Source organism: Microbulbifer sediminum, from assembly GCF_021729035.1.
GTDB lineage: Bacteria > Pseudomonadota > Gammaproteobacteria > Pseudomonadales > Cellvibrionaceae > Microbulbifer > Microbulbifer sediminum.
The window spans coordinates 39,877-97,547 of record NZ_JAJSAP010000009.1; the positions used below are offsets into that span (position 1 = coordinate 39,877).

Genomic DNA, 57,671 nt, shown 5'->3' on the forward strand with positions numbered 1-57,671 from the left:
GCGCGCAGCGCCGGAGACCAGCGAGCCCGAAGGGCGAAGCTAATCCTCTGGGGCAAGCCCGCAACGCGGGCTTGTTGAACTCCCCGCACCTCCAATCCGAAAGACCAGCTCTACCCAGCCAGGGTGGCCTTTTTGGTATTTAACCGCCGCCGAGGTTTCCGTTAGGCCTCGTTCGAGCCGGAGGCGCGCAGCGCCGGAGACCAGCGAGCCCGAAGGGCGAAGCTAATCCTCTGGGGCAAGCCCGCAACGCGGGCTTGTTGGACTCCCCGCATCTCCATCCGAAAGACCAACGCCCGGCTCACACCAGGCTGTGCACCACGCTGTGGCTCCCCGCCTCGCTGAATTCGGTGCTGTCGATATTGTCGATGAAGTGCCAGTCCGCCTGCACCTGCTCCCGGTTGAATGTCAGCGCCATAAAGCCGCGCTGGTGCAGGTTGCAGTACTGCAGGTCATCGATCAGGACCGACATACCCCGGGCCAATTCCGCCGCGGATTTTTCGTCCAGCTTCAGGTAGCTCTCCATCCCCGGCGAAGTAACGCTGGGTGTGGCGAACTCCAGGCCCACCAGCTTGCCACTATCGTCGGTCAGGTGATTGCACCACGCATTGTGGGTATCCCCCGCCACCACCACCAGGTTCTTGCTCTGCGCCGCCACATGGCGGTAAAGCGCCTCGCGCTCCACCGCGTAGCCATCCCAGGCATCCAGGTTGTAGGGCACCACCTGCGCCAGGCGCGCGCGCTGAGCCTCGGTCAACGGCTGGCCCTGCAGGCTGGCGGCCTTCAGCTGCACCAGCTCCGGGGTAGGGTCTTCCTTTTTACCCTGGCTATAGAAGCTCATCATGACTTCAGCCGGCAGGTGCATCTTGCCCATCAACACCTGCTGGCCCAGCAGCTGCCAGTGGCCTTTGGCCTGTGCCAGTGTCTCGGCCAGCCAGTTGCGCTGGGTGGGGCCGAGCAGGGTGCGGTCCGGGTTCGCCAGTGCGGCACCGAAGGCACGCCCGTCAAAGCTGCCGTCCTCGCCCAGGTAGCCGGCGAAATCCAGCTGCTGGTCGCGGCCGATCACGCGGGTATCCAGCATGTGCAGGTCCAGCAGGTCGCCGAACTGGAAGCTGCGGTAAATCTGCGGTTTGCTCTCGCCCATGGGCGGGCGGATCGGCAGCCACTCGTAATAGGCCTGGATGGCCGCGGCGCGGCGCTCGAAGAAGTCGCCCTCTTCCGCGCTGTGGTTCTCCGCCCCTTCTTTCCAGGTATCGTTGGCCACCTCGTGGTCGTCCCACACGGCGATAAACGGCGCAGCCGCGTGCAGCGCCTGCAACCCGGCATCGGTGCGGTAGAGGGCATAGCGCTTGCGGTAATCCGCCAGGTTAAGGATCTCGCCGCTGTTGTCAGCCGGCAGCGCGCGGCCAATCTCCGCAGAGCGCTCGGTGGCATAGCCGTCGGCCGCATACTCGTAGATGTAATCCCCCAGGTGCAGGACCGCATCCCAGTCTTCCCGCTGCGCCGCCAGGGCGTACGCATTGAAATAACCGGCGGGGTAATTGGAGCAGGAGAACACTGCCAGTTTCACCTGCTCCACGCTGCCGGTGGGCAGGGTTTTGGTGCGGCCCACCGGGCTCTGCTCACTGGCGCCGACAAACCGGTAATAGTAGCGGGTATCCGGCTCCAGTCCCTGCACATCGATCTTGACGGTGTAATCGCGTCGCGGACCGGTCTCCACGCTACCCCGGCGCAGCACATCGGTGAAATCGTTGTCCCTGGCCAGTTCCCAGGTGACCTTGACCGGATCCTGCGCGCCGTGGCCTGTTGCTGGTACGGCGCGGGTCCACAGGATCACCGCGTCCTGCAGCGGGTCACCACTGGCCACTCCGTGCGGGAAGCTGGCCTCTGAGGGCAGCTCTGGCCGGGTCATGGCCTGCAGGGGAGTGGATACCAGCACGCCGCCACTGGCGGCGAGCGCGGCTTTGATAAAATTGCGTCTAGTCAGTCTGCTCACGGCTGCCCTCTTCTGGTTATTGGTTGTGGCTAGCTACCCTATTCGCCAAGTATGACAGCCCCGCTAAAGTCCCGTGAAGCGAGGTGCCGGCCTTTTTGTTAGTCTGGCTCCAGAAGTCCGCAATCTGGATCCAGCCATGAAACCCCTCGCATTCCTCTCCCCACTGTCCCTGCCCACCCTGGTGCTGGTCCTTACCGGCTGCGGGCCGGAACAGTTCGGCGGCGGGACCGCCCTGCCGGACGGCGCCGTCTATTCCGGAAATATGGAAAACGGCCTGTTCCACGGCCAGGGGGAACTCAACTGGCCGGACGGCCGCCACTACCAGGGCACGTTCAGCCTGGGCCAGATGAGCGGCCAGGGGCGAATGGTGTTCGCGGATGGCTGCATCTATGAGGGAGAGTTCCGGGAGGGCGATTTCCATGGCAGTGGCCACTACGCTTGCGGCGATGCGGTGTGGGAAGGCGAGTTCCGGCAGGGAGAGCTGGTAAAGGGCTCGGTGTCATCGGCCAGCGGCGACACCTACGAGGGCGAGTTCCAGGATTTCACCCCTCACGGCCAGGGGCACCGCACCACGGCCGATGGTGCTGACTACGAGGGCACCTTTGAATACGGCTATATGGTGCAGGGCAACTACCGGGATGAAGCGGGTTACCGCTACGAGGGCGAGTTTCAATACACCTACTATAACGGCGAGGGCGAGCTGACCCGGCCGGACGGCACCATCATCCGCGCCAACTTCGAATACGGCGAGGCCAATGGCGAGGGCGTGCGCATCCGCGAGGGTGACGAGGGCCAGCGACTTGAAGAACAGGGTTATTTTGTCTCCGGCCGTTACTACCCCAGTAAACAGGCCTGGCAACAGAGCTCCCGCCAGCAGGCCGCGGCGATGGAATCCCGCCTGTATTCCGAAGCGGAGCGCCTGCAGGCCGCCCACGCCGCGCTGGCCCCACAGCGGCCCGGCGTGCGTGACATCTACACGCTGGTGGTGGGCGGCGACGGTACCGAGGGTGTGTTCGCCCGCGAGGTGGACTGGGTCGCAGGGCGGCTGGCCACCGTGTTCGATATTGAAGGCCGCCACCTGCGCCTCACCAACGGAGGCGGCGGTGAGCTGCCCATGGCCACCCGTACCAGTATCCGCAGTAGCCTGGAAAAACTGGATTCAATCCTCGATCCCCAGGAGGACCTGCTGCTGGTGCATTTTGTCAGCCACGGGGACGAAAACGGGGACCTGGTGCTGGCTGAGCACAACCTGTCATTGAACGACCTCTCCGTCGCGGACGGCAGCAAATGGCTGGACGGGCTCGAGGCGGAGTACCAGTGGGTAATCGTTTCCGCGTGCTACTCCGGCCAGTGGCAAGAGGCCCTGGCCGGGCCCAACCGCGTGGTATTCACGTCCGCCGCCGCCGACCGCACCTCGTTCGGGTGCAGCGACGATTCCGAGCGCACCTGGTTCAGCGCGGCATTGTACGGCGACGCACTGGCAGTGGGGCCCCACGATCCCGCCGCCTGGTTCGCGGCGGCGAACCGGCGGGTTACTGAAATGGAAAAGGAACAGGGAATCACCGGGGATGAGCACTCGATGCCGCAGCATTCCATCGGCGAGCGGTTCCTGCAGTGGTGGCAAGCGCAGGCCAGGTGAGCTTGCACCGGCCTTCATCCACTCAGGGCACTGTGTGCTCAGCGGCCAAAAGGCCGCTGTAGGAAACCAGGGAGCCGAGCACAGGCAGGGAAAACTCCACATGAAAGCGATACTTCCCTGCTTCAACGAGCTTGTAAGCCCGGGATTCGGGAACAAGCCAGCGCGGGATCGGCAGCCCCATGAATTTCACTTTGAGACAGCGCCAGAACCAACCGCCATCGATAATATCCACCGTCAACTGCATGGAGAGCGGCCCGGTTTCCTCAATCCAGTAGCCGTTCCCGATTTTTCCCACCGGCCTGAAAAGGGAGTGGACCCGGTTCGTTTCATTAAAACTGCGGTGCCAGTACAGGCCATCAGCACCGTGTGAAATATCGACGGCCAGCCTGTGGGAACCCGGTTCCGGCAAGCGCATTTTCTTCGCAAGGCGCCGGCCAATCACGCCGGCAAGCCCGCTACCGCGGGACAGCGTCACGTCACCAACAAGCCTCCCACCATTGGTATGCAACTGCTGGAGAGTTGGATGCAGGTCAGCGAAGTGGTATCCAAACCAGTCTTTCACTATGGTGCTGGTCATTGGGGCTCCGGGAGGCGCAATACAGTTATCTGCCTGCGCGTAGTTGATACCGTGATTCTCTCGGATGCTGCCAGCGGAGTAAACTGGAAAGACGGAACCCTGGGTGTTCCGGGAGGTCCCAGTAAGTTGACCGCGAGAACCTGTACCCAACCACTATGACCCGACACCTGCAACGCACCGCCAAATATACCTTCTGGATCGGCAGCGGATTTGTAGCCGTGACCGTGTTGATGGTCCTGGCCCTGCGCTGGATTAATCCCGCTTCCTCGGCGGTTATCTCGGCCTGGGAGCGGGAGAGCGGACGGGTGGCAGCGCACCAGTGGCGATCGCTGGAACAGATTTCCCCCAACCTGCAGATGGCCGTGATCGCGGCGGAGGACCAGAAATTCCCGCACCACTTCGGCTTTGATTTTGCCTCCATGATGAAGGCCCTCAAGGAGGATCGCGGCCGTATCCGCGGTGCCAGCACCATTACCCAGCAGACCGCCAAGAACCTGTTCCTGTGGAACGGGCGCAGCTATGTGCGCAAGGCGCTGGAAGCCTGGTTCACCCTGCTGATGGAAATCCTCTGGCCCAAGGAGCGGATCCTGGAGGTCTACCTGAATATCGCCGAGTTCGGCGAGGGGGTTTACGGCGCCCAGGCGGCGGCAATGAATTTCTTCGGCGCCTCCGCCAGGAATATCAATCGCTGGCAGGCCGGGCGGCTTGCAGCAGTGCTGCCAAGCCCCAAACGGATGTCCGCACGCAACCCCTCAAGCTACGTGCGCAACCGCGCCTACACCATCGACCGGCAGGTGCGGCAGCTGGGCGGGACGGGTTACCTGGGACAGCTCTGAGCAATAACCTTACTCACTCATCCCCACCTTCAGCACCACCTTGCCAACCGACTTACCGCTGCGCAGGCACTCGATCGCTTCATGTGCTTCCTCGAAACAAAACTCGTGACCCACGTGAGGCGCCGGTAATCCCAGGCCTGCGCTGCCCTCCAGTAGCCGGTCGAACAGTGCCTGTTCCTGCCACAGCCAGATCAGGTTGAAGGCCATTACCGAGCGGTTGCTACTGATCATATCCATCACGTCGTAGCGCGGCCGCTTCAGGTACAGCCAGGCGGCCTTCAGCCAGTTGGGCCTGTCGCCCGGGGTAAACTCGGCGGCCCCGAACACCACCAGCCGTCCGGTGGGCGCCAGCGCCCTGAAGGACTGTTTCTGTATCTCACCGCCGATGCCGTCCAGCACCGCATGCAGCGGCCGGCCGGCCAGTTGCGCCTGCAGCTGCGCGCCGAAGTCGTCACCGCGCACGATAATCTCGTGAAAACCCAGCCCCGCCAGGAATGCGCGCTTGCTGTCCGAGCTGACGGTGCCGATAGGTACGGCGCCCACCTGCTGCAGCATGCGCATGGCCTGCAGGCCCACGCCGCCGGCGGCGCTGTGCACCAGCACCAGCTGGCCCGGTTGCACGGCGCCCAGGTCGGTCAACGCATAGAAGGCGGTAAGGCTCTGTACCGGGAAGGCGGCCCCCTCGGCGAACGACCAGCCCTCGGGCATCCGCCGGCAGTGCTGCGGCGGTACATCCACACTGGTGGCGTAGCCGCCGAAGCGGATGCAGCCGTAGACCCGGTCTCCCACGGCAAGGTCGGTCTCAGCCGCGGCACCCAATTCGCTCACTATCCCACTGAATTCCAGCCCCGGGACAAAACTCCCCTCGGGTGTCGCCGAGTAGAGGCCGGTAAGCGCGAAGATGTCGGCGAAGTTCAGGCCCACGGCCTTCACCTCCACCCGGATTTTATCGGCGCCCAGAGGTTGCAGCGGTTCCTCCACCAGCTGCAGGTTACTGATGGCTCCGGCCTTGCGCGTGCGCCAGGCACGCCGGGATTGACTCATGAATACCAACCTTCCAATTCCGCGGTGAGAGAAATCAGGGTAACCGTATGGAGGTCTTGCGGCCAGAATCCAGGGTCGCTGCCAGCAGGAGTGACGCCACGATTGGTCGGTCATTGTGGCAGCCGGCCGCTTGCCGATCGTGACCGGTATGCGAGCCAGCTGCAGGGCAGGAGGAAATAACAGGAGGGCTGATAAACGGGACCGCTATTCTTCGGTGCTTTCCATGTCCGCTTCAGTTGCGGGCTCCGGGGCTTCGGCAGCCTCATCCACCGCTTCGATGCCGTCCGTGCTTCCCTGTTGTTCCATGGCCGCCTGCAGGAACACCCGCATCAGGTTATCCTTGAGTTGCTGTCGATGGGCGGCACGGAGTTTTTTCAGGTGCGCGGATTCACCTGGCACCCGCAGCCTCGGCAGCACCTCGCCGACAAACTCATCACCATCCCACGGCACCGTCGCCTCGCTGTCAAAACTGCTCCGGACCTTGATGAACTTATCCCGGTCGATAAACAGGTACACATTGGAAAAATAGCGCCCCCCGTTATTGGTCTCGAATTCGAATGAGGCCTTGAGTCCCTGCAACTGCCCATCACCGGAAGGAACCGTATGCGGCTCCACTTCGTGGGCACTGCGCGAGCGGTAATAGCCAAGTTCCGTCGCCCGGTCTATCTCGGCAAATACCCGCTCCATCTCCTGCTCCAGCAGGGGACCGGTATCTTTCCAGTCGAAGTGGTTGACCGGATAGATGAACAAGTCCAGGTTGTCGGAAGGATACTGCTTGTTAACGTAGTCGTAGAGCACGCCGAGCATCGGCTCGTCAAAGACTTCGGTATCAGTCTGGACAAAGTGCTCGGTCTCGGCAGGTGCCACCTCCGTCGCCGTGTAATCGGTGGCATCCGCAGGCCTCGCAGGCTGGCGAGAATCGACAGAGGCACAGGCGGCAATGGCCGCTGTGCAGAGCAGGAGGAAGGGTTTCCTGAGCATCACAGGGTTCTCCAGGGTTGCGGTCATTATTGATCTTTTCGTGCACGACCACATACCGGCGACGGCAGCTGGAAAAGTCACGGCCAGCAGGAACCGGCCCGAACTTGCGATTCCGTCATACCACAATACCGGCTTTACTCGCATCCGCACAAGCAGCAGCCCGTGGGAAAATTTCGAACTCGGTCGCAATGGCTGCCCTGGCCAGCCGGTCGTGCCCGGGGTTTGTCGTCGCTGGCGCCATGCTGTATAACCATACAGCTCCCGTGCGGTTGCCGGTCAGCTGCCCCAGCCGACCTCACCCGCTTCTGCAACACCACCGCTGGCAACGATCCCTGAGCAATCTGCAGGCCCCATGAGCGAACCCGTCGAACTGGCACCGGACTACTACCTCAGCAACTTCCGCGCCCTGGTGGATTTTGTGATGGCGCGGTATGAGAGGCTGCTGTCGGAAGGGGAGCGAAGCTTTTACCGGGATTTCTGCGCGCTGGCAGTCGACAGCCAGCGGCTCTACGTGCGGCTGCTGTCACGCAAGGGGGTGCCATCCTCCCGCGGCGCCCTGTTCCGGCTGGGCAAGCTGGCCTATGCCGAGATCACCGACCTGCCCGGCGCCGCCGACCAGCTGGTGGAAGCCGGCCTGTTGTTGCGCGACCCGTCGCTGCCGCCTGAAGAGATACTGCCCCTGTTCACCAAGGCGGAGCTGCTGCAGGGCACCCCCAACGCCCTGCCAAAAGCCCTCAAACGCCCGGACCTGGAACAGGCCCTGCTGGAGCAGGAAGCCGAAACTCCGGTTTTGCGGGATGCGCTGCTCGCAAGGGAAACCCTGCTGGCGGTGCAGGCGGCGGAACATTTCGAGACCTTCAAGCTGTGCTTCTTCGGCAACCTGAACCAGGACCTCACCGACTATGTGCTACGGGACCTGGGGCTGTCCCGCTACGAGGCCTACCCGCTGGACCGGGAGCACCTGCCGTTCCGGGACCGGGCGCAGGTCGACCGGCACCTGCGCTATTACGAATGCCTGGCGCAGCTGGAGGAAACCCTGGAGGGGAGTGCCGATGACATTCTGGCACTGGCGGAACAGTTGCCTGATGGTATCGACGGCGATGCCACCCTGCACCGGCGGCTCGACCGCCTGCGCCTGACCCTGGCCCGGCAGCTGGAGCGGCTCGACGCCCTGGAGGCCGCCGACCAACTGTACCGACGTTGCAGCCGGCCACCGGCACGGGAGCGGCGCGCACGCATCGCGGTCAAGCGCGACGATATCGAATCCGGCCTGGCACTGTGCCGGGAAATCCTCGACACGCCCCACAACGAGGCCGAGCAGGTGTTCGCCGAGAGTTTCGGCTACCGCACCGCCAAAAAGGCCCGGCGCCTGGACGGCTGGGAAGCACCGGCCCGGCACCAGCCGCCCACGGACACCGTCACCCTGCCCCGGCTACCCGAACGGGTGGAGCTGCTGGCGGCGGCGCACCTGGAACAGGGCGCGACGGATCACCAGTGCTTCTGGGTGGAAAACACCCTGTTCAACGGGATACTGGGGCTCTACGTATGGGACATCCTCTTCAGCCCCGTGCCCGGAGCCTTCTTCAATCCCTTCCAGGTGGCGCCCAGCGACTTCCGCACCCCGGATTTTTACCCGCAGCGCCGGGCGGCGTTCGAACAGCGGCTGGCAGAGCTGGACACTGACACGCTGGCGGAGCGGGTGTGGCAGCAGTACCGGGCCAAATGGGGTATCGCCAATCCCCTGGTGGGCTGGGAGGGCCTGCCGGAAGAATTGCTGGCACTGGCCCTGGAACGCATCCCCGCCGACCACTGGCGGGTGCTGTTCCGGCGCCTGCTGGGGGATATCTCCCACCACCGCAACGGCCTGCCGGACCTGGTACTGTTCCCGGCGGAAGGTGGTTACGAACTGGTGGAAGTGAAGGGCCCCGGCGACCGCCTGCAACAGAACCAGCAGCGCTGGCTCTCGTTCTTCGCCCGCCACCGGATCCCGCACCGGGTATTGCATGTGGAGTGGGCGCCGGCATGAGCGAAGCAACGGCAGACAACGCACTCCGCAGCGACAGTGAGCAGTCACCAACCTCGGACGGAACTCCGACGCTGCAAGTCCCGGTGGGCGAACTGGTGGCATTCAGCTGCCGCACGGGCGACCTGGTGGGCGATAGCAGCGGCGGCCCCACCGCCCAGGAGGGCATCCGCGCGCACCAGAAACTGCAGAAGAAGCGTCCGAAAGGCAGCGAGGCTGAATACCGTTTACAGGTGGGACTGGAGATCGACGGGCACTCAGTGGTGCTGGGCGGCCGCGTGGATATCCTGCACCCGCCGGCAGACCTGCATACACTGGTGCAACTGGATGAGATCAAGACCACGTACCTGCCCCCGGAACAACTGCCGGAGTCGGTACGCCAGCTGCACTGGGCCCAACTGAAAATCTACGGCTACTGTTACCTGTTGCAGCAACAGGCCGAAACCGGAGTGCCGGTTACCGGCCAGTCCCGCGTGGCGCTGCAGATGTTGTGGCACAACCTGAAGGACCGGAATACTTACCCGGAACTGCAGGAATTTACCTGGCCCGAGCTGGAAGGTTTCTCCCTTACGGCCCTCAGGCACTACCTGCAGTGGCACCGTGACTGGCAGGCACACCGGGCGCGGGTGCAGGAATCGGCCCGCGCCCTTCCGTTCCCCTTCCCCGGCTATCGCCCGGGCCAGCGCGAGCTGGCGGTCGCCGCCTACCGCTGCCTGCGTGACGGCGGCGAGCTGGTGGTGGAGGCACCCACCGGCATCGGCAAAACGATCAGCACCCTGTTCCCGGCCATCAAGGCGGTGGGTGAACAGCAGGTGGACCAGCTGGTATACCTCACCGCAAAAAATTCCGGCCGGCAGGTAGTACGGGAAACTGCAGCGCGGCTGCATGAAAAAGGCCTGCAACTCTCCGTGCTGGAAATCCAGGCGCGGGACAAAACCTGTGCCTGCAGCCTGGGCCTGTGCAGCCGGGATGCCGATGGTATCTGCCCGCGCACCCGTGGCTTTTACGACCGCCTGCCAGAGGCCCGAAATGCCCTGCTGGGCCAGCCGCTACTGACACCGGATACCGTCGCCAGAGTGGCAGACCGGCTGCAACTGTGCCCATTTGAACTGTCGCTGCAAATGCTGCCCTGGGCGGACCTGGTGGTGTGCGACTTCAATTATGTGTTCGACCCGCTGGTGCACATGCACAGCCTGCAGGACCAGTCCCGGCGCCGCGCTTTATTAGTGGACGAGTCGCACAACCTGATCGACCGGGCGCGATCCATGTACAGCGCGCGCATCACCCGCAGCGACAGCCGCCGCGCGGCCGCCGCCTGCAAGGGCAGCCACCCGACCCTGCGGCGCGCCATCCAGGGCCTGGTGCGGTCGCTGGACAAGTGGATCGCCGAACGACGGGAAGCCGGCACCCATACCGCACAGTCCCGGGACCGGAATCGCAATAGCGAGTTGTGGATAACCCCGCTTGTGGATAACGAGGCTGACAGCGTCGAGCCCTACCCGGCTGCGGTCAGCCGCGCGGCGCACAAGGTGATGGCGGTGGTTAACCAGCTGTGGGAGCGCGCCCAGGCTCCGCCGGAGGAGATCGGCGAGTGGCTGCGCGCCCTCCATCGCTTTGTGACCATTGAACAGCTGCTGGGGCAACAGCACCGCTGCCTCACCCGTGCGGAAAACCCGGACGCCCCGTGGCGCGAGCAGGAAGTGAAGCTGCTGTGCCTGAATGCTGCCGGATACCTGCAGCAGACATACCGGCAGTTCCACGCGGTCCTCACCTTTTCCGCCACGTTGCGGCCCGCCGGCTATATCTACGGGCAGCTGGGACTGCAGGCGGAGTCCCCCTACCTCGCACTGCCCTCGCCATTCCGGTCGGAACAACTGGGTGTGTACCTGTGCCCGTATGTGGATACCCGCTACCAGGCCCGCGAGCGGGCCACCGATGCCCTGGTGGATATGATCGCCCGGGTGTATGCCGGCCGGCCCGGCAACTACCTGGTGTTTTTCCCGTCGTACCGTTTTATGCAGCAGGTGGCGGCGCGTTTTGGCGAACAGTTCCCGGAGATAGAGGTCGTCCAGCAGTCACCGGGCGCCGGCGAGCAGGAACGCGCCGCGTTCCTGGAACATTTCACCGGCGGCCGCCGCAGCCTGGGCTTTGCCATTATGGGCGGAGTGTTCGGTGAGGGGGTGGATTACGTCGGCGAACAGCTGGTGGGCACCATCGTGGTGGGTGTGGGCCTGCCGCAGGTGAATGCGGAGCAGGAGCTGTTGCGGCGGGCCGCTGAAACCGGTGACGTCGCCGGCAACGGCTTCGATATCGCCTACCGCTACCCGGGGCTGACCCGGGTGCTGCAGACCGCCGGGCGGGTGATCCGCACCGAGTCAGACCGGGGTGTGGTGATCCTGGCGGACTACCGTTTTGCGGATCCATTTTACCGCAGCCTGTACCCAGGACACTGGCAGCTGCAGACCTGCGACAGTGGCGAATCGCTGTCGCGGAGCCTGCGGGATTTCTGGCACGCGGCACCCGGCGAGCAGGGCCCGGCCAATCAATTTTCCGGAGTATAAGCGCAACCGATGGTACTCAACCGACAGTTCTACCGCCGCAGCCCCATTCGCCGGGAACAGGCCACCATCAGTTTTACCGACGTGCGGAAACGCTTCGGTTTCCGCTCCATCAGTATCGGTCGCTGGGTGACGCAGGCGGAGCGGGATCGCGCTGCCGGTCTTTTCTATGACGCCCTGGTGGACCTGATGGCGATACTGCAGGGACCGGAACTGCTGGTGTCCCTGCGCGGCACCCTCTCCTTCCAGTACGGCACCGGTGGCCGCCCGGGGATATCCGCCCACTATGAACCCGCGGCGCGCACGTTCGCGCTGGCCAAGAACGCCGGCCCCGGCGCCATCGCCCACGAATGGTTCCACGCCCTTGACCACTACCTTACCGACAAGGCATTCAGCGATGCCCCCGGGCGCATGTTCGCCTCGGAAGCCTGGCTCCGCGACGCCACGCCGGTGGTCCATCCGCTCAACGAGCGCCTGTTTGCCTGCTTCCGCACCATCATGCTCGACGAGGCCGGCGAGCAGCCGAGCGAGATGTTCCGAGCATCGAAAACCGTGGACAAGGCCAATGGCTGTGTCTATTACGCCGACCCGGCAGAAATGTGCGCGCGCGCTTTCGAGGCATTTGTGCAGGACGCCCGCATCAGCAACAACTTCCTGGTGGCGGGCACCAAGGCTACCGACGAGGCAAAACTCGGGCTGTATCCCACCGGCGAGCACCGGCAGCGAATCAACAGGGCGTTCAGTGAATATTTTCGCTATCTGGGCGGGGCGCTGCGGGCGAGTATGAAGCGGGAACAGTCACAATCCAACGCCTCCGATGCCTGAGACGATCATGACTGCACGGGAGAAATTCAACCGGAATGAGAAGCCAGCCAAAGACTGACTGCTACTTTCCCAGCACTCCAGTAATGGAGCCATCATAATGGTGATACTGGTTTGAGTCCGACAGGAATCGCTCTAAAGAAGGGAAGACAACCAGTGCGGCCAGGCTAATCGGGCAACTGCCAGCCGCACTGGAAATTTTAGGGACCTGACTCCGGTGCCTTACAGGCCGATACCACTCTTGATTTCCGCATCGGCATTATAAAATTTCACGACGGCAATCGCCTGGTCCATGTATTCTTTTTTAATGTCGATGTTTACAAACACTCCATCGTTGGCATGCAGCCCGAGCTGTACGCCCTCATCAGAATTAAGCATGCTCTGGTCGAGAACCCCGGGGCTTACAATGCTGATCTTTTTTATCTTCCTGAAGTCGAGGCTGAATTTTTCCACCGTGTGGTCATAGTCAATATCGACATCAACAGTGCCCGCTAACGAGCGGGTATTAATACCGGCGACATGCTCCTCAAAATCGGAATAGACCACCTTTCCGTCTTTGATCTCCAGTACCTGGGGGTTTGACATAAAGGGGCTGCCGTTGGAAGAAAACAGTCCGGACTGCTCATCAGTTCGGGTAAACAGCCGCACGATCGACTTGTCTGCTTCCGCGGGCGTCAGGCCCGACAATATTGCTTCCTGTTGTTCAGTCATGGCCAGCCGCGCCGCGCATCCCTGAATAACAAGTGCCGCCAACAGGACTACTATTTTTTTCATTAATGCCCCCTAAAGGTAATTATTTTATTCCAGCCAATAAATTAGAACTTAATTCTAATATATTGTTGCGCTTAGTTCATCCTGGACTCCCCAATGCGCTGTTCGGCAGCCAGGCATCGCCAAAGGCTGTGCCCGGCTCAGCCCTTGATACAAACCACCGGCTCGACCCGGGCCACCTTGTGTACCAGCCCCGCCCGCTCGGCGGCGTCGACCACTTCGCGCACATCCTTGTAGGCACCCGGGGCCTCCTCGGCCACGCCGCGCATGGAAGGGCTGCGGATCACGATGCCGCGCGCCGCCAGTTCATCCACCAGCGAGCGGCCCTTCCACTGCCGGGTAGCCTGGCGACGGCTCATGGCGCGACCGGCCCCGTGGCAGGCGGAACTGAATGACAGTGCCTCGCCACTGCTGGCGCCGGCCAGGATATGGGATTCGGTGCCCATGGAGCCGCCGATCAGCACCGGCTGGCCCACCGCCCTCAGGCTTTCGGGTATGTCCGGGTGGCCGGGGCCGAAGGCGCGGGTGGCGCCCTTGCGATGCACATACAGCTTGCGCTTGCGCCCCTGCACCGTATGGGTTTCCAGCTTGCAGGTGTTGTGGGAGACATCAAACAACAGCGTCAGGTCCGCCCGCGGCAGCACATCGGCAAATACCTCGCGGGTAAGGTGGGTAATGATCTGCCGGTTGGCCAGGGCGCAGTTGATGCCGGCGCGCATGGCACCCAGGTAGGACTGCCCCAGCTCCGACTGGATGGGGGCACAGGCCAACTCCCGGTCCGGCAGTTCGATGTGGTGGCTGCTGGCAGCCAGCACCATGTATTTCAGGAACTCGGTGCCAATCTGGTGTCCCAGGCCGCGGGAGCCGCAATGGATAAACACCACGGCGTCATTCTCTTTAAGCCCGAAGGTGTTGGCGATCTTCGCATCGTAAATATCCGCCACCCGCTGCACTTCCAGGTAATGGTTGCCGGAGCCAAGTGTGCCCATCTCGTCCTGCTGGCGCTTGCGGGCCCGCGCGGAGATCTCATCCGGCTCGGCGCCGCGCATGCAGCCCTGCTCCTCGATACGCTCCAGGTCGGATGTCGTGCCGTAGCCCTGCTCCACCGCCCAGCGTGCCCCGCCACGCAACATCGCGACCATGCCCCGGTCATTCAGGTGGATGCGCCCCGTACTGCCGACGCCCGCGGGTATATGCCGGAACAGGGCGTTGGCCAGTTCGGTCTTGCGGCTCTCCACCTCGTCGATGGTCAGGCCGGTGCGCAGGGCCCGCACGCCGCAGGAAATATCAAAGCCCACGCCACCGGCCGAAACCACCCCGCCCTCATCCGCATCAAAAGCTGCCACGCCACCGATAGGAAAACCGTAACCCCAGTGGGCGTCGGGCATGGCATAGGCAGCCTCCACAATGCCCGGCAGGGTCGCCACATTGCACAGCTGCTCGAACACCTTGTCGTCCATCGCCCGCACCAGCTGCTCATCCGCATAAATGATGCCGGGCACGCGCATCTTGCCGAAGGGCTCGATACGCCAGCTGAATTCTGATTGCTGCTTGAGGGGGTAGTGTGTGGTCATGGGTCTGTACCTGACTGCCAGGCTGGATTGGGTGCCGGATGCTCACACATCGACGACACACTGGGCCTGCCAGCTGCCGTCCGGTTGCTGGCGCACCTGCAGGGCAGTATAGGTGGCACCCTTGACCTCGACAGCGGGCTGGTGGCGTCCGCGGTCCACGCGCTCACCCCAGGCAGCCCCCGTTAGTCGGTTGTTATCGATGGCGACCTCAAAGCGGGAAAACAGCATATTGCGACAGGCCATCTCATACACCAGTGCGTTGAGCCAGTCCGCCAGCAACAATTCCGTATCGGGGCACTCGCAACGGATCGGCACCCGCTCCGACGGTTTTACGGCGGCGGGATCCACGATAATTGCAGTCATCGCCAGCGCGGCCTGCTCGAATGCCTGTGCGAGCGTGTCGCCGGAACCGCGGACACCCATATCTGCATCGTGGCTGAAATGCTCCCAGTGTGCTGGCACTTTGCAAGATTCCTGGCTGTGACTAACGGCAGCATAGCAACGGCAACAGGTGGAAGGCGGGCCAGGCCGGGGAGAGGCGAGGCGGCAGGTTTCTCCCTGCCGGAAAGTCCGGTGCGCCGTTACCGCTGGGAGAGAGCACTATCGCGCTGCAATTAATCGGCGAGTGCCGTGGCGGTCGATCCCGCGGCGGGAAATGGCTTGCGGAAAGTAAAGGCGCCCTCGCCCGGGCCCTCCTCCTGCAACAAGGCCAGTTTTTGCGCCGCCTCCTCTATCGACGGCAGATGCCCTTCCGGCACCCACCACAGCACCATATACGGCCCCGGCATTTTTTCGAACCACTCTTTCTTGCGCCGCAACACTTCGATATGGGCACTGCGGTAAACATAGTCGTGCAGTGATTCCAGCGACTCCCAGACTGACAGGTTGGCGATGTAGTCGGCACCGAAGAAATCGATCCCGGTCGCGTCACCCTCTTCCGTCTGCAGGCGCCAGACAAACCCCGGCGAGTCGTCAGCCAACCCGTTGATTCGATCCAGGTTCGCAACAAAATCGGCCAGCTGCGGGGAATCAATCGGCGCTGAAAGCCGGGCGAGGTTTAACTGGGCAAGGTGATAACGGCTCAAAGCTTCCTCCCTGGAAGTGACGTTTGCGTTCCTCGTGGGAAGCATAATTTCCATCGATATTGATACTGCACCGGCGGTGGCCGGCACGGAGCGGAAACACCGGGTGCTGACCCGATGCCCCCAAAAGCTGACCCGAAATTATATTTCCAGAATGTCACACAGGCAGCAACAAGTTCCCCGCAAATCCAGGAACAGGAATTCGCGGCGCCTCAACCCTGGTCGAAAGATATCGATTAGCCGGTGGCGCCGGTTTGATCTTCCTGAATCCGCGCTGTGATAGCATCGGGAAACTTCTCTCGGCGAGAACTTCTAATAACTGCGTAAAGTAAGACGGAGCTTGAAACCACCATGCATCGCACCAGAATTGCACTGATCCTGACGGCCGCGCTGCTCGCAGCCTGCGGCAAGGGGCCGGAGGAACCGGCCTCGCAGGCGTCACCGGATGCGGCCGCCGAGGCCGCCAGCGCGCTGCCCGCAGGCGTCACCCTTGTAGAGACCTTCGATGGCGAGGGCTCGGAAATCGCCATCCCCTACAGCAAGTACAAGCTGGCCAATGGCCTGACCGTGGTCCTGCATGAGGACGATTCCGACCCGCTGGTGCACGTGGACGTGACCTACCATGTGGGTTCCAACCGGGAAGACCCGGGCCGCTCCGGCTTCGCCCACTTCTTCGAGCACATGATGTTCCAGGGCTCGGTCAACGTCGGCGATGAGGAGCATTTCCGCATCATCCAGGAGGCCGGCGGCACCCTGAACGGCAGCACCAACACCGACCGCACGAACTACTACGAGACGGTACCGGCCAACCAGCTGGAAACCGTGCTGTGGCTGGAATCCGACCGCATGGGCGTGTTCCTGGACGCGGTGACCGAGGAGAAATTTGAAGTCCAGCGCGAGACAGTCAAGAACGAACGCGGCCAGCGGGTGGACAATCGCCCCTACGGCCGGGCGCTGGAGACCATGTACGCCGCCACCTACCCGGATGGCCACCCCTACTCCTGGCCGGTCATCGGCTGGATGGAAGACCTGGAGCGGGCCGACCTCAACGACCTGAAGCGCTTCTTCCTGCGCTGGTATGGCCCCAACAACGCGGTACTGACCATCGGCGGAGACATCGACAAGGCGCAGACGCTGAAGTGGGTGAACAAGTACTTCGGCCCCATTCCCGCCGGCCCGGAGGTCGAGGACCTGCCCGAGCAGCCCGCCACGCTGGAATCCGATCGCTATGTCACCCTCGAGGACAATATCCACCTGCCCGCACTGGCGATGATGATTCCCACCGTGCACCGCGGCCACGCCGACGAGCCGGCGCTGGATGCGGCGGCGGCGATCCTCGGCCAGGGCCAGGACTCCATGCTCTACCAGCGCCTGGTGCAGACCGGCCGCGCGGTGCAGGCGAGCGTGTCCCACTCCTGCAAGGAGCTGGCCTGCGAGATGTGGTTTATCGTGATCCAGAATCCCGCCTCCGGCGAGTCCCTGGCGGAGATGGAACAGGCGGTGCGCGAGACCCTCACCGAGTTCGCCGAGCGCGGCGTGACCGAGGACGACCTGGTCAAGTTCAAGGCCGGCTATGAGTCCGGCCGCGTGTTCGGCCTGCAGTCCGTGGCCGGCAAGGTATCCACCCTGGCCGAGTTCGAGACCTTCACCGGCAGCCCCAAGGGGATCGATGAGGAGATCCAGGCCTACCGCGCGGTGGAGACCGGCGATGTCACCCGCGTCTTCGACCAGTACATTGCCGACAAGCCCGCGGTACTGCTGAGCGTGGTCCCCAACGGCAAGACTGATCTGGCAGCGGCACCACAAAACCACGAGTGGAAGCGCAGCATTCCAGAGAGCTATGGCGACGACGACGAAGCGCTGGCCCTGCGCCCGGTGAAAGACAGCTTCGACCGCAGCGTGCAGCCCTCCCCGGGCGTGAACCCACAGGTGGAACTGCCAAGCATCTGGGATACCAGGCTGGAAAACGGCGTGCGCCTGCTGGCGGTGGAGAACACAGAGACCCCCACCGTGACCGTGCAGGCGGTGTTCGACGTGGGCCAGCGGGATGAGCCCCGCGGCAAGGCGGGCCTCACCTCGATGATGGCTTCCCTGATGGGCGAGGCCACTACCGAGCGCAGCGCGGCCGAGTTTGCCGAGGCCATGAAGCGCCTGGGCGCCAACATCAGCGTCAATGCCGGCAAGTACGAAACCACCGTTACCCTCAGCGTACTGGCCAAGCACCTGGACAAGGCTATGCCGCTGATGATGGAGCGCATCCTCAAGCCGGCCTTCACCGGGGAGGACTTCGCCCGGGTCAAGCAGCAGACCATCGAGGGGCTGCAGCAGGCCCGCAAGACCCCACAGGGGCTGGCCACCCGTGCCCTGGGGGCGGTGATGCGCGGACCGGAACACCCGCTGAGCTACCCCACCGGCGGCCTGCCCAGCACCGTTGCCGCAATCACCCAGGAAGATATCAAGGGCTACTACCAGGCCCACTTCCCGACCCACCTGGGCGGGGTGATGGTAAGCAGCAGCCTGCCGCAAGAGGCCACCCTCAAGGCCATGGACGGGCTGGCGCAGCTCGAGGTGGCACAGGCCACCCGCCCCGCCATCGCATTCCAGATGCCAGAGGCCGAGGGCCGCACCGTCTATATGGTCAACAAGGAAGGCGCAGCCCAGTCGAGCCTGCGGGCCAGCCAGCACGCCCTGCCCTACGATGCACTGGGGGATTACTACCTGGCCTACCTGGGCAACTTCCCGCTGGGTGGCAACTTCAACAGCCGCATCAACCTGAACCTGCGGGAAGACAAGGGCTACACCTACGGCGCCCGCACCTACCTGGTGGGAGAGCCGCAGGACGGCCTGTACCTGTTCAGCTCTGAAGTGAAGAAAGAGGCCACCGCCGACGCCCTGAACGAGGTGCTCAGCGAGCTGGCCACCTACGACAAGGAAGGCATGACCGAGACCGAGTTCAACTACATGCGCTCGGCCATCGGCCAGCAGGAAGCGCTCAACTACGAGACCCCGGGCGACAAGCTGGGCCTGCTCAACCGCATCCTGCGTTACGACCTGCCGCTGGACTACCGCTCGCAGCAGAACGCCATCCTGCAGGAAACCGACCGCAAGACCCTGAACAAGGTGATCACCGGTGTCCTGGAGCCGGAGAACCTGTCGATTGTGGTGGTGGGTGATTCAGCCAGTATCCGCGAGGATATCGAGGCGCTGGGCATGCCCATTGTGGAGCTGGACGAGGACGGCTATGTGAAGGAAGCGGATAAACCGGCAGCGAAGCCGGAATCCGCCAGCCTGTAAATTCAATACCATTCCCAGAATGGAAAAGCCCGCCATTCGGCGGGCTTTTTTGGGTCTGTCCTACAAGGCGGCCAAGAGGCCAAAGATGCGAAACAAACCCGCATTTAATAATTGCACGCAGGGATATATTTACTTAAAAAATCCATTACCCTCGAGTAGTCCTCGCCCTTATTCGAGGAAAAGAGGAGTTCACCCCGCTTGTTGCCATTGGTCGAGAGAAATATATCGAAGGTGCCGGTTGTATGACATTGCTGAAAAGTTGGCGAACTGATTGTGCCGCCATCCCGCCGTAAACAGGCATTCTGGTAAGAGTAGCTTTGGGTCCAGGTAAAGTAGAACCTACTCTGTTTTATGATCCTCTTGCCATCAGCGTCGACATGGAACTGCGTTCGGTAAAATGCCCCGTCGAGAAATGCGATTACAAGCACCGTTGCCAGTAGCACAAGCACCCAACTATCCATCTTGTATCCGACAAAGCCAAACCCAACGATCGCAAAAAAAGACAATAGACAGAACGCGATTTTTGATTTCCAGGGCACCCTGAAGCCCTCAACCCACTCTGCCTTATTCATACTGCCTCCTGCTCAAATGAAACAGTCATTGTTGGCGAACTCATCCCATCACTGCAAGGCCGGCATCCTGTTATCACTGCCCCCAGCCAGCCGGACCCGGATTTGCTCACGAGAATCTTTGCTACTCGCGGAGGTGTTCGTACACGGGTTATGCACCTGACAATCTTCGGCTTAATAAGTGGTCCGACCTGACCACGGTGAATCACTCAGAGCACCTGCTTCACAGGTGAAGCAGGTATCCCGCTCTCAGCTCACACCAGTTGATCCTTAGCAGAGAGCGCTCACCGAAAAAAGGCCACCGCTTAGTGGCCTTTCTCCGTGCGGGTCCGTTAACTCAACCGGCCCATGGTGATCAGCGGGTCTCAGCCACACGCTGCCGGTGCTTCGCTGCCCGCGCCGCGTGCAGTTTCTTGTAGCTCTCGATCAGCCGCAGGTGCTTGTCGAGGCCTTCCAGCTGCATATTGGTGGGCGTGAGGCCGTGGAAGCGCACGGTGCCGTTTACCGAGCCCACTACGGCCTCCATGGTTTCCTCACCGAACATGCGCTTGAGATTGGGCAGGAAGTCGTCCAGCTCCAGCTCATCGTCCAGCACGATTTCCAGCACCGCGTTCACCGCCTGGTAGAACAGGCCCCGCTCCACGGTGTTGTCGTTGTACTGCAGGAACATTTCCACGTGCTCCAGCGCTTCTTCATGACGCTGCAGGGCCAGGTAAACAAGCAGCTTCAGTTCCAGCACCGTCAGCTGGCCCCACACCGTGTTCTCGTCGAACTCGACACCGATCAGGGTGATGATGGTCTCGTAGTTGTCGATCTGGCTTTCCTCTAAACGCTCCACCAGGTCTTCCAGCTGGTCGTCGTCCAGGGCGTGGAGGTTGAGGATATCCTCGCGGTAATCCAGCGCCTTATTGGTGTTGTCCCATACCAGGTCTTCCACCGGGTAGACCTCGGAATAACCGGGCACCAGGATGCGGCAGGCGGGCGCGCCCAGGTCCTGGTATTCGGCCACATAGACTTCCCTGCCCATCTCCTCCAGGATACCGAACAGGCGGCTGGCCTCGGTCTCGTTGGTGTCGTGGTGATGCCCGGAGAAATCCCATTCCACGAACTCGTACCGGGATTTGGCGCTGAAGAAACGCCAGGACACCACGCCGGTGGAGTCGATAAAGTGCTCCACAAAATTGTTGGGCTCGGTCACCGCCTCACTGCTGAACGTGGGCGGCGGCACGTCGTTCAGGCCCTCGAAGCTGCGGCCCTGCATCAGCTCGGTGAGGCTGCGCTCCAGCGCCACGTGGAAGCTGGGGTGCGCACCGAAGGAGGCGAACACGCCGCCGGTGCGCGGGTTCATCAGGGTCACGCACATCACCGGGAAGCGCCCGCCCAGGGACGCATCCTTGACCAGGATCGGGAAGCCCTGCTGCTCCAGCGCCTCCACCGCCTCGACGATATCCGGGTACTTGGCCAGCACCTCGCGGGGCACATCCGGCAGCGCGATTTCCTGCTCGATAATCTCCTTCTTCACCGCCCGCTCGAAGATTTCTGACAGGCACTGCACCTCCGCCTCGGCCAGGGTGTTGCCGGCGCTCATGCCATTGCTGAGGAACAGGTTCTCGATCAGGTTGGAGGGGAAGTACACCACCTCACCATCCGACCGGCGCACGAACGGCAGCGAGCAGATACCGCGGTCGATGCGGCCGGAGTTGGTGTCCACCAGGTTGGAGCCGCCCAGCTCGCCGTCCGGGTTGTAGATGGCCAGGCAGTGGTCATCCAGGATGCCCTCCGGCAGCTCGTCACCCGGGCCGGGCTGGAACCACTGCTCGTCCGGGTGATGGACGAACTCGCTGTTGGCGATCTCCTCGCCGAAATACTGGTCGTTGTAGAAGAAGTTGCAGTTGAGGCGCTCGATAAACTCGCCCAGTGCCGAGCACAGGGCAGCCTCCTTGGTGGCGCCCTTGCCGTTGGTAAAGCACATGGGGCTGGCGGCGTCGCGGATATGCAGCGACCAGACATGGGGCACGATATTGCGCCAGGACGCGATCTCGATCTTCATGCCCAGGTCCGCCAGGATCCTGGTCATGTTGGCGATGGTCTGCTCCAGCGGCAGGTCCTTGCCCTCGATGAAAGTGCGGTGCTCCGCATCCGGCTCCACCATCAGCAGCGCCTGGGCGTCCTCGGCCAGGTTCTCCACCGTCTCGATCTGGAAGTCCGGGCCCGTCTGCACCACCTTCTTGACCGTGCAGCGGTCGATGGAGCGCAGGATACCCTGGCGGTCCTTCTCGGAGATGTCCTCCGGCAGCTCCACCTGGATCTTGAAGATCTGGTTGTAGCGGTTCTCCGGGTCGACAATATTGTTCTGCGACAGGCGGATATTGTGGGTGGGGATATCGCGGGCCTTGCAGTAAACGCGAACAAAATAGGCCGCGCACAGGGCCGAGGACGCCAGGAAGTAGTCGAACGGACTCGGTGCCGAGCCATCGCCCTTGTAGCGGATAGGCTGGTCGGTGATGACGGTAAAGTCATCGAACTTGGCTTCGAGCCGGAGGTTATCGAGGAAGTTGACGTTGATTTCCATGGGGGACTACCAGATCTGGAGAATTTGGCCGGGCGTGCCTTCAGAGCGCGGCATTATCCAGTTTTTGCGGCCTCGGGTCTCCCCCATTGTGGCCCCTGCCGGCCAGGGCCGGTACCCGGGATTCAGAGGCGGAAACCCACCAGTCAGCCAGAACAGCCCCCTTACCGGCGTCTGCCGGCCGCCGTCTCAAAGGCCTGCAGTTCGGCCGGCAACTCGCCATAGATCTTGATGCGCCTGATGGACTCCAGGGCCGCATCATTATCGCCGGCCTCGATACCCGCATAGGCCTGCTCAATGTGGTACCGGTACCGCTCCTCCCGCACCACATTGCGCTCCTTCCCCGGCCTGCGGCTCAAGAGCTCGAAGCCGGCAATGGCTACCGGAACAGCGGCCAGGAGAAGCCAGTAACTGTCAAAAGCATCCACGAGCCCCAGCGAAACCAGCATAGCGATAATGGTGACCGCGAGCCCACTGAAAAACCCCAGGCCACTATTGCTGGTGGGGTGCCTGAAGCCATAGCGCTTGTACCACATGCAGGTTTTAACCTCCTGAAATAGTGAGGGCAGCTAACTGGCCAGGGTTGCAATCTTCAACGGCTGCCAGCACCAGAAGCCTGAAATTCAGGGGCATGGCACTCACCAACCACTGCGCACGGAATCCCTGAAAATAGTATTCAATTGGTCCCGCACCACTTTGCCCGCGAGCATGTCCGGCCTCCCCTGGCCCTTGAACTTTTCTTCGTGACCCTCGAACTCGCCTGCAACAAAACGGTCGATGCTCTCGATGCGGTCACCCTCGCCAAACTCGGGGGTGCGCCTCTTTTGCTCCAGCAGTGATGCGATATCATCGCGAATTTCACGTGGAGCCACCGCTTCGACAAGCTTTTCAAACTCGACCGGTGGCACCCCCATTCCCGCCTGGATATACCTGATGGCCAGCAGTGGCCTTAGCACATAAAAATATTTTTTCAGTTTTACCTGGCTTTTATCCAGGTGCTCCCGGGCATTGTTCCTGGCCATATGGCTGTAATGGTAGCAAAGGGCCACGTCGTTTATTGCCTGTGGAGCCAGCTGCTGGAGGCGGGTAGCCAGATCACCCCGTTCTATGTAACGAATCGGGCTTTTCAGCCACTCCAGCAAAGCACCATTCGTGCGCGTAAAAAGATAGAGTGCCTTGCGTAAATCCCAGCCGCTGCAGTCGATCTCATCCACAATCGGGTATTCGATGACATCGCGCCTGCTTTCAACATCGAAAGACAGGTACCAGTCCTCGGGGCGGACGTAAATAAAGCGCACATCGTAGTCCGAATCCGGGGAAGCAAATCCCCACGCCCGGCTGCCCGATTCACAGCAAAACAGGATCTTGACCCCATGCTCCTCTTCGGCGGCTTCCAGCCGCCTGGTGATTTCCTTGCGAACGCTTTCGTCCATTGGTTACTGCCTTTTATTTGTCTCTGTTATTGCGACCAACAGAGTATCGCTTTCGCTGTTAACCACCAACATGAGGCGAATGTACACTCAGCGCCGCTTACAGCAATTTCATTATCTCGCTGACGACCGTGTCCACGCGCTTCGGTAGCACCCGATGGCGCCGGCTGCCCAGATACAGGGTTTCACTGACCGGTCTGGCGAGGCGGTGACTCTTGACCAGCCCGGGCTTCGGGAAGGCCTCGACCGCGAAAGCCGGCAACACGGTAAAGCCCAGTCCCATACTGACAGGCTCCAGGATCAGGCTGATCTGGTTGGAGAAGCCGTGCTGCCTGAACATGCCGGTATGCTCGAACTCCGGATAATTCGCCCCCAGGAGCAGCCCCGCATGGTGGGCGCCATCGGGATGGTCGATAAACCCCAGTTCCATCAGCTGATCCCAGCCGGGCCTGGCAATCCCCGCGGGGGTGACCAGCAACAGGGCCTCGGTAGCAACCGGCTTGCAGCTGACTTCCTCGCGCGCCGATACGCTGGTCATCAGACCGATATCCACTTCGTCATCGGCGATGGCGTTTTCCACGTCCGCATTGGGTGCAAAGCGGTAGTCAATGACGAGTGCCGGGTGCTGCCGCTGCAGTGCCAGCAGTTGGGGATACAGCCGGAGCCCGACACTGCCGGGCGACATGATCCGCACCAGCCCTTCGTAGGCAGGGTCTTCCCCCACGCTTTGCTCAAGGTTCTGCAGTGCAAGGAGAACCTGGCGCCCCTCGCGATACAGCCGCTCGCCGGCATCGGTGAGGGCGAACTGCTTGCCCTCACGGACCAGCAGGGGGTGGCCCAGCTGGTCTTCCAGTTTCCGCACCTGCTGGCTCACGCCGGACTGGGTCATGTGCAGGCGCTCGGCGGTGCGCGTGAAGTGACCCACTTCAACCAGGGTGCAGAAAGTATGCAGCCATGCGGTATTTACCATCACATTCTGTACTCATAACGATCACAAATGATCATTTTACGTGATTACCTATAGTTTGTAATCTGTCCGCACATCGAATCCTGGAACCCCATTAATGGAGGGCCACTTATGAGTCATGTTTACCCGCGCACCTTCTCGCATATCGGTATTTCCGTTCCCGACCTGGAAAAGGCCGTTGAATTCTATACCGAGGTACTGGGCTGGTACCTGATCATGAAACCGACCGAGATCGAGGAAGACGACAGCGCCATCGGCCAGATGTGCACCGATGTGTTCGGGCCGGGCTGGGGCAGCTTCCGCATTGCCCACCTGTCCACCGGTGACCGCATCGGCGTCGAGATATTCCAGTTCAACAACCAGGAAAATCCCGAGGACAACTTCGAGTACTGGAAAACCGGGATCTTCCATTTCTGTGTACAGGACCCGAACCTCGAGGAACTGGCCGAGCGTATCGTGGCTGCCGGCGGCAAGAAGCGCATGGAAAAGCCGCGCTATTACTACCCGGGTGAGAAGCCGTACCGAATGATTTATATGGAAGACCCGTTCGGCAATATCCTGGAGCTCTATAGCCACAGCTATGAATTGATCTACAGTTCCGGCGCCTACTGAAACTACCGGCAACACACACGGCAGCCCCCGGTGCATTCCCTGCCCGGGGGCTCGTTGCGACAACCGGCCCGGTTGTTAGCCCATGCGGGTCACCCGCATGGCGCGAATGACATTAATCCGTCCTGCCAAAATCCTGCTCCTGCAGCGCGACCATCCTATCGAACGGCTGCAGCATCGCCTGGAAATTACCTTCCGGTTCCAGTTGCTGCATGGCCGCCACAATGCTCTCGAGGGTCGACAGGCTGTTGGGGAGTGACGAATGACGGACCCGGTAGTTGGACTGCAATTCCCCCGCAAAGCTGACCCGCGGCAGCTGCTGCAGCGCCGGGTTCAGGTGCAGCATCTTTTTGGACTTGCGCCAGGTGGCGTCGATGACCACCAGTTGTTCCAAAGACCGGGCGAGCGGCCCGCCCGGTTCCACCTGTTCCACTGGCGGCAGCCAGTCCAGCGACGGATACAGCAGGGCCGAGCGGGGGGCCAGCAGGCGTGCCAGCTCGGCATCGTCCAGGGTCTCGGCCACCAGCAGCTCGCTGTTGTCCAGACACAGGTGCGCCATGCGGCCGGTGTTGAACGGGTGCTTCACTTCCAGCGGGTGCTGTATGATCAGCACCCTGATGCGGCTGGGAAGATGAACCAGCGCGCTGCAGTAACAGACGTTCAGCGGGCGCTGGCAGGTAGGGCAGATTTGGCGCGGCATAGATGAGTGAGAATCCCGGGTTTACGGCCCACTGGCTCTCTGATGCAGAGATACCACTGGCCAACAAATTCTACCGCACGCACAAATTCCGCGGCAAAGCGCGGCGCCATGACCCGTGCATGGTCATCCGGGATCACCAGCAGCAGATCATCGCCTGTGGCTGCCTGCGCAGGCTGACCGACAGCCAGTTGCTCGCGGGCGTGGCGGTGGCGCCGGATTACCGGGGCCGGGGTGTCGCCCGCCTGCTGGTCGACAGCATGGCCGAGGCCTACGACGAACAGACCTTTACCTTCCCCTATCGACACCTGGTGCCGTTTTATGAATCGGTGGGCTTCGTTGAAGAGGGCGAGACGGGGCAGCCGAGTGCAATCCTGGACCGGTTGCAGACCTACCGGCGGCAGGGCCGCGATATTGTATTGATGCGACACAAATGACCCGAGCGGTCAGCAACCAGAGGCTTCAGCCTGCCACCCAACCCTGAACAGGTAAAAACCGTGTCCTGGAACTCGGGGCGCTCCCCCTGCCTGCGTTAACTGTTTCAGGGCCTGAGGGCTGGAGGCAGGTCGGGAACCGCATCGTCATCCATTGTCCTCAGGTCCACCGAGTCTGGATTTGGGGTCCAGTCCATCCTGACCTGGCTACCCATACGGTACTCAGAGAAGAACTGGCCCATCAAATGGTCAATTTCATCTCGCGCGGTCTCCAAGTAGGAGCGGACAGTGCGCCGGTATTCATCGTTACCGATCTGCAATGGATCGGACGGATCGGCAAGGCGACGCTCAAGAATCCTGTCGAGCTCATCATAGTGGCGATTCCACGCCCTGCGGATCGCCGAGTTGTGCAGCTGCCTCCTTCCCCTTCTCGCATCCATGATTTCCGCTGCGGAACGCTCTGGCGGAATCCCGCGCATATTGCGGAAGCTGTTGATCTCCGCTTCGGTGAACACACCCGGATACCGCTTCAAGACATCCAGCTCAATGGCATGGTGAACCTGGCCGCCGGCCCGCGCACGCAGACCCAGTCTTTGTGCAAAACCATCCCTGAGCTTATTGAACGCGGAACGGGCCCTGGCAGTTAACCCCTTTAATTTGGCGATGTTGGGAAATCTCAGCCTCGAGGGTGCCGGAACCGGTATCGTTCGCGGAAGAGTCCCCGCCGCCATCCGGTCAAATATATCGTCGACATTGGCAATCACCTGGTCCACATCGGCATCAAACTGCGCCCCACCCAGGCGCGGGCCATCCATGCGACCACCGTGCACCATCTGCGGGCCCGTCAGTCTCGACCGGGTTCCGCGCCCAGCCTGTGAAGCCGGAGGTGTTTGCGGCGGGGCCCCGGCCTGGCTGCCGGGTCTCCGGGGCCTTGCAGAGCCCAGGCCCCGGTCCCCGTTACCCCGGACTCCGGATTGCAGTCTCCTGCGCCTGGCGGCATCGGAGGCAGGTCGACGCGAGCCGCGCCGGCCGGCCAGTCTTCGTCGGGGGCGCCCTCTCCTTGCCGAGGAAACCCGCCGGGACACAAGGTCTTCCAGGGCCAGGCGTCCCCTTCGCGCGCGGGCGGCCCGCAGTGCCTGCCGTGCCGCCCGCCTTCCCGCCCCGGTGCCCACCCGCCGGGCGATCGTTATGATGCCGCGGATATAGACGTGGCGGGCCAGGGCCACTACTGGCAGGAGGATATCGAAGACCGTCATCACGGTGTCGATCGCATCGAGGAATGATAAAAACCGGTCCCAGCCATCCGTTTCAGCGGCATCCGCGGCCTGGAACAGGGCCGGTGCAGGGCGCCCACTCACCTGGATATAGACCCAGTCATCCAGGGCAAAGGTGACCTCTGACTCCGAGCGCAACTGCGCTTCCCGCGGGTGCGGATAGGTCACAGGCCTCCCCCCGACCATGTCGCCCGTGGAAGCCTCTGCTGCCTGCTTGTAAAAGGTGACCTGATTGCCGTTAAAGGCGTATCTCCACGTATAGGGAACCACGCTCAGTCCGGGCCCCTCTCCATAGCGCTCCGCCCCGCCACGGGAGATATTCAGCACCGGCGTTACCTTGAGAGCGGCCTGTAGCTCCAGCGCATACTGGCTGGCTTCCTCCGTAGAGAGGTTCAGGATCTCCTGGTGTGAGAGGAAATCGAAGACGACCGCCCCCTGCCGGGACTCGCCCCGTGCGCGGCGAGCCTGTCGCATCAGGCCTTCGAGCTCTGCCATGTACTCACGTTCGGCTCTTTGCCTTGCCTCCTCGCGCTCACGCCTTGCCGCTCTCTCTGCCCGAACCTGCCGGTCCCGGCTTCGCGCTGACGCCCCGCTCCTGCCGCCGGACGTCGTGGCCAGCTCACCCCTGCCGCGCCGCTCGAGCGGCTCGACATAGAGTTCTACGGGTGGCAGGTTCAGGTCGTCGAACAGGGTGGCGCGCGATGAACGCTCACTGTGCATTTGCGCCGTAGGGAAGGTTATTTCCCGGGCGCGGCCCCGGATCCAGAGCGTTTTCGTACCCTCCCAGCGAAACTGGTATTCAATGACCAGGGGATCGTTTCTCTGGGCGCGCACCTGAACGGTGGTGCCATCGGCGCCACGAACGGTTAATACCGGCGGCTCCTCCCAATTGCCATAACGGCTGGCATCGTCCAGCTCCGATTGGCGGGCGTCTCTTAAGAAGAGCTCGAAACGGACACGATCCCCCTGCTGAACCGCATCCCCAGGCTCAAGGTTCACCGGGCCCGATTCACCACCCACAATGCTCGCATTGACACCCCATTCCATCGTTCACCCGCCCCCTCAAGGATCAGCGACAATTCCGCCCAGGTCGCCCTCGATCAACATATTCTTCTCGAAGTCGGGCTGGGAGTAATCCCCTGATTGCAGTCGTAAACCGTAGCGGAGGTTTTCCAGTTCGGATTTCCTGAGCTCGGATTTCACCTTCTCCACATCGAGTGCCCGGTGGGCCACTTTAAAGCTCTCCATCACCGGGTGCGTGCCAGGCAGGGCTTCAATAAAGGCGGAATCGGTCGGCACAATAACGCGGGCTGAGACCTCAGCCTCTTCCGACGCCACTTCCCGCATCCGCTCGATGATCCCTTCGCGGTTATCCTCGTAAACAGCGGGCTCGGTTTTCTTCAGGCAACACAGGAAGTCCAGCAGCTCCTCGCGGCTGTAACCGTATTTCCTGGTGGGATCCTGCGCGGTCCCGGCAACGGGGCCCATATAATCCTGGGACATGTATTCGTGGATATAGCTCAGCTCCTTCGCGGGGAAGAGCATGTAATTTCCCTTATAGCCCAGCAGGCGATCGAGGTTCGCCACCTCGTGGAGCTTTCGGGTTTCACGGCGATAGAGGCTCGTTCCATCACCCATCGCGCCGAATGGCAGGGTGAAGCGGATTCGGTAGCCCGACTCACCCGCCAATGCCAGGATAAAGTCGCTGTTCTCGATAGCCTCGCCACGTACCTCTACCTCCCGACCCTCCATGGAATCCGCCACCCAGGGGACTTCAACATTGTAAAGACGGAAGAAGCGCTGGTCCGAAGGCTCGTGATCCCAGATTGCCTGCATGTAATAAAGGATATTGTCTTTTATGTGCAGGCGCAGGCGCGCTATCGAGGCCTGGCGATCAAAATGGGCACGAAGGGAATGCGTGTATTTGTCGATAGCTTCCTGCAGGGCGGCAAGCTCCCGGGAAAGCCGTGCATTGACTTCATTCTTTTCCTTGTCGGCCCGATCGATGGCCATCTTAACGACTTCTTCACGCTTTTCAGCACCCTCATCATCCCGGGAACCGATCAGGCCGAGCGGGCCAAACGCCAGTGCCAGGGCGATGTCCTGCATTTTCTTTGCATTATCGGCATTGTCCGCCATCCCCATGAGAACCCGCAGCTCCTCAAAGGCCTCCTCCGCAAGGTATGTTTTCACCTCAAGCTGGTGCGTGAGCTCCTCAACCAGGCGGAGTTGCTGCTCCATACTTTGCCTTAATACCTCAAGCGCCAGCTCGTCACCGGCCCAGCCCACAGTGACATCATCCAGGGACTGCAGGAATGTTTTATCCAGGATAACCTTGCGAAGAATCCAGTCGTGCTTGATCAGCCAGTCCTCATCGATCTCAGCCGGAGACGGCACCTTGTTGGCAACCATAACCACCGGCGTGATCTGGTGCAGCTTTTCACTCACCTGGTAACGACGCTGCAACTCGTAGAATAAATAGGTTACTGCGATTTCGTCATTGGGGTTTGAAATCTGCCCCTTGTCCTCGAATTCAGACGCCTCTGAGGCGGTCGTCGTCACCTCCAGCTTTCTTGTTTTCTTGTACTCTTGGGCCGCCTTTTGCACAGCCTCCCTGAAGTTCTTCTTGGTGGATTGCGTTGACTTCTCGGCACTGACCCCAAAGCGCGTGCCGAACTGGCCGTTGAACATATCACCCATGCCGATCGTGATATTGCTCGTCTGCTCAAACGATGTGTTGTTCTTGGCAGCCTTGACGATCTCAGCGTCAGCCCGCTGGGTCGAGCTGGATTCAGAAGAGACCTTTTCTTCCATCTCTTCCGTAAGCTTTTCATTGCGGGATTTAGAGACCTTGAACTGCTTGGAGTAGCTCCTGACCTCTCCCGGGCTCAGCGGAATGGTTGAGATCAGCTCGCCCACCTGGTAAGCCTCCGGCTCCCATTTCTGGCGATAGGACAGCATTACACCAAGGTTCACGGAGTCCGGGGTGAAAATATCAAATCGATGGGGTTCTGCTAGTTTCTCATCCAGCTCTGTCATGATCTCGGCGAGCCTGGAGCCGGCGAGGCGGGAACGTACGGCCGGCCTTGTCCCGGACCGGGAACCCCCCAGCCGGGACCGCGAAAGCCTGCGCTCGATAATCCGGACAATATCCCGCGCATCCCGCTGGAGGTTCCTGGCCCGGGCCTGGTCAGCAGCGTAAGAGCCACCGAAAGTGAAGAACGCCGCCGCGCCGTCCCCGGCATCGACGTCCACGGCATCCCTGTATTGTTCCGCTTTTTGCAACAGGGTCTGCTTTTGCGACGAAGACGCTTCGTTCCATATTTCCGGGGTTATCTCCGGCAACATGGCAGACAGTACCGGCGGCACGGGTTCGGTTTCCGGGCGAGCCATCTGGCGCGGCTCGTCATCACTCTCCACCGCATCAACAAACTCTATGAATTCATTGTAAACCCGGCGCATGTCATCAATGCTTTCGACCTCGGGCCACTCTTCCTCGCCACTGATCTTGTTCTGGTAGCCCACCATTTCCCGATAGATGGAACGGAGGTACGGCGTCATGGTTTCATCCAGCGCCGCCGACCAGATATTCTCATAGGCCACCTGCACTTCCTGGAAGTCATGGTAGGCAACCGTGTCACTCGCCCCCTTCTCAATCAGGGCCGTGACTTCCCCGGTCGGGGATTCGACCTCGAGGGCCTTCAGGCGGCCCGGAATTGCGATCGAGGACATCAGTTTCGCGAGTTCCTCGCTCCCATCCCAGGACGGTTCCCCCTCCGTCCCCGGCTCTTCACTGCCGTCGCCAGCGCCGCTGTCCCGGGAACAGCGCGTTTCCAGGTCCTCCAGGGAAGTGTTCACCCTGGCCCGTTCGCAATAGGAACGAAGTGCCCCGGCGCTGTCCTCCGTCCACTCCACTTCCTGCTGCCGGATTTTTCTCAGCAGGTCGGCCAGGCTGGCGCGCCCGGAAACAATGCCCTCCGGCGACACCGAGAGGCCAAACTCCTCCAGTTCCTCTCTTGTCAGTTCGAGACTGGCTGAGCGCCGGAATCCGGACTCCCGCCCCGGAATACGCCGCAGGGATTCATCCAGGATCCGGTCCCTCACCTCCCGGAAGGGGGGGCCGCCGGGCATATAGAAATTGGTTTTTTCCGCTAGATCGCCAATCAGGGAGAAATTCTTAAAGGCCTGCCTGGACTTCGTCAGTGAAACAATTCTGCTTGTGGCGAGCTTTTGTTTCTCTGTCGTCAACTGGGCCGACATGGATTGATAGCTTTCTGCTGAAGACGCCAGGATATTTGGCGAAAAGCTGGGCTCCGCGGTCCCCTGCTCTGTAGTGACCCCGTACTTTTGCAGTTTCTCCCTGGGAATCTTTATCAGGGCCTGCTCGACAGGGCCGCCATCAAGCCGAATGTCGAGGGAGAGGTGGATCAGCCTCTGCGCCGGGGAATCGGAGTAAACCGAGTCCTCCCGGGAACGCTCCGGCGCGAAAACCAGGAACAACAGGTCGGCGGGGGTACGGGCGTCCGCCCGGGCAAACACATCTTCGGCAAAGGAAAATTTAAAGAAGCCCCGGGGGTTTGTGATTAACGAACCGATTCTCTGCCCCGAGATTTTCTGCCAGAAATCCGCCGAGGTAACGTAAGCCGACTCTCCCGAGGAAAGGTTCTTGTAGGGAGACAGGTTGTGCTGGGCGCTGTCCAGGTCGTAAAGCACAACCTGCAGATCGGGTATACCCCGCCCTGTCTCGCTTTCAATCAACCGGCCAGAAAACTCGAATTGGCTCATATTGCCCCCCTTCTGTTTTATTTTTTTCAACACGCATTATTGAAAACACGCGCCCCAGGACCCGGGTGTTATTCGTAGATATTCGGTTATTTTTATCCGTTCCGAGGGGATGCTATGACAGGAAATAAACAAAATACGCACGAGGTGCAGTGACACCTGGCCTGGCCGGGTTTTATGAGAAGTTGACCCGGTGATGACTTTGTTTATGGATGGGTTTCCGTGAAATCCATTTCGGTTCTACACGGGCGTCCTTGTCACGATCTCTTCCTTGAAAACGGGGCTTTATGCTAAGGCATTAGGAAGGCGGGAATGAGGATATTGGCGTCAGATCTGTAGCCGGTCCGCAACTATTGTCCCGGAATGCGACCCTGGTCTCTTTATAAAAGCTTAGTTGCGCGCCAGGTTTTTTTCGTGGGGTTATGAAAATCCATGCCGCAGCGGATGATTGTGGGAGCAAGCCGCCCAACCGGGCGGCTTGCTTAACGGTTCGCACCCTGCGGCTGCAGGTTGACCAGGTTATTGAGGACACCTTCAAGACCGCCGTAAACGGATATCTTGTCGATACGCGCGGTTACCCGCTCCAGTGCCTCGAGTTCCTTCAGGCGCATCAGCACCGGGTTGTTGTCCATCATCTTCGCGGTGTTATGCAGCGACCGCATCGCCTGGGTTTCCTCCCGGCGCTTGATCAGGTTGGCCTCGGACTCCTTCTGCGCCTCCACCACCTGGTTGAGGATCTGCTTCATATCCCCCGGCAGGATGATGTCCTTCACCCCGACCGTCGCCAGCTCGATACCGTACTGAGCCAGCTTTTCCCGCGCGGCGGTGGCGATACCCAGGTTCAGGCTGTCCTTGTCCTCCAGCAGCGCATCCAGGGTGTTGCCACCTACTGCCTCACGCAGGCGCAACTGCAGCTCGCGGTAGATGTACTCCGCAAAGTTGCCCAGCTTGAGCGCGGCGCGCTCGGCATCCAGCACCCGGTAGCTCGCGCTCAGGTTGATACGCAGGCTCACCCGGTCCCTGGTGAGGATTTCCTGGCCGCTGACCTCCACGGTCTGGAGCCTGAGATCCACCAGCCGTACGCCGATGGTCCGGTTGTACTTCCAGAAGCCGTAACTGCCGGGCTCGAGCTTGCGCACCAGCGTGCCATTGACGGTCAGCAGGCCCACGTGCTCATCCGGCACCTCAACGTAGTGGATAGCGGATGCCACCGATGCTTTCGGCACCGCGCCGGAGCCCCGGCCGAGGAGGCTCACAAGCCGCTCGTCCACGGTGTACTCCTCGCAGATATCGATAATATCGACGCGCACATTCTCCACCCCTTTCCAGACCGGCAGGAAGGTACCCGGGCTGAGGACATTCACCAGGTGGCCGTCGCGGTACAGCAGGCCAACCTGGCTGTCACCCAGCTCGTGGGTCTCGGTGTAGGGCGCCAGCTTTTCCGCATGGGTGTTCAGGAAGAACTTGGCGTTCGGGCGCTCGAACAGCACACCGCTGATATCGTGGATCTCGACGGTGGCCTTGCCAGCCAGGTGCAACAGGCGGTGCCGGCCGGGCTCGAGCACACGTATGAAACGATTCCGGCGGAACAGCAGCGCCCGCTCGTGATCGGCAATATCGACACTTTTCCATATCATCATTTTACTTTTCCTTACTTCTATTCCCCGGCGCATTACCTGCGTAACCAAGGGTGAGGCCCACCCGGAAGCCCGGGGGGCGGCGGCTTGAACCGGGCAGGTGACAAAGTCATCGGCCGGCCGGCCTGCAGCGGGGGTGCGCCAATGCGCATTGCTCACACTACAGGCGAGCCCGGCGTGGCAATGCCACGTGCCGGGTTGCCCACCACCGGCGCCCGGACTTCCGGCGCCTCCGGGTACCGGCGGCTGCCTTCCCGGGGGAGTGCAAGTCGCCAGCGCCCAGGGGCCATGGGCCTCTGGTAGTCAACACGGGTATTAACCCTGTGGGGAGTCGAACCCCAGGCTTTCGCCTTTACCGGATAAGTCGTGTAGTGGACGACGTTACTCTGGCAGGAGTCGAACCTGCGACCGGCCGAAACGATCGGCTGCTCTACCTCTGAGCTACAAAGTAGTGTTCAGGTAATTGCCCCGGCAGGTACACAGCAAGCCAGTGACTCCTGTGCCGGGCTGGCGGTGTGAACCAGCTCCGCAAACCGGGCCATTGCCCCAAACTCTTTGACAGTCACCTGCCCCCGGCAGGTGACCAGTGTTCTCACGCGGGCACATCCCCTGTGCCATTTTTCATCCCTGGTTTCATCCCTGGGCGTATCCCGCTGCCGGCGCCTACCGCGCCTGCGTGCTGTCCGGCACGCTGACGATCCAGGCGTGCCCGCTTTCCTTACGCACGCTGATTTCCATCCCGGTGAGCTGCCGGATCACGTCGATATTCGTCAGCAGGTGCTGGCTCGGGGCCAGCGTCCTGAACCGGCCACCCCTGCCCAGCACCATTGGCAGCAGCAGCTGGTCCGCCAGGTGCTCACCCACCGGCACCCCGGCTTCCATATACCGGTTGAACTCCTTCACCGCGCGGCCGGCCACCCGCTCCGACGACAGGTGTTTCTCGCCCACCACCTCGATCACCTCGGTGACGTGCTCCGCATACACCCGCAGCGAGACGATGTTGCCCGGCCCGAATGAATCCACCTGCCGGCGCTGGAGCTCGTCCGCCGCCCAGTCGCCTTTGCTGGCGATATGCCGCAATTCCCGGTCGGCGACGTGGCCCGGAATCTGTGCCGAGGTCACCAGCGCCTCCTTGCTGAGCACGGCGCCCCGCTCCAGGAGCGCCAGCGGTTTCAGTTCACCCACCGGGTAGATCCGTGCCCGCCACCGGCCGCCGCCGGCCGGGTAAAAACCGAACCTCTCCAGCTGCACTTCGGCCCGGTAACCCATCTGCGCCATCACCGGCAGGAAACCGGCCTGGATAAAATCGAAGCTGGGCGCCTGTTTGTTGTGGGTGCCGCCCTCCAGGCAGACCTCGCTCACCCCGTCCGCCAGCAGCAGCGGCAACAGGATGGTCTGGAACACCAGGCTGGTGCTGCCGGCGGTGCCAATGGCAAAACGGTATTCGCCAGCGTTCACCTTGCCCGGCTTGAACGTCACCTCTGTGGAGCCCAGCTCGTCCCCCGTCACCTGCGCGCCGGAAATCGCCTGGGCCGCATGCAGGCACACCAGGTGCTGGCGCATCAGGCCCGGCTTGCGGCGGCCAGCGCGGATATTCCTTATCCGCACCGGCTCCCCCAGGCAGGTGGACAAAGTCAGCGCGGAGCGGAAAATCTGTCCACCGCCCTCGCCCTGTGATCCATCAATGGTATGCATGGTCCTATCCTTTCACGCAGACGACCTGCTTCAGGGTGTACACCACTTCCACCAGGTCTTTCTGGGCGGCCATCACCTTCTCGATCGGCTTGTAGGCCGCCGGGGTTTCATCAATCACGCCGGCATCCTTACGGCATTCCACATCGGCGGTCGCCTGCAGGTGCTCTTCCAGCGACACCAGCTTCTTGGCTTTGGTGCGCGACATCACGCGGCCCGCACCGTGGCTGCAGCTGCAGAAGCTGTCCGCATTTCCCAGCCCGCGGACGATGAAGGAACGCGCCCCCATGCTCCCCGGGATGATCCCCATCTCGCCCTCGCGGGCACGCACCGCCCCCTTGCGGGTAACCAGCACGTTCTTGCCGAAGTGGTGCTCGCGGGACACATAGTTATGGTGGCAATTCACTGCCTCCATACGGGCCTCGAACTCCATCCCCAGCGCCGCCTTCACCGCATCGATGGTGCGGGCCATCATTACCTCGCGGTTGATGCGGGCAAAGTCCTGCGCCCACTCCACCGCTTCCACATACTGGTCGAAGTGCTCGGTCCCTTCCGGCAGGTAGCTCAGGTCGGTATCCGGCAGGTGGATATGCCAGCGCTCCATGTCCTTCTTCGCCATCTCGATAAAGTGCGTACCGATACGGTTACCCACACCGCGGGAACCGCTATGCAGCATCAGCCAGACGCTGTCGTGCTCATCCAGGCACATCTCGATAAAGTGGTTACCGGTTCCCAGCGTGCCCAGGTGATTGATGTTGTTGGTGTTCTTCAGCACCGGGTGCTTTTCCTGCAGCACATCGAACTGCACCGCCAGCGGCGCCCAGGCCTGCATCACATCGTCCGGCAGGCTCCCCCACGCACCCTTGTCGCGGCTTCCCCGCGCCCGCGAGGAGCGCCCGTGGGGAACCGCCCGCTCGATGGCGGAACGCACACCCGCCAGGTTGTCCGGCAGTTGCGACGCCTTGAGGCTGGTGCGCACCGCCATCATGCCGCAGCCGATATCCACACCCACCGCCGCCGGGATCACCGCGCCGAGTGTCGGCACCACGCTGCCGATGGTGGCGCCCTTACCCAGGTGCACGTCCGGCATGGCCGCCACCCACTGGTGGATAAACGGCATGCGGGAGATGTTCTTCAGCTGCTCCCTGGCCTCAGCTTCGAAGGGCACGCCGACAGTCCACGACTTGATCGGCACACCACCGTCCTGCATTACTTCATAGGCTTGCTGAGTCATTGTTCCTTTCCTTCTTCTTCCATCCCGGCTTTTCTGTTCGGCTGCCGGGTTCGTGCTTGCTTATGTGTAGCCCCTCTATTGCCAAGACAGTGCCAACTTTTGCCAAAGCGCTAAAAAAACTTTTAACCCATTGATTTAACTACAGTTATTTTCTCCATACGTTGATTTCACAGCGGTGACAACCATGATCAAAGCGACACAGATCTATCTTTTTTGATAGCAGGATAATATCTTTGATAACCATGAAAACAGTTGCCATCAGTATTCTCGGCACCACCATGGACCGGCGCGGCAAGGGCGATAAGCGCTGGGACAAGTGGCGGCCGACCGTTTCCATGTGCCAGCACGAAGACCTGCTGATCGACCGGCTGGAACTGCTGTTCGACAACCACTCCCAGGGCCTGGCCAACCAGGTCACCGAGGACATCGCGCTGGTGTCTCCCGAGACCGAGGTGGTCCACCACAAGGTAAACTTCCCGGACCCGTGGGATTTCGAGACGGTCTACAGCCAGCTGCTGGATTTCGCCCGCGGCTACCAGTTCCGCCCCAACCGCGAGCGCTACCTCACCCACATCACCACCGGTTCCCACGTGGCGCAGATCTGCCTGTACCTGCTGACGGAGGCGGGCTACCTGCCGGGCAAGCTGCTGCAGACCTCCCCCGCCCGGCGCGACAGCGACGCGCCCGGCCAGTACCAGGTGATTGACCTGGACCTGTCCCGCTACGACCAGATTGCCTCGCGCTTCCAGAAGGAGCACCAGGAAGGCACCGTCTACCTGAAGGGCGGCATCCAGACCAACAACGCGCCGTTCAACCGCATGATCGAGCAGCTGGAGAAAGTCTCCATCCGCTCCAACGCGCCGATCCTGATCACCGGTCCCACGGGCGCGGGCAAGACCCAGCTGGCCCAGCGGGTGTACGAACTGCGCAAGCAGCGCGGCAAACTGGAGGGACGGCTGGTGGCCATCAACTGCGCCACCCTGAAAGGCGAGAACACCATGTCAGCCCTGTTCGGCCACAAGAAAGGCGCATTTACCGGCGCCACCGCCGATCGCGCCGGCCTGCTGAAGGAAGCCCACAAAGGCCTGCTGTTCCTGGACGAAATCGGCGAGCTGGGGCTGGACGAACAGGCGATGCTGCTGCGGGCGATCGAGGACAAGCGCTTTATCCCCTTCGGTTCCGACCGGGAGACCAGCAGCGACTTCCAGCTGATTGCCGGCACCAACAAGGACCTGGCGCAGAAAGCCAGGGAGGGCAGCTTCCGCGCCGACCTGCTGGCACGGATCGACCTGTGGACCTACGAACTACCGTCCCTGCGCGACCGCATCGAGGACCTGGAGCCCAATGTCGATTACGAACTGGAATCCTTCTCCAACAAGGCCGGGCACCTGGTGAGCTTCAACAGGGCGGCGCGGGAAAAGTACCTGGCCTTCGGCCGCTCAGCCGACGCCACCTGGGCGGCCAACTTCCGCGACCTGAACGCCAGCATCACCCGCATGGCCACCCTGGCGGATGGCGGGCGCATTACGGTGGAAGTGGTGGATGAAGAGATCCGGCGCCTGAAGCACAAGTGGCACACGCCCGCGCACGGCGGTGAACATGCCCGCAGTGCGGTGGAGAGCGTACTGGGCAGCGGCAGCAGCGCCGAGATGGATTACTACGACCAGCTCAAGCTGGCCGCGCTGATCGACGTGTGCCGGCGCTCCAGCTCCATGGCGGAGGCCGGGCGCAAGCTATTTAATGTGAGCCGGCAGGCGAAGAAGTCGAGCAATGACTCGCACCGGGTGAAGCAGCTGCTTGGCAAGCATGGTTTGCGCTTTGAAGACCTGCAGACATAGTCAACTGAAGATTCTTACGCATTCATTTCATTATTTCGAAATTCGATCATTCTTGGATCTTCATAATCAATTTCTGCATGTGGCACAAGATTGCACTTGACAAGATTACCTTGATATTTTTCATTTACTGGGTAATAGACCTGCTGATGAAGGAGACTACTCACCAGTAATTGTTCAAGAAGCTCGATAGCGAACTCTGATGCATTTTCGGCCTGGAAGAGTTTGTAGCGACCACGCCCTGTTTTGATAGTTAGCGAGTGATCGATGCGCCTGAAGCCCTTCATACGATAAGGGAAGGTGAAATCCGTCATATCTTTATACGGGATACTCCAGCCATCATTATTGACATAGTTTTCAACCATTTCCGACTTTCGTTCTGCGTTCAAATAGCGCTCCTCGGAGCTCACGCCTTCCGAAAACGCCATCAAGAGCTCCGTCGTAGCCAGGCCCACATTGAGAAAGGGCATGCTTTTGGTAGCCTTGTGCAAGAACTCGAATAACTTTTCCCTTTTGATATTTTTCAGGAATTCCCATTTAATCGGAATGAATAGTAACTCGTGCATCGTCAACACAAGCACACCGAATCCCTTTCTCGGTTTATTCCCATCAACTTCAATCTCAAACAAAACATCCTCTTTCAAGTAAAGGATATTTTTAAACTCGTCCAGCGCTGACACCCTATCGTTGATGTCAGCAGTACCGCATTCCTTAAAATCGGATAAAAGGGAATCCAAAAGCGGCATCGGACCCACATCTGATGGCGCCTTTCTATCCAATACGTGCGTATACGGAAGCACATCCTCCTTAGAAGCCTCAAAAATCGTAAAGAGTATGTGCCTGATAGTAAGGACCGCAGGAATCCGCGACTCTCTCTCAAACTTATCAGCAATAGCAATGATGCCCATGCCCTGATCCAGGCAATCATCTACCTCATCGAGTCTTTTATTTATCTCAACAAGAGCGGAATTGGATTCACTACCGGAATCCTGGGCATAAAGAAAATAGAGTCCCGCCAGAACGCCGTAGCCAATCACAAGCATTCCATACAGCGTGTCATGAACCTCGAGCAGAAAAGGCATTAAGATCGATAAGAGTATGATGTAAACATTTTGGAATAATTTCATATGGCAAATACGCAATTGTGTTTTATGGATTTGCGCTATTTTTTTAAAATCCAAAAAATAACAAATTGATTGGCATCATTTAGATAATTTCTGGCTTTCAGAGAGCGTGATTGCATCAGCCCTTTGCTTTTATGCTGCTCTTTTGTGTTGAACAGCTAAGCCAGTGTCGATTTTCAGCTTACTGGCTGCATAGGACCTACGCCCGTTTACTCCATCGTTTTCTATAAGGAATGACCCGGAACTCAAGGACGCTCGGGCTCTCCCCCGGGATGTATTGCCAAAGCTGGAGGGTGATGACATCGGAGACATCCCCGTCTTGTGCCTGTGATCCCAACTAGACACGCGCATACCCCCGACTTACACCTACTTCTGATGTACTGAATGAGCGGGCACGCCAGTGGATATTCGGCATCACCCGATACTCACCCCGGCCATGGGCTGGTCCACGGTAGTAAACCTCTACATCAAAGATGATATAGGTATCTGTTTCCTCGTAGATCGAGACATCCAGGAACCTGCTTTTCCGTCCAACCCTGCTACCCTGTATATCACGCGCGAACTTTTTTCCTGCTCATCTAGCACATCTTTAAACGGGGCCACATTGATCCTGGGTTCGACTACCCTGACTTTGCTGTCGTCTTCGGAGCATTTATGGTCGCTGAAAACAGTTCTTCCTTCGTTGTCCACGCACTGGTATATCTCCGCTCGCGCTAATGCCGCCGCAGATATCAGTAGCAGTAAGGAAAAGATTCTTATCACAATAGTCGACATAACTTAATTTCTAGCTACTCAGGGGCTCTCAAGTCACCCCAGGAATCATAGGCTGGAGAGCTGGTCAGTACCTGAACCCCGCTATGCATACCACTTGCTGATGTCATCCAATCCGCAATCCAGCACCGCATCCCTGCCCACCCGGTTATCGGCCCAGCGGGTTGGTATCACTACGTCTGGCTGGACAAAGTTCTGTAAGTGGTCTTTGGGTCTTTAAGGCCACCCAACAAAGAATGCGCCTTTCAAGCCAGGGGGGTGTAAATTCTTCAGCGCATCTGCAAGATACTGGTTAACCGTCCAATTATATGGATGGCAAGCCATGGAACTTACACGTGAGTGCCTGGTATCGCTCGATACCACCTCATATTATCACTGCGTCGCACGCTGTGTCCGCCGTGCCGCCCTCTATGGACGAAACGACCGTACCGGACGAGGCTTTGAGCAGCTCCAGCAGTGGTTTGAAGACAAAGTGCTGTCTCTGGTAAAGGTATTTTCACTGGATGTCTGTGCTTATGCAGCCATGAGCAAACATCAGCATGTAGTAATGCACATCAAGGTGGCCCAGGCAGCCGACTGGCAAACATGCCTTTACCATTACCAACCCAGCAAGCCGAAGAGCCCAGCTACGCCTGGATGCACAGCTTGCAGCTTATTTTAGTGTCTGATTCTCATTTTTTAATGAATTAAATTGTGGCTTTATATTTCCTGGCTAACTTGAATGTGAAGACCTTAAGCAAATTTAAGTGATTAATTACTACAAGAACAATAGTCTCACCTATTGACACGCACAATCTTGTTTGTCGTTGTTCCTTAATAACAAGATCTATAGAACGACAATAAATTAACAAAAGCTTGACTCGTTATTACAAACCGCTCAACTATCTAATCAGCGTCGCCAAGGAGCTTAGTTGTGATGACCAACAAAAATTTGCTGTTGTGCATGCTGTCAATTTTATTATTGTCTCCAGAAACCAGTTTTGGTCAAGACAGGTTCAGGCTTGATATAACCCAAAAGCAGATACTCTCTTATTTTGAGAAAACATATGATGTAGATAAAGTAGAGACAGTTATCGACGATGACTGGGTAACTGATCTCGCCAGAGAGGCAGAGACTAGAACAAGAATCGGCCTTGTTATCGATGCATTAACTGCTGGTAGAAATCTTGACTACTTAGAAGAGTATGGCTTATTCAAATCCAACAGTAATTCTTATACCGTAGTGATTGCAAAAGACCACAACTGGCTGACTCTGGGCAATCTTTTTTTCCCCCTTAAGTTCAAAGAAGATTATGAAAAGATTTACTCCGATTTATCCAAGCGCGGTTTCGACAGAGCTGATCTGCAGGAACTAAAACTCTATCTAGAGCAGAATGGATTCTTTGAAGAACTTTCCAAAGCTTCCATGGCGTTTCAAAAAGAAAATTCGCCAAAATATGTATCAAAGTATCAGTCCGCAAAAGACCTAGTAGAGAAGTCTAAAATATTCTTTGAATGGACGAGAGAGACTCGATCTTTCCAAGATAACTTTGAGTACGAATGGGCTATTGGGATTTACTCCCGGCTTGATGATAGAGCCCAAAATATACTGTGTTCATATCTATCAGAAAATATATCCGATCTTTCGATGATGGATGACGGCGTCACCATCCGCGAATTTGAAGTGCACCTAAGTAGATACGTAGCAAAGATTTCCGACTTAGAAAAAAATACTGACTAACATCTCAACGAGGAAGCATGAAATGATCTGCAACTTAACAAGTAATTGGAAGTTGAAGATGTTTCTATTACTTCTAATATGCTCTTGGTCAGCAGCATCCTTTGGCACTGCCATCTACTATAGCAGAGCTGCGGTTGGATCTCAGGATCAAGATCCTTTTGAAATGGAACATGGTGTCAGAGCATCTCTGGGAAGTAGTTTTCCAGTCACTGTAGCAGTATACGCAGCAGCGGGCTGGCAGACTGTATGCCAGACAGCTGCCAACATAACCGTTCCAAATCAGGGAAAAGGTAGCGGTGTTGGTGGAGCTGGAATCCAGTGGCCTTTCGCCGTTGCATATGAAGACGCCATACCTGGCTACTCCTCATGGAGTGGTGGGAGTTCTAGTTGCTATGTTCAGGGTAGAGTGACAGCTTCGGATGATATTCTGGTTGAATACGAGGGTATTGGCTACACATACAAAATCAAAGGAGTTGACCCACTTGGCATCACCAGGGATTTCAGTATAACAAAACACGCCGATCATTTCTGTGCTCCACAATGTGGCGGTACTACTGGTGTCATTTGCCCGTAAATTCAACTTTATGGTATCCAACATGAACATTCGCAAGTACAGTTTCCTCTTTTTATTTAGTTGCTCAACTGTTTTCAGTTCATCAAATATTCTCGCTCACGCGTGCATTCCTACGGAACCTCTTCTTATTGATTTGGGTGGCGATGGGATTGAGCTCTCTGAAAAGGGAGTTGGTGTCTCATTTGATATAACCGGAACCGGGATCCCTGTTGAAATCCAATGGGTAAAACAAGGAGGCAATGAGGCTTTTCTATTTAGGGATCTCAACGGTAATGAATTAGCGGATAGCGGAAAAGAGTTTTTTGGGGACAGCACTCCTTTGTATGACGGATCGGGCAACAAGGCACTCAATGGTTTTCACGCCCTGGGTCAATTCGACAGCCCTATCTTAGGCGGGGATGACAACGGTGTTATCAATAACGCCGACATCGTTTGGGAAGAGCTATATTTATGGCTGGATAAGAACGCCGATGGAATATCAACGCCTGATGAAGTGTCGAAAGTAGCTGGCAGTATCGTCGTCGAAATTCCGACCATACCAAAAGAAAGGAAGAACAATTTTGTCGACGCGGCGGGAAATCTGATGCCATTTGAAGCAAAGGCAACTGGCATAAAGACCCACGCAAACGGTGAAACGACCAAGAAGAAACTTGACGTGGTTGATGTATATTTTCATCTTTTAAACGTATAGCGAAACACGAAGGAAATTTTCAAGGGGATTATGGGTAGCCGTAATTCCCAATTTTATCTAAACATGTGAGCGATACAATATCGCCTAGAGTTTTTTCTCTCCATCAGGAAAACACGATTCTTTATCCAATTAATTACCCTGAGCGATTCAGCTTATCAAAAGGATATTCATACGTTTGTGGCATTTAGTATTATAGCTGAAGCGTTATGGACGTATCTATGTGTGCCGCCGCTCCTTAGCCGAGGCAGTGCCAAGCTTTTTAATGTGAGCCGGCAGGCGAAGAATTCGAGAAAGATTCGCACCGGGTGAAGCAGTTGCTTGGTAAGCACGGGTTAAGGTTTGAAGACCTGAAGACCTAACCGCCGGGCCAATATGCAGGCACTTGTGTAGCTTTTCTTGCTTACCCACCGCCTCCCGTGAGGCCGTCAAAGCCCGCTTGCCAGGCTAGCGTTGAACATTTACCGGAAATACCGCCGGGGCCAGAGCAATGGTAGTGCGCCATCACTTCGGGGGGGGGGGGGGGCGCGTCAAAACGCTGCTCTTACCCCGTTTATCACACATCGCATATCCACAACCAGAACGACCGGAGCTGCACGCCGATCCCATTTCATGCAGCAATTTTGTTACCCGGCCTCGCCAATCTATGCAGCATACGACTTGTCGCCGAATTCGTTTAATCCCTCCCACGCCATAATTTTCCGGATTCCCTGCAAAATCGCGGGGGCCGTCTAGACTTGCCGCTCCATAATCAATAATTGGTCGAGGAATACCATGCCATCTGGATCAGGCGAGCTCAATTTCACCTACAACCACAATGTCACTACAGCCAAGACGTGGACCACCAAGAACTTTTACGTCGAGAACTTCATGATCGGCAGTATCCCCAACTGGGTATTCCTGAATAAGGACAAAGACAATACCTTCATGGGAACGAATGGCATGCCTGCAGAGGCATCGCTCATTTTATATGCCCCCAACGACCATACTCCAAGCACTTATACCCTTTACTGGGGTTCAGGCGCGCATCATCGGCACCACGACACCTACCGTGGCACAGATGCGAAAGGTGTCATCAAGATTGACTGGGCCACGCCGAATATCGAGTTCATTGGTAATTTCCAGAACAAGCCCCAGGAACTGACCGGGCACCTGCCCTGGGTTCCCAATCAGTCGAGCACTATCGTTTCAGAAATCGAAGATGCCGGCACTGACTCGGAAATCAAGCAGGAAGTAGAGCAGAAGACGCGCTGGTTCAGGGTAAACCTCGACTCCACTGATGGATCCGGTCTGGTAGATGGCTCTATGACTTACGATCTCTTCCTGGTGAAGGCTGATAATGGCTGCTCTTACCTACGGATAAACTTCACCCAGAGCAGCATCGGCTTCGATGCCAATGAGGAACAACAGTTTGTGCGCTTCGGCATTTTGCCGGGCGACCAGAGCCAGCTGGAGCTGTTCACGCAAGCCGCCAAGGGAAAACCCTTCTCGTGGAACGATGACATCACCAAAACGCTGAATACTGGCAACGATCCCAGTGTTCTGGTACCCGCGCAAAATGGTTTTGCACCGGTGGAAGACCAGGAAACCACCGGCAGCTATACCAAAACAACCAGCTCGGGCTGGTCAGTGGGGGCCAAGGCTGGGGGTTCCATCGATGCCGGGGGCTCCGGCGACAGTGGCGGCAGCGCCAGTGGTGATTCTGGATCCTCGTCTGCGGCCGAAGATGCGGCCCTGATCGCCTAGCATCGCCCACGGGACATATTGGTGCAGGGTGGGAGCTTAGCGCGGTTTGCTCAATCGCGATGCGTTGACTTCCTACCCTGCCACCACCCTTCCCGGGGCCTCCGTCGTGGTTAGCCAGTTCCCGAGCCTCTTTGCGGATTGGCATGGGCCGACCAGCAGCGGGCTAGCCGCTGATGACCGCGCGCTGGGAGATCAGTGTTGCCTTTTCTGGAAAAGCGCAATGTTGGGCCAGGGTGCTGTTACTGTTCCGCAGTATCCTTTCTTTTCCGTGTTTTATTCTGCCTAGCTTCAGACTATGTGTTCATTGCGTTATCTCGCGGCTCAGATAGATCACCCAAATTGTCGCACCTCACATATCAGCCTTTGGCCTTCCGCCTAACAACTGGAACATCAAAGTCCCTGGAAACCTTGCCGGCAAAGTCCCTGGCCCACCAGTATGCGTTTTTATCGAAGAACCGCTTAAGCAAGACCTGCTGGCCGCTCGATAGCCGCAACTTCACCTTTACCAGAGCCCCGGAGACGGCATTACCCGCATGTTGCCCTGACATCCTGCTATAAGAGCCGTCTTCTACGGTAACCTCCCTCACCCGTGCCATGTCTATAGTTTTGCTACTAAACAGGAACAGAGCCCCGGTCCTGATCAGGAGTTCTCTTTCTCCTGACTTCACAAATTCTTTTGTGTACAGGCCGAAATAGAGGCAAAGCAGGAGCGCCAGGGGGTAATAGATCCAGCCCGCAGCTTCACCAGATCGGTCTGTGAGCTCGACACCAATTGGCAATAGGAACGCCAGAAAGAAAATCCCGGAGAAAAACCGTGCGGGGAGAGACGTGCTATAGCGACCTATTCTTCTGCTGGACATATTAACTTCTTTGGTTATTTGGCATGACAGACCCACAGCCTGGCCCTAGTTGATTTGCAGGCCAATCGCCCGCAAAAGCGGCTCCGCCAGCCCCCAGTAATGCAGCCCGAACGCGATACTGGCAAGGCTCATCCCCAGCCCGACGATGGCGCCGATAAAGTAGAGAATCGGTACCGTCGGGTAGATAACAGACTCGCAGGGATTGCGCGGGTTGTAATGCACCATCAGGCCAGAACCAATGCTGCGTAGCTTTTCCGCAGCACGGTTTGCTTTCTTTTCGCTCTGGCTGCCGTAGCCTTCCCAGTGATAATTGCTGCCCGTGTACTCATGGCCTCCCACGGTGTAGCGGTACAGGACGTCCAGCCCGTAGAAATAGGTTGCGTTGCCGCCAGCGGAGGAACGCTTGAGGGATACCTCGGCTTTCCGGAGCTGCGCAGACACTCGGGGCCAGTAGCGGGATGCGCGGGCCCGGCGCCACCCCTGCAGGTTTACCTTGATGACCGAGCAGCCCAGCAGACACCACGCCAGCAATGCCGGCGCCAGGAAAATTGTGGTACTGGCAAAGGCAGCCAGCGCGGTCAACAACAGGACCGTCAGGATAATGCGCCCGCTGTAGCGCTCTTCGAAAGTCAGGTTCCGCCGTGGACTGGCTTTGGCCCGGTCGATGCGGGCGCGTATGTGGTTGTTCTCGTTCTTGCTCACTGTTTCCCCTGATGCCGCCACAGCTCATACCCAGGTTTTCCGGGCGATCCTTGCTGGCGGCTGCCTATGGCCGCCATTCAATTAAATCCGCTACCGTCAGCAGCGGCAATACAACCAGGATAAGGCAGAGTACCAGGGCGCCGAGCTGGTCCCGCGTGACACCCCGGCGTACGAAGGCCTCGGCCGGGTTCGCCGGGTTCACGTACAGGTAATCCCCGTACAGGCCGGCCCGGACGCGTTCAATATGGGCGCTCGCAGCGCCAAATGTGGCGAAGAGCTCCCCCAGGTGGAGATTTATATCATCGTTCGTACGGCTGTAAGCCTTACCGCCAAATTCATACTCCAGCCGGTACTCGGGCCTGTACATGCGATTGATACCATCGGAAGGGCCCTCCTCAAGCATCACTCTTGACGCGGCAACCCGGTACTTCCTCGGTTCCCAACGGTAGCAGACCAGTGACCGGCGCACTGATCGCAGCGCATAGACAAGTCCCCATACGCCCACGGCCATCACATGGGCACAGAACAGGTTGACCGAGAGAGCACCTCGATCGATATAGGCATACACGCCAACAAGTGCTGTGAGGCCTATCAGGCCGAGGAAGCGCTTTAAATGCGGCTCAATTCTTTCCATAAAATACCTGCTCGCAACCCTGTCTCGACCCCTCTTTTGCCGGAAGGCATAAAAGCCATAGTACGTTACCCGGCACTGCAACTCCTTACAGCCTTAACGGGTGGTGACTTCGGCCACCTGGTCGACGGGCCCGGAATAGCGCCGGGTGATGTCCTCCAGCACCCAGTCCAGCACCGCATCCCTGCCCACCCGGTAATCGGCCCAGCGGGTTGGTATCAGCACGTCCGGCTGGATGCCCTGGGTGGGCTTGTCCTGGAAGCGGTAGAGGCGCTTGGAGTAGTTGACCTCGATGCCGGAGTTGGGCAACGTGAAGCTGTCCATGTCCTGGTAGCCGACCGGGTTGCCGCCGGTGGGTTCGCCCACCAGGGTGGCGTTGAACATTTCGCGGAAGTGGGCGGCGTTGCTCATGCCGGCGGAGAAGGTGGCGTTGCCGATCAGGGTGTAGACGCCGCCATCCCAGTCCAGCCCGTCCACCAGGATCATCTGGTGGGCGAAGCGCAGGCCAACAAAGAAGTCGCCACCAGTATTGTCCCGCAGGTCCACCACCAGGTTACGGATGCGGTGCTTATTCAGGTACTCGCGGACATCCTCGGCAAAAGATTCCATATCCGAGAAGGACGGGTAACGAGCAAAGTAGACGTAGGCCACGCGCCGGTCCTCGTCGGCACTCAGCCACAGGTAGTCGGACCCGGACACCCGCTTTTCCCCGAAGGGCACAACCTGCTCCGCGTAACGGACGGTGACGCTCTCCCGGTAGTCCGGGCAGGAAATGGCTTCCAGCGTGACCGTCTCCCGCTGGCCGCGCTCGTCCTCCAGGGTAAAGGTGGCGGAGGCAGGATCATCCACGATCCCCAGGCCCGCCAGAATGTCCGCGACATTCAGGTGATACGGCAGGTGGCGGCGCAGGGAGTATTCATTCTCCACGGTCTGCACCACGGGTTCCAGCTTTTTCACCACTTCAGCCGTGGCCATATCCCCCACCGCCACCAGCTTGCGCCCCAGCAAGCGACGATGCTCCGGCCCGGTACGCAGCAGGCGCAGCTCACCATCCATAAACTGGAACTGCAGCGGGAAATGCCGGTGTTCGGCACCCCAGAACGGCACGCGGGTATGCCCGTCCCCCACCAGCCGGCTGATACGCATCAGCTCGATCATTACCTGGTCTTCAGTGAGGGTTGGCAGGTGAGCTTTGAGGGTGGCCAGCTCTCTGTGGAAGTCCTGCTTATCTACTGTGTGATACAGGTTGATGTGCCGTTGTTCGAGAGTATTGCGATATGCGTCGATATCTTCTTGCCACTTCTCTGCCTCAGCGGGGGCCAGTGCTAATGCAGCAGAACTGCCAACCAAGGTCAATCCAGCGAGGACAGCTGCATATAATCCTTTAAACATTCTTCTTCCTTGATTAATTTTAAGATTTATTACTTTTGAACATCCTTTCGAGCTGATAGAGCCCTCGACTCAAGCAGCACCATAAGTGCATTAGCACGTCATACTTTGCTCTGACTCCAATTATTTATAGGTGACCCCAATCACCTTCAATGGAACCCCAACCGGTCTTACAACGGAAACGCCAGCGTTTGGCCCCAGTGAGTGGCAGGAATAATCGCAATAAAGGCAATCTGGGTAACGACGTAAACAGGGACGCTCCATTTCAGTACTGGATGTACACCGTTGAATATTATCCGGTCCATGATCATCGGGGTTACCAGGAGGGCATAGGTCGACAATAGAGTCACTGCCATACCATCAACGGGGACGACCGGCAAATACGCCACACGTGTGACGGAGGCAGAAATCATGCTCAGCGAGGCCATCAGCATAAAACGCTTATGAGTATGCAGCCGCCTCCTGTACAGCATACCCAGGACATAAAAAACAGCAAAGCTTAAGAGCGTATGCAAAATAGCCCATACAAACGTTGACCGGTACAGCAAATACGCCTGATCCCAACTGCTATCGTAGCCCGCCATCACCCCTACAAGCATTTCAATCCCACTGAAAAGCAGAAGTGCGAAAAGAGCCAGGCTTGAGTAGCCAAGTTTCTTGTGAAGTGCAGTATTTCCCGTTGCCGAAAGGTTGGACTGTACCGTGAACAGGACATACCAGCCCAGATACAATATCGCGTGGATGATAAAGGTCGCTGAGACAGATTCAGCTGGGTCCGCGATTTTGGCATAGTGCGGCAGCAAGCTGACTATGATTACGCCGAGCAGTATGAACGAGAATTTCCGATAGATGGGCTGGCGCGTAAACCGAACGCCTTTCTCCGACCAGCCCAGCTCTCCGGATTGTATTTTTCCTGTCTGCTCCATCTTATTATCCTTTTCTGGTTTTTTATTAATATCATTATTCTGGTCAGCAAGGACGGCCACCGCTGCGCGACGATGGCCGGCATTTTGAGGTTTCTTTCTATTATTTCAGGCGCCACTGCTCACCGCAGCTTTTCTAGATACTCTTTCAAGACCCGCGCATGGGTGTGCTGTTTATCTTTCGCACCATAAAGCAGAATGAGATTTTTCTGTGTCACGCCTCCAAGGTGCTCTTTCGCCACGTCTTTATTCTTGCTGAGCTCACCCAGATACTTCTTCCTGAAACTTGCCCACTTAGCGGGGTCATGATCGAACCATTTGCGCAGCTCATCACTGGGGGCCAGGTCTTGCCAGTGGCCGTCGAGGTCAGCTTCGTCCTTTGAGATGCCGCGTGGCCACAACCGGTCTACGAGAGCGTGATATCCTTGTGGCACGTCAGGGTCATAGATACGGTGTATCTTAATATTCATACGCGCACCTCCTTTAAAACCCGGATTTGCCACACATGGACGCCCACCAAACATGACGCATCATGTGCCACTCGTATTGAAAACTCCTTTCCGCCTCCGGAGAATACTGTTTATTCATCCACATTCAGGCCCAGGCAGCTATGGGACTAGCACGTAAATCCCTGGTATCGGTAGATGCGACTCCATACTACCACTGCGTTTCCCGCTGTGTGCGCCGCGCCTTCCTATGTGGGCGGGACGCGCGTACCGGGCAGAGCTTTGAGCACCGTCGCCAGTGGGTTGAGGACAAACTGCTCTCTCTTGCCAGGGTATTTGCCCTGGATGTCTGTGCTTACGCGGTTATGAGCAACCATTACCATGTGGTGCTGCATATCAATCGAGCACAGGCCGCCACCTGGGAGCTACGCGAGGTAGTGGAACGCTGGCATCAGCTGTGCAAGGGTTCCGTGCTTTCCCAGCGTTATGCCCGCAATGAGCCGTTGGGCTCGGCGGAAATGACACGCCTTACCGAGGTGGCGGATGTCTGGCGCGCACGGCTGCTGGATATCAGCTGGTTCATGCGGATGCTGAACGAGTCCATTGCCCGAGAGGCAAACCGTGAGGACCAGTGCACAGGCCGGTTCTGGGAAGGCCGCTTCAAGTCCCAGGCCCTACTCGATGAGCGGGCCCTGGCCGCCTGTATGGCCTACGTAGACCTGAACCCGATCCGCGCCAGAATGGCCGATACGCCCGAAAGTTCGGACCACACCTCAATCAAGCGCCGCATCTCAACCGCCAGGGGCGGCAGGCAGCCTGAGGAACTACTCCCCTTCGCCGGCAATCCCCGGGAACCCATGCCGGAAGGTATGCCCTTCCAGATACAGGACTATATCGAACTGGTGGACTGGAGCGGGCGCATCCTCCGCAAGGGCAAGCGAGGAGCCATCGATAGCAGGCTGCCGGCGATACTCGAGCGACTACAGATTGACCCCAGCCACTGGCTCTATCTCAACCGCAACTTCGAGAGCCGCTTCAAGGCCCTGATCGGCAGCGCCCATTCCGTCCGCAGTGCGTGTGAGCAGCTTGGCAAGCGCTGGGCACAGGGCGTTCGGGACTGTGAGCGCTACTTATCCCCACCGTCTATTCCCTAAATCCTGTCTTTCTCTTAACGAACGCTATCGCGGGCTTACTGTGAGGAGCAAGCTCATGACAGTAATGTGACCTGGCGTCACTACCACAATTCTTTTCTGCGACGAGGCCTATCGTCCGCCATTTAATACTAAGCAACCTAATCCGGAGGCACCTACCGGGAATCACTCGATCGGTGGGTGTCCTTTTTATTTCCGTCGTCGTCATGCCACTTCTCTGCCTCGGCAGGGGCCAATGCAGATGCGGAAGAACCGCCAAATATGGCCAACCCAGTAAGGATGGCTACATGTAGTCCTTTATACATTCTTCTTCCTTGATAAATTTGCAGAGTTATTATTTTTGATTATCCTTTCGAGCTCATAGAGCTCTCGATTCAAGCAGGATCATAAGTGCACTAGTGCGTCAATATTTTACTCTGACCCCAATTATTCTACTGGGGATCACTCAATTGGTGGGTGTCCTTTTTATTCGTCTTCTCCATCCACACATCGTTTTTGCTGCGAGGCTAATTGCCCATCATCTAATACTTGGCAGCCGGCTTCGGAGTGGTCTACAAGGAGTTGCTCAATTGGTGGGTGTCCTTTTTATCTTATTCACTAATTGAGTCAAGGATTTCGGGAATTTCATCGAAGTCATTAACCCACATGATTTCAACACCGAATGAAGCAGCGTCATCATATTCAAATTTATGTACAACCTTAATTAGTGTAGTGGCGATTTCTTCAATTTTTTCTTTGTCCGCCAATAAGTGTTGAAGCTCATCTTTTTGCAAGGCCAAATTCTTGATGTGCTCAATCACGCTAATGACTGAATATTTTTTCTTAATTAAGTAGTGCTGAATATTCTCATTCCCTCGTTGATCTTTAGCAATTTCCAATAATCTTCTTAAGTTAGGATCAGTAAAAGAATGACCGATAAATAAACAATTTGTATCCTTAAATTTATTAATTTGGACAAGATTGCTCCAGCTATAGAAATCTGAATACTGTTTATGGTAGCCGTCGTCACTTAAAATGACTGAATGCTTATCTGTTATATTTCCTCTTCTGGGGAGGTAGCCGTGCACATGATAGATTGGTAATTCATCGTGTTTTGGGTTTGCACCAATTTGATAAACCGACTTGAACTTAATCCCTAAACCCAGGTCGTTTAGATGATACTCCAAAATGTCGTCGTAGTTATATGTAATTACTGAATCTAAACTTGGGCTCTTACCTGGTGATACGCATAGCTTTACAATTGAGCGATATGTAAGCGATGTTTGATCTTCTATGTTTTCATAGAGTGCGTTTCTCACCTCAGTTTCAAATGGAAACTTTCTACCGCCTTTTTTTGTCTTCTCTTTGTCGAAGTGTAGCTTTAAGTATCGGGCGGAAATGATAGCGCTAGGCCCAAAAACTAAGTTAAACAAACCCGAAACACTTAAATTATCCTCATCTGAGCTATCAAGAGTTTTAGCAATCAATCTTTGAAGAAGCTGGTCCCATGTAGGCAGCCCATAATCTAGAGAAACACCCGCACCCAAGACCAATGCAAGCGATTCATTTTTATAGTGTTTTTTTAGCTCCGATACTGATTTTTTAATGTCTGAATCATCGAAGTCACTTACGTTTATGTAGAGACTTTTTATCCTCTCACTTAATCTTAATATTGACTCGTCTTCAATGTCGCTATAAAGCTTTTCCATCAGCTTTTTCGTGAAATTTGACTTTTCAGAACCCAGGCGTGTACTTACTACCCAACTTCCATCTTTATTTTTTTTTATTTCAGACACGCTTGCTCTCTACACGATTAGTAAATACATAGGGTCAACAATATTCGGCCAAAATAACATTCTGGCGTTATCATCCGCGGTGCGCTCGGATGTCCAAATTTTACTCTGACCACAATGGGTTAAGCTTGGCTACGAGCCATTCGCACATCAGTGGGTTGGCCTAGAATGCCAAAACGTTCCTTTTGTTTTTCTCGTTGTTCTGTTCATAGAACCTTTGCCCACTTGGCCAAGACAGTCTCAAAGGGGCCTTGATAGGCATACCGATTAATAAAAAATTTCTTTTCATCTTTTGGGAAGGCAGACGTGCAGTATATGAACGCCATTTTTTGCCAAGGGTCCATATTAGAAAATGATTCCTTATGCTCTCGCAACCAATCCACGGCACTATTTTGATATGCTGAAAGCATTATTTCTCGCCTTGCAAAGGAATCGGAGACGTTGAATATTTTGGCGAGCTTCGAAAAGTGATTTATGTATTGATTCCGGGAGAATAGGCTAAGGATAGAGAGCCTGAAAAATTCATTGTGCTTGACCTCATCAGCCTCTAGCAACTCTAAAAGTTGCGTTCCGATATCTCTCCATTGCGCTGGCTCAATGTTTTGTATCGAGGCAAGATAAAAACAGATGGTCGCAAGGCATGGCCCGAGCGAATCGAGCTGCTGAAGAGATATATCTATTGCTCCGGGGTGGCCAACCTGGGCTAATCTGCGGTAAAACCACCTAAGCCGAATATAGTCAACGTCCCCCTCACTTAGATAGTCTTGGATTATTTTACCAACGATCTTTTCAGAGAACTGCGCCCAATCGGTTTTCGACATAGCATTATAAGATATGCCCTGATATGGATTACCTCCTGAATATTTCTTGATAATACCAAGCAATCGGGCCTCCTCTCTATCTATAGGACGATCCTCTATCATCTCACGGCACAAGGCCCTAAATTCAGTCGGCTCAATAATTTTAGTTTTGTGCCTCTGTAGCATTAGGCGTTGCTGCCGATCTAGGACCGACGCAACCGTTGCCAATGTCGTTTTTGCATCCTTTATCGAATCACAAAATACAATTATATCGTCAGCATATCTGATAAATTCAAAGCCGCTTGCTTCAAGACTATTATCTACTGGCACCAATGTAGCTTCAGCTATAAGATGTATCGGATGTGGTCCAATTGGTACTCCTCGAGAAACTCCCGCCGTAGTCGATTCAAGCAACGAAATTATCCATTTTATCGCCTGATTAGGAAGCCCAGACTCTATCAATTGGTTTTCCACTGTATGGTGATATATTTGATTATAGAAATCAGCTATATCTAAATATAGAACTACTTTAGCGCTACGTGACAGTAGATTTGCTTTCGTCCAAAAGTCATTCCAAGCATTTTTATTACTATACAAACCATCTTCGGCTGTCGGTGAAAATCGGTAGCTAAATATTTTATCTGGACTCGCCCTTCTATCTTCGATTCCTTGACCAAATTGGTGCACTATAGCGGATAGCAATAATGAATCCTGAGGATGCAATTGCGTCGCCTGTCTATATGAAATCTCGTCTTTAGGAACGATGAAACGCCGACAGGGCATGGGCGTAAACATTCCAAGATCTTTATTTTCGACGGCGCGGACAAATTCTTCCGATTTATCTTTTATAGCGTCAATCTCAACTATCTTAGGGAAGAGATCGCCATCAGAATGATCCGAGATGAATTCGATCGCCCAATTTATCGAATCCCTACAGAGCGTCATCTAAATTTCCTTAACTTTGGTATTAGTTTGTTAAATTGAGCGGACAGCTCTTTCTAACTTTTTCGTGTTAATCTGTTCGCGGAGTCATGGCCCAGTATAAAAACCCGCCCCCTCTTTTACAAATAAGAAAAGGCATGAATCGGAGTCTAACGAGACTTACCTAATTGGACTTAATTGAATTACCCTTTCGTGGGAGGCCTTTTATCGGCTTTTATACTGAGGTCGACAAAGCCAGACCCAACGATAGCTTAATTAGTCGGCAACCCCAGCCTATCGAAAAACGCTTTATTTCGCTCTCTAGATGCATTTACGAGCTGATCAAACGAAATAACTTCAATATATGCATGAGAAGGCTCGTTGTACCCAAAATAACCCATGCCATCATATGTGATTCTAAGATTTGCTCGACGGCAGCGTCTACGCATTGACTCTGTGAGATCACATAAGACGTAGCAATAGCCAGGGACATCTTTACTACCAGGAATGGGACGGCCAGATTTTGTTGTCACTTTTCCCTCTCGAACCCGCTCTAGATAGCTTAACGTCTGGTCAATCGGGTCTTTGTCTTCCCCCTCTTTCATATCGTTTCGCATCGGGCGTTTTATTTCGACTATCGTAATCGAAGCTAGGGGGAAACTATCTTGATCATTAACCAGAATTGGATTATCGAAAACACGGACACCGAGAATGTCAGGTTCTTTAGTGGAGTCAGACTCAGTGATGGGCATGGATTTAATCGTTTTATCCGATGCCAAATAGTGGTGAAAAGCCATTCTTTCATCGACAAGCCACAAATTGCATGAGTCCAGTAAAATCTCATCTGAGCTTGTACGCATGGGCATGATTAACTCATGAATCATTTCCTCCCTAGCATACTTTCCGTCGGTGCCACGCTCGATAGACTTCTGGAGAAGATCAATTATCACCTTTCTGTGTGATACATAATTAGCTAGGTCTGATTTCTTTATATCCTCTGCTTTTTGTAGGTAAGCTTGTAAACGAGGCTGATAGTCATTGGTGTAGTCATATGCTTTGGGCGACATTACTTCATGCCCTTCACGAACAAGCTCGCGCTCAAGCTCGTACCAGTGTTCATGCAAATGTAGTTCTAGATCTTTATCTGATATTTCTGGATCAACAACTAGTTTCTCTCTTGGAACATAACGTTTAATTGGGCGAAACCGAGGGGCCTTGCTCGAAATAAAACTATCAATTCTATTTTCGCCAGCACTTATATTGCGCTGCAGAACGTCATGAAGAAAATTTTGGGCACATTCTAAAATTTTCTTACGAATAGCCTTCAAGCTTAGCTCTGACTCATCAAAGAGTTCACCTAGGTCTTCAGCGAGATCAAATGCTGTTCTTTCGCTACGTACTCGTTGATCTAGATAGGAAGATGACACATAACATGCGTAGACGAATTCCCCTGCGTCATCTTTTAGCCTCGCATATAAACCCGGTATTTTCCCGTGAATGTTTTCTTCCTTCACCATACGCCCGTCAGCACAAAAAGCTATTTGATGCTTCTTGGTTGCTGATGCTCTATACTTAATGTGTGTTACTTCAAAGTCTTCACCCTGAATTTTGACTAACTCCGAGCGCGCCGTTTCATGCATATAGCTATCATACAATTGATATAGCCTTATTAACTCATCGCCATCCTGTACAACTATTTCAGGTGCCCCCTCAGGGCGAACGAAGTACCATAGGCAATGCTCCAGCAGTTGATTCGCAATGGAGAGTGCGGTTTTTGGGACTGCCCGCTGATAATTTTTCCCGAAACCGATTAGTCGGACGGTCGTCCCGGTGGCCTTTTCACCCGAGCTGTCCAAACGCGCACTATAGACACCTTTATTTTCGTCAAAACGAAAATAGCGGTTGGCGCTCTTAGAGCCTGACTCGCAAAAAGTACTATTAATTTCGACCAAATCGAATGCTTTCAGCCACAGCAAGCGCCCAACACCGCGACATCCTTTTGCAACCTTGTGATCCGAATCTAATGTTTCAAATGATTGAAAATTAACGTTGTCGAAACCGCATCCGTTATCGATTATTGTAAAAGCAGTGATCGGTTCAGGGCCTTTTTGATCTAGGTCCAGTTTCTTCTGGCCATCTCTTTCAACTCTTACTGTAATCTGCCCACGTTCCGCAAGATTGCCTTTTTCTTCAATAGCGTGGATCGAATTTACTACGGCCTCGAAGACAGGCATTAAGCCGTGACTCCTAGGCAAAGAAGTGTTTCTCAGCCGGCCCTTAAGATTTGTATAGAGGCTCATTAATCACTCCGTTGATACTATTTTAGACTTGGGCGAACTTCACACTCTTTAATGAAAATCCCTAGTAGTTAATCCATAATCACCAATCATTGGTGAGCTTCATGCCGTCATTAAGATCTACTGGGCTGATTAAATACCTTGATATTAGTAAAAGTCAGCTGAGCCTAACTGCCCCTCCAACATTCCCATCGGCAAAGCCCCATTAGCCAAAACCGCATCATGAAACGCCC

The 57,671-nt window shown here is 57.4% G+C and carries 45 protein-coding genes and 1 tRNA gene (1 of these 46 running past the window's edge); 14 read left to right on the top strand and 32 right to left on the bottom strand.

Annotation, left to right across the window (positions count from 1 at the left end; translation table 11 throughout):
- Window positions 1–298: 298 nt before the first annotated feature.
- Window positions 299–1,993: an alkaline phosphatase D family protein gene (locus LVD11_RS14720; RefSeq protein ID WP_237060264.1), complete on the bottom strand. Its 1,695-nt coding sequence runs from the start codon at window positions 1,991–1,993 to the stop codon at window positions 299–301.
- 136 nt (window positions 1,994–2,129) lie between these two features.
- Between LVD11_RS14720 and LVD11_RS14725 the strand changes: the two genes are divergently transcribed.
- Window positions 2,130–3,632, top strand: coding sequence for a C13 family peptidase (locus tag LVD11_RS14725; protein WP_237060265.1), 1,503 nt, complete (start codon window positions 2,130–2,132; stop codon window positions 3,630–3,632).
- Between the two features lie 22 nt (window positions 3,633–3,654).
- On the opposite strand, the gene LVD11_RS14730 is transcribed toward LVD11_RS14725, so the two are convergent.
- On the bottom strand, window positions 3,655–4,209 hold the full coding sequence (locus LVD11_RS14730; protein ID WP_237060266.1) for a DUF4166 domain-containing protein: 555 nt from the start codon (window positions 4,207–4,209) through the stop codon (window positions 3,655–3,657).
- Window positions 4,210–4,364: 155 nt separating this feature from the next.
- Here LVD11_RS14730 and mtgA point away from each other — a divergent pair, with 155 nt between their 5' ends.
- Window positions 4,365–5,045 (top strand): monofunctional biosynthetic peptidoglycan transglycosylase, encoded by a 681-nt coding sequence (gene mtgA, locus LVD11_RS14735; protein ID WP_237060267.1) that lies wholly within the window; start codon window positions 4,365–4,367, stop codon window positions 5,043–5,045.
- A gap of 9 nt (window positions 5,046–5,054) precedes the next feature.
- Here the strand turns inward: mtgA and LVD11_RS14740 are convergent, their stop codons facing one another.
- Window positions 5,055–6,089, bottom strand: a complete 1,035-nt coding sequence (locus tag LVD11_RS14740; protein ID WP_237060268.1) for a zinc-binding dehydrogenase — start codon at window positions 6,087–6,089, stop codon at window positions 5,055–5,057.
- A 204-nt stretch (window positions 6,090–6,293) separates the two neighbouring features.
- The gene (locus tag LVD11_RS14745) at window positions 6,294–7,097 is read right to left on the bottom strand and encodes a hypothetical protein (protein ID WP_237060269.1); all 804 of its coding nucleotides are present in this window, start codon (window positions 7,095–7,097) and stop codon (window positions 6,294–6,296) included.
- A gap of 325 nt (window positions 7,098–7,422) precedes the next feature.
- Here LVD11_RS14745 and LVD11_RS14750 point away from each other — a divergent pair, with 325 nt between their 5' ends.
- The 3 genes from LVD11_RS14750 to LVD11_RS14760 are packed head-to-tail and all read left to right on the top strand — an operon-like array spanning window position 7,423 to window position 12,476.
- Window positions 7,423–9,096, top strand: a complete 1,674-nt coding sequence (locus LVD11_RS14750) for a VRR-NUC domain-containing protein (protein WP_237060270.1) — start codon at window positions 7,423–7,425, stop codon at window positions 9,094–9,096.
- Window positions 9,093–11,654 carry an ATP-dependent DNA helicase gene (locus LVD11_RS14755; RefSeq protein ID WP_237060271.1) on the top strand — a complete coding sequence of 854 codons (2,562 nt, stop codon included), beginning with the start codon at window positions 9,093–9,095 and terminating at the stop codon, window positions 11,652–11,654. The genes LVD11_RS14750 and LVD11_RS14755 overlap by 4 nt, the downstream gene beginning before the upstream one ends.
- A gap of 9 nt (window positions 11,655–11,663) precedes the next feature.
- Window positions 11,664–12,476 carry a CLCA_X family protein gene (locus tag LVD11_RS14760; RefSeq protein ID WP_237060272.1) on the top strand — a complete coding sequence of 271 codons (813 nt, stop codon included), beginning with the start codon at window positions 11,664–11,666 and terminating at the stop codon, window positions 12,474–12,476.
- A gap of 219 nt (window positions 12,477–12,695) precedes the next feature.
- Here the strand turns inward: LVD11_RS14760 and LVD11_RS14765 are convergent, their stop codons facing one another.
- The 4 genes from LVD11_RS14765 to LVD11_RS14780 all read right to left on the bottom strand — a co-directional run bounded on the left by LVD11_RS14765 (window position 12,696) and on the right by LVD11_RS14780 (window position 15,903).
- On the bottom strand, window positions 12,696–13,247 hold the full coding sequence (locus tag LVD11_RS14765; protein ID WP_237060273.1) for a hypothetical protein: 552 nt from the start codon (window positions 13,245–13,247) through the stop codon (window positions 12,696–12,698).
- A 137-nt stretch (window positions 13,248–13,384) separates the two neighbouring features.
- Entirely contained in the window at window positions 13,385–14,818 is a 1,434-nt protein-coding gene (locus LVD11_RS14770) for an RtcB family protein (protein ID WP_237060274.1), read from the bottom strand.
- Between the two features lie 42 nt (window positions 14,819–14,860).
- Window positions 14,861–15,280, bottom strand: a complete 420-nt coding sequence (locus tag LVD11_RS14775; RefSeq protein WP_237060275.1) for an archease — start codon at window positions 15,278–15,280, stop codon at window positions 14,861–14,863.
- Between the two features lie 152 nt (window positions 15,281–15,432).
- The gene (locus LVD11_RS14780) at window positions 15,433–15,903 is read right to left on the bottom strand and encodes a DUF3291 domain-containing protein (RefSeq protein ID WP_237060277.1); all 471 of its coding nucleotides are present in this window, start codon (window positions 15,901–15,903) and stop codon (window positions 15,433–15,435) included.
- A gap of 348 nt (window positions 15,904–16,251) precedes the next feature.
- Here LVD11_RS14780 and LVD11_RS14785 point away from each other — a divergent pair, with 348 nt between their 5' ends.
- Entirely contained in the window at window positions 16,252–19,194 is a 2,943-nt protein-coding gene (locus tag LVD11_RS14785; protein WP_237060279.1) for a M16 family metallopeptidase, read from the top strand.
- A gap of 104 nt (window positions 19,195–19,298) precedes the next feature.
- On the opposite strand, the gene LVD11_RS14790 is transcribed toward LVD11_RS14785, so the two are convergent.
- From LVD11_RS14790 to LVD11_RS14810, 5 genes are all read right to left on the bottom strand, one after another.
- Window positions 19,299–19,766 (bottom strand): hypothetical protein, encoded by a 468-nt coding sequence (locus tag LVD11_RS14790; RefSeq protein WP_237060280.1) that lies wholly within the window; start codon window positions 19,764–19,766, stop codon window positions 19,299–19,301.
- A 352-nt stretch (window positions 19,767–20,118) separates the two neighbouring features.
- The gene (locus LVD11_RS14795; protein WP_237060282.1) at window positions 20,119–22,335 is read right to left on the bottom strand and encodes an OsmC domain/YcaO domain-containing protein; all 2,217 of its coding nucleotides are present in this window, start codon (window positions 22,333–22,335) and stop codon (window positions 20,119–20,121) included.
- A 161-nt stretch (window positions 22,336–22,496) separates the two neighbouring features.
- Window positions 22,497–22,868 carry a hypothetical protein gene (locus tag LVD11_RS14800; RefSeq protein WP_237060284.1) on the bottom strand — a complete coding sequence of 124 codons (372 nt, stop codon included), beginning with the start codon at window positions 22,866–22,868 and terminating at the stop codon, window positions 22,497–22,499.
- A gap of 102 nt (window positions 22,869–22,970) precedes the next feature.
- A complete protein-coding gene (locus LVD11_RS14805) occupies window positions 22,971–23,765 on the bottom strand; it encodes a nucleotidyltransferase domain-containing protein (protein ID WP_237060285.1) in 795 nt (264 codons plus the stop codon).
- Window positions 23,766–23,862: 97 nt separating this feature from the next.
- Window positions 23,863–24,732, bottom strand: a complete 870-nt coding sequence (locus tag LVD11_RS14810; protein ID WP_237060286.1) for a LysR family transcriptional regulator — start codon at window positions 24,730–24,732, stop codon at window positions 23,863–23,865.
- 108 nt (window positions 24,733–24,840) lie between these two features.
- Between LVD11_RS14810 and LVD11_RS14815 the strand changes: the two genes are divergently transcribed.
- Window positions 24,841–25,341, top strand: coding sequence for a lactoylglutathione lyase family protein (locus LVD11_RS14815; protein ID WP_237060287.1), 501 nt, complete (start codon window positions 24,841–24,843; stop codon window positions 25,339–25,341).
- A 112-nt stretch (window positions 25,342–25,453) separates the two neighbouring features.
- On the opposite strand, the gene LVD11_RS14820 is transcribed toward LVD11_RS14815, so the two are convergent.
- Complete coding sequence (locus LVD11_RS14820) at window positions 25,454–26,038, bottom strand: tRNA-uridine aminocarboxypropyltransferase (RefSeq protein ID WP_237060288.1); 585 nt, start codon at window positions 26,036–26,038, stop codon at window positions 25,454–25,456.
- A gap of 2 nt (window positions 26,039–26,040) precedes the next feature.
- Between LVD11_RS14820 and LVD11_RS14825 the strand changes: the two genes are divergently transcribed.
- Window positions 26,041–26,472, top strand: coding sequence for a GNAT family N-acetyltransferase (locus LVD11_RS14825; protein WP_237060289.1), 432 nt, complete (start codon window positions 26,041–26,043; stop codon window positions 26,470–26,472).
- A 104-nt stretch (window positions 26,473–26,576) separates the two neighbouring features.
- Here LVD11_RS14825 and LVD11_RS14830 read toward each other — a convergent pair whose 3' ends face one another.
- From LVD11_RS14830 to LVD11_RS14855, 6 genes are all read right to left on the bottom strand, one after another.
- Entirely contained in the window at window positions 26,577–28,790 is a 2,214-nt protein-coding gene (locus LVD11_RS14830) for a hypothetical protein (RefSeq protein ID WP_237060290.1), read from the bottom strand.
- A 15-nt stretch (window positions 28,791–28,805) separates the two neighbouring features.
- Entirely contained in the window at window positions 28,806–32,528 is a 3,723-nt protein-coding gene (locus LVD11_RS14835) for a hypothetical protein (RefSeq protein WP_237060291.1), read from the bottom strand.
- Between the two features lie 479 nt (window positions 32,529–33,007).
- Window positions 33,008–34,165, bottom strand: coding sequence for a slipin family protein (locus LVD11_RS14840; RefSeq protein WP_237060293.1), 1,158 nt, complete (start codon window positions 34,163–34,165; stop codon window positions 33,008–33,010).
- Between the two features lie 378 nt (window positions 34,166–34,543).
- A tRNA-Thr gene (locus LVD11_RS14845) sits at window positions 34,544–34,613 on the bottom strand.
- Between the two features lie 212 nt (window positions 34,614–34,825).
- On the bottom strand, window positions 34,826–35,857 hold the full coding sequence (gene rtcA, locus LVD11_RS14850) for an RNA 3'-terminal phosphate cyclase (RefSeq protein ID WP_237060295.1): 1,032 nt from the start codon (window positions 35,855–35,857) through the stop codon (window positions 34,826–34,828).
- Window positions 35,858–35,861: 4 nt separating this feature from the next.
- Entirely contained in the window at window positions 35,862–37,088 is a 1,227-nt protein-coding gene (locus LVD11_RS14855) for an RtcB family protein (RefSeq protein WP_237060297.1), read from the bottom strand.
- A gap of 242 nt (window positions 37,089–37,330) precedes the next feature.
- Here LVD11_RS14855 and rtcR point away from each other — a divergent pair, with 242 nt between their 5' ends.
- Complete coding sequence (rtcR, locus tag LVD11_RS14860) at window positions 37,331–38,926, top strand: RNA repair transcriptional activator RtcR (protein ID WP_237060378.1); 1,596 nt, start codon at window positions 37,331–37,333, stop codon at window positions 38,924–38,926.
- Between the two features lie 14 nt (window positions 38,927–38,940).
- Here the strand turns inward: rtcR and LVD11_RS14865 are convergent, their stop codons facing one another.
- Together LVD11_RS14865 and LVD11_RS17015 are read right to left on the bottom strand one after the other, a co-directional pair.
- Window positions 38,941–39,960, bottom strand: a complete 1,020-nt coding sequence (locus tag LVD11_RS14865) for a hypothetical protein (protein WP_237060299.1) — start codon at window positions 39,958–39,960, stop codon at window positions 38,941–38,943.
- A 549-nt stretch (window positions 39,961–40,509) separates the two neighbouring features.
- Window positions 40,510–40,821, bottom strand: coding sequence for a DUF4124 domain-containing protein (locus LVD11_RS17015; RefSeq protein WP_369413326.1), 312 nt, complete (start codon window positions 40,819–40,821; stop codon window positions 40,510–40,512).
- A gap of 910 nt (window positions 40,822–41,731) precedes the next feature.
- On the opposite strand from LVD11_RS17015, the gene LVD11_RS14870 reads away from it, so the two are divergent.
- The 4 genes from LVD11_RS14870 (at window position 41,732) to LVD11_RS14885 (ending at window position 45,546) form a co-directional block, all read left to right on the top strand.
- Window positions 41,732–42,538, top strand: a complete 807-nt coding sequence (locus tag LVD11_RS14870; protein ID WP_237060301.1) for a hypothetical protein — start codon at window positions 41,732–41,734, stop codon at window positions 42,536–42,538.
- A 22-nt stretch (window positions 42,539–42,560) separates the two neighbouring features.
- Complete coding sequence (locus LVD11_RS14875; protein ID WP_237060303.1) at window positions 42,561–43,112, top strand: hypothetical protein; 552 nt, start codon at window positions 42,561–42,563, stop codon at window positions 43,110–43,112.
- 22 nt (window positions 43,113–43,134) lie between these two features.
- Window positions 43,135–43,803, top strand: a complete 669-nt coding sequence (locus LVD11_RS14880; RefSeq protein ID WP_237060305.1) for an SPM autocatalytic domain-containing protein — start codon at window positions 43,135–43,137, stop codon at window positions 43,801–43,803.
- 771 nt (window positions 43,804–44,574) lie between these two features.
- Complete coding sequence (locus LVD11_RS14885) at window positions 44,575–45,546, top strand: hypothetical protein (protein WP_237060307.1); 972 nt, start codon at window positions 44,575–44,577, stop codon at window positions 45,544–45,546.
- Window positions 45,547–45,902: 356 nt separating this feature from the next.
- Here LVD11_RS14885 and LVD11_RS14890 read toward each other — a convergent pair whose 3' ends face one another.
- From LVD11_RS14890 to LVD11_RS14915, 6 genes are all read right to left on the bottom strand, one after another.
- The gene (locus LVD11_RS14890) at window positions 45,903–46,406 is read right to left on the bottom strand and encodes a hypothetical protein (RefSeq protein ID WP_237060309.1); all 504 of its coding nucleotides are present in this window, start codon (window positions 46,404–46,406) and stop codon (window positions 45,903–45,905) included.
- Window positions 46,407–46,451: 45 nt separating this feature from the next.
- Entirely contained in the window at window positions 46,452–47,108 is a 657-nt protein-coding gene (locus LVD11_RS14895) for a DUF3592 domain-containing protein (protein ID WP_237060311.1), read from the bottom strand.
- A 64-nt stretch (window positions 47,109–47,172) separates the two neighbouring features.
- Window positions 47,173–47,742, bottom strand: coding sequence for a DUF3592 domain-containing protein (locus LVD11_RS14900; protein ID WP_237060313.1), 570 nt, complete (start codon window positions 47,740–47,742; stop codon window positions 47,173–47,175).
- A gap of 93 nt (window positions 47,743–47,835) precedes the next feature.
- Window positions 47,836–49,131, bottom strand: coding sequence for a S41 family peptidase (locus LVD11_RS14905; RefSeq protein ID WP_237060315.1), 1,296 nt, complete (start codon window positions 49,129–49,131; stop codon window positions 47,836–47,838).
- Between the two features lie 167 nt (window positions 49,132–49,298).
- Window positions 49,299–50,054: a hypothetical protein gene (locus tag LVD11_RS14910; protein ID WP_237060317.1), complete on the bottom strand. Its 756-nt coding sequence runs from the start codon at window positions 50,052–50,054 to the stop codon at window positions 49,299–49,301.
- A gap of 119 nt (window positions 50,055–50,173) precedes the next feature.
- Complete coding sequence (locus tag LVD11_RS14915) at window positions 50,174–50,521, bottom strand: DUF488 domain-containing protein (RefSeq protein ID WP_237060318.1); 348 nt, start codon at window positions 50,519–50,521, stop codon at window positions 50,174–50,176.
- Window positions 50,522–50,661: 140 nt separating this feature from the next.
- Between LVD11_RS14915 and LVD11_RS14920 the strand changes: the two genes are divergently transcribed.
- Window positions 50,662–51,651: a transposase gene (locus LVD11_RS14920; RefSeq protein ID WP_237060320.1), complete on the top strand. Its 990-nt coding sequence runs from the start codon at window positions 50,662–50,664 to the stop codon at window positions 51,649–51,651.
- A 587-nt stretch (window positions 51,652–52,238) separates the two neighbouring features.
- Here LVD11_RS14920 and LVD11_RS14925 read toward each other — a convergent pair.
- The 4 genes from LVD11_RS14925 to LVD11_RS14940 form a co-directional block, all read right to left on the bottom strand.
- Window positions 52,239–53,423: an SIR2 family protein gene (locus LVD11_RS14925; RefSeq protein ID WP_237060322.1), complete on the bottom strand. Its 1,185-nt coding sequence runs from the start codon at window positions 53,421–53,423 to the stop codon at window positions 52,239–52,241.
- A 203-nt stretch (window positions 53,424–53,626) separates the two neighbouring features.
- Window positions 53,627–55,165, bottom strand: coding sequence for an RNA-directed DNA polymerase (locus LVD11_RS14930; protein WP_237060324.1), 1,539 nt, complete (start codon window positions 55,163–55,165; stop codon window positions 53,627–53,629).
- Window positions 55,166–55,413: 248 nt separating this feature from the next.
- A complete protein-coding gene (locus LVD11_RS14935) occupies window positions 55,414–57,441 on the bottom strand; it encodes an ATP-binding protein (RefSeq protein WP_237060327.1) in 2,028 nt (675 codons plus the stop codon).
- Between the two features lie 144 nt (window positions 57,442–57,585).
- Window positions 57,586–57,671, bottom strand: partial view of a DUF885 domain-containing protein gene (locus tag LVD11_RS14940; protein WP_237060329.1) — the 3' end only. Its footprint extends 1,693 nt past the window's final position; 86 of the gene's 1,779 nt are visible here — the last part of the coding sequence; the start codon falls outside the window, past its right edge; its stop codon occupies window positions 57,586–57,588.

What these genes read in the sequence shown, in the direction of transcription:
- LVD11_RS14725 (WP_237060265.1), top strand. Translation starts at nt 2,130, where the DNA reads ATGAAACCCCTCGCATTCCTCTCCCCACTGTCCCTGCCCACCCTGGTG.
- LVD11_RS14730 (WP_237060266.1), bottom strand. Translation starts at nt 4,209, where the DNA reads ATGACCAGCACCATAGTGAAAGACTGGTTTGGATACCACTTCGCTGAC.
- mtgA (WP_237060267.1), top strand. Translation starts at nt 4,365, where the DNA reads ATGACCCGACACCTGCAACGCACCGCCAAATATACCTTCTGGATCGGC.
- LVD11_RS14740 (WP_237060268.1), bottom strand. Translation starts at nt 6,089, where the DNA reads ATGAGTCAATCCCGGCGTGCCTGGCGCACGCGCAAGGCCGGAGCCATC.
- LVD11_RS14745 (WP_237060269.1), bottom strand. Translation starts at nt 7,097, where the DNA reads ATGACCGCAACCCTGGAGAACCCTGTGATGCTCAGGAAACCCTTCCTC.
- LVD11_RS14750 (WP_237060270.1), top strand. Translation starts at nt 7,423, where the DNA reads ATGAGCGAACCCGTCGAACTGGCACCGGACTACTACCTCAGCAACTTC.
- LVD11_RS14755 (WP_237060271.1), top strand. Translation starts at nt 9,093, where the DNA reads ATGAGCGAAGCAACGGCAGACAACGCACTCCGCAGCGACAGTGAGCAG.
- LVD11_RS14760 (WP_237060272.1), top strand. Translation starts at nt 11,664, where the DNA reads ATGGTACTCAACCGACAGTTCTACCGCCGCAGCCCCATTCGCCGGGAA.
- LVD11_RS14765 (WP_237060273.1), bottom strand. Translation starts at nt 13,247, where the DNA reads ATGAAAAAAATAGTAGTCCTGTTGGCGGCACTTGTTATTCAGGGATGC.
- LVD11_RS14770 (WP_237060274.1), bottom strand. Translation starts at nt 14,818, where the DNA reads ATGACCACACACTACCCCCTCAAGCAGCAATCAGAATTCAGCTGGCGT.
- LVD11_RS14785 (WP_237060279.1), top strand. Translation starts at nt 16,252, where the DNA reads ATGCATCGCACCAGAATTGCACTGATCCTGACGGCCGCGCTGCTCGCA.
- LVD11_RS14790 (WP_237060280.1), bottom strand. Translation starts at nt 19,766, where the DNA reads ATGAATAAGGCAGAGTGGGTTGAGGGCTTCAGGGTGCCCTGGAAATCA.
- LVD11_RS14795 (WP_237060282.1), bottom strand. Translation starts at nt 22,335, where the DNA reads ATGGAAATCAACGTCAACTTCCTCGATAACCTCCGGCTCGAAGCCAAG.
- LVD11_RS14800 (WP_237060284.1), bottom strand. Translation starts at nt 22,868, where the DNA reads ATGTGGTACAAGCGCTATGGCTTCAGGCACCCCACCAGCAATAGTGGC.
- LVD11_RS14805 (WP_237060285.1), bottom strand. Translation starts at nt 23,765, where the DNA reads ATGGACGAAAGCGTTCGCAAGGAAATCACCAGGCGGCTGGAAGCCGCC.
- LVD11_RS14810 (WP_237060286.1), bottom strand. Translation starts at nt 24,732, where the DNA reads ATGGTAAATACCGCATGGCTGCATACTTTCTGCACCCTGGTTGAAGTG.
- LVD11_RS14815 (WP_237060287.1), top strand. Translation starts at nt 24,841, where the DNA reads ATGAGTCATGTTTACCCGCGCACCTTCTCGCATATCGGTATTTCCGTT.
- LVD11_RS14820 (WP_237060288.1), bottom strand. Translation starts at nt 26,038, where the DNA reads ATGCCGCGCCAAATCTGCCCTACCTGCCAGCGCCCGCTGAACGTCTGT.
- LVD11_RS14825 (WP_237060289.1), top strand. Translation starts at nt 26,041, where the DNA reads ATGAGTGAGAATCCCGGGTTTACGGCCCACTGGCTCTCTGATGCAGAG.
- LVD11_RS14830 (WP_237060290.1), bottom strand. Translation starts at nt 28,790, where the DNA reads ATGGAATGGGGTGTCAATGCGAGCATTGTGGGTGGTGAATCGGGCCCG.
- LVD11_RS14835 (WP_237060291.1), bottom strand. Translation starts at nt 32,528, where the DNA reads ATGAGCCAATTCGAGTTTTCTGGCCGGTTGATTGAAAGCGAGACAGGG.
- LVD11_RS14840 (WP_237060293.1), bottom strand. Translation starts at nt 34,165, where the DNA reads ATGATGATATGGAAAAGTGTCGATATTGCCGATCACGAGCGGGCGCTG.
- rtcA (WP_237060295.1), bottom strand. Translation starts at nt 35,857, where the DNA reads ATGCATACCATTGATGGATCACAGGGCGAGGGCGGTGGACAGATTTTC.
- LVD11_RS14855 (WP_237060297.1), bottom strand. Translation starts at nt 37,088, where the DNA reads ATGACTCAGCAAGCCTATGAAGTAATGCAGGACGGTGGTGTGCCGATC.
- rtcR (WP_237060378.1), top strand. Translation starts at nt 37,331, where the DNA reads ATGAAAACAGTTGCCATCAGTATTCTCGGCACCACCATGGACCGGCGC.
- LVD11_RS17015 (WP_369413326.1), bottom strand. Translation starts at nt 40,821, where the DNA reads ATGTCGACTATTGTGATAAGAATCTTTTCCTTACTGCTACTGATATCT.
- LVD11_RS14875 (WP_237060303.1), top strand. Translation starts at nt 42,561, where the DNA reads ATGATCTGCAACTTAACAAGTAATTGGAAGTTGAAGATGTTTCTATTA.
- LVD11_RS14880 (WP_237060305.1), top strand. Translation starts at nt 43,135, where the DNA reads ATGAACATTCGCAAGTACAGTTTCCTCTTTTTATTTAGTTGCTCAACT.
- LVD11_RS14885 (WP_237060307.1), top strand. Translation starts at nt 44,575, where the DNA reads ATGCCATCTGGATCAGGCGAGCTCAATTTCACCTACAACCACAATGTC.
- LVD11_RS14890 (WP_237060309.1), bottom strand. Translation starts at nt 46,406, where the DNA reads ATGTCCAGCAGAAGAATAGGTCGCTATAGCACGTCTCTCCCCGCACGG.
- LVD11_RS14900 (WP_237060313.1), bottom strand. Translation starts at nt 47,742, where the DNA reads ATGGAAAGAATTGAGCCGCATTTAAAGCGCTTCCTCGGCCTGATAGGC.
- LVD11_RS14905 (WP_237060315.1), bottom strand. Translation starts at nt 49,131, where the DNA reads ATGTTTAAAGGATTATATGCAGCTGTCCTCGCTGGATTGACCTTGGTT.
- LVD11_RS14910 (WP_237060317.1), bottom strand. Translation starts at nt 50,054, where the DNA reads ATGGAGCAGACAGGAAAAATACAATCCGGAGAGCTGGGCTGGTCGGAG.
- LVD11_RS14915 (WP_237060318.1), bottom strand. Translation starts at nt 50,521, where the DNA reads ATGAATATTAAGATACACCGTATCTATGACCCTGACGTGCCACAAGGA.
- LVD11_RS14920 (WP_237060320.1), top strand. Translation starts at nt 50,662, where the DNA reads ATGGGACTAGCACGTAAATCCCTGGTATCGGTAGATGCGACTCCATAC.
- LVD11_RS14930 (WP_237060324.1), bottom strand. Translation starts at nt 55,165, where the DNA reads ATGACGCTCTGTAGGGATTCGATAAATTGGGCGATCGAATTCATCTCG.
- LVD11_RS14935 (WP_237060327.1), bottom strand. Translation starts at nt 57,441, where the DNA reads ATGAGCCTCTATACAAATCTTAAGGGCCGGCTGAGAAACACTTCTTTG.